Consider the following 57,671-nt stretch of genomic DNA (forward strand, 5'->3'; position numbering starts at 1 on the left):
GGGAGGGGCGGCGGCAGCCAGGAGCGGCCGCCGCCCGAGGGTCAGATCACTTCTGATACTTCGCGGCGACCTTCTCCGCGAGGGCCTGCCCGTCGGCGACGGCGTCCTCGACCGAGGTCTGCCCGGCGATCGCCGAGCTGATGGACTGCGACGCCTGAGTGGCCATGTCGGCGAACTCGGGGATCGCGACGAACTGGATGCCGGGCGCGGGACGCGGCTGGACACCCGGGTCGTCGGGAGTCGCGCTCTGGATCGCGTCGCGGGTCTGCTCGTAGAACGCACCAGCGGACGCCTGGTAGTCGGCGTTGTCGTAGGTCGAGGTGCGCTTGCCGGCGGGGACGCTGGACCAGCCAATCTGCTCACCGACGAGCTGCTCGTACTCCTTGCTCGAGGCCCACTCGATGAACTTCGCGGCGGCGTCCTGGTTCTTCGCGGCCTTCTGAATGCCCCACGCCCACGAGTACAGCCAGCCCGAGCTCTCGGTCTCCACGACCGGCGCGGCGACGTAGCCGAGCTTGCCCTTCACGGGCGAGTCGTCGGCCTCCAGCGAGCCGGCGGCGGCGGTGGAGTCGTACCACATCGCGACCTTGCCCTGCTGCAGGTTGTTGAGGCACTCCGTGTAGCCGGCCTGCGAGGCGCCGCTCTCACCGTGCTGCTGCACGAGGTCGACGTAGAACTGCACGGCCTCGGTGAACTCGGGGCTGTCGGCCTGCGCAGTCCAGTCCTCGTCGAACCAGGTGCCGCCGAAAGTGTTCACGACGGTCGTGAGCGGGGCGTAGACCTGGCCCCAGCCGGGCTGACCTCGGAGGCAGATGCCCTTCATGCCCGGCTCGACGCCGTCGACCTGCGCGGCGAGGTCGGCGACCTCCTGCCAGGTGGGGTTGTCCGGCATCGTGACGCCGGCCTTCTCGAAGACGTCGGTGCGGTACATCAGGAACGACGACTCGCCGTAGAACGGCTCGGCGTAGAGCTTGCCGTCCTCGGCGGTGAGGGACTTCGTGATCGGCTCGAGCACATCGGCCTGGTCGAAGTCCTCGCTGGCGGCGACGGTGTCATCCAACGGGGTCAGCCAGCCGTTCTTCGCGAACGTCGGCACCTCGTAGTTGCTGATGCTCGCGACGTCGTACTGGCCAGCCTGTGCGGAGAACTCCTGCGCGATCTTCGCGCGGACATCGTTCTCGGGGAGAACGGTGTAGTTCACCTTGATGCCGGTCTCCTTGGTGAAGTTGTCGGCAGTGAGCTTCTGCAGATCGGTCATCTGCGGGTTGTTGACCATGAGGACGTTGACCTCGTCCGCTCCGCCGCCGGAGGAGGTGTCGCCTCCGGCACCGCCGCAAGCGGTGAGAGCGAACGCGAGGATCGTGGTTCCGGCGATTGCGGAGGCGATACGCCTGCCTCTTGTGACCATGGAAGGACTCCTTCGTTCTTCGGCTCCCGACCCACCGCCGTGGTGGATCGGCCGGCATCCGAACCCCCGAGACGGGTGCCGTGCTGCCTGGAACGAGTGTGAAGCGGGGCAGCGACCCGTTCTAGCTCGTCCGCTAGCCCAAACTGATAGGAATCTGTACCGTGACTGACGTGGCTACCGTCAGAGAAGACGATCACGCGACGATGCTCGCGGAGCGCCTCACCGGCATGTGCGCCGCACGCGAGGTGATCACGCTCGATGAGAACCACTCCGTCCGGTGGACCGAGCACGACTATCCGACCCCGGTCGCCCGCTGGAACTACCACCCCGAGTACGAGATCCACCTCATCCGCCGAGGGACCGGCCGGTTCATCGTCGGAGACCATGTCGGCACCTTCGCCGCCGGTCACGTCTCGCTCATCGGCTCGGGCCTGCCGCACGACTGGGTCAGCGACCTCGAGCCGGGCGAGGTGATCACGAACCGCGATGCCGTGATCCAGATCGACCCCGCATGGATCGCACGGTGGATCGACCTGATGCCTGAGGCTCGAGAGATCCGGCCGCTACTCGACGAGAGCGCGCGCGGTGTCGAATTCGCACCGCGGACAGCGCTGCTCGCCGCACCCATCATCAACAGGATCGGCCCCGCCACAGGACTAGAGCGGGTCGCGCTTCTCGTCGAGCTGCTGAAGATCCTCGCCCGATCACCGCGCGCCGATCGCACTCTTCTAGCGACGGAGTTCTTTCGACCTCAGCTCGACGATCGCGCTGCAGCGATCGTCGACATCGTGCTCGAATACGCCTTCGCGGGCCATGCCGGTCAAGTCAGCGTGGCGGAGGCCGCCGACCTCGTCGGCATGCACGAGGCCACGTTCTCGAAGTACTTCAAGAAGGCGACCGGGCAGAACTTAAGCGAGCTGATCAGGAAGCTGCGCATCGCGCACGCCGGCCGCCTGCTGACCACCACGTCCCTCCCGATCGCCTCGGTCTGCTTCGAGGTGGGTTACGCGAATCTGTCGAACTTCAATCGTCAGTTCCTCGCGGAGAAGGGAGTGACTCCGCGGCAGTACCGCCAGGACGCCGACAAGAGGCCGCCAGAGACGGTGTCCACGACAGGCCCGACCCCTTAGGGAGAGACGCCTCCTCGTCATCGCCTCATCCGCTGTCGCGGCTCTTCGGCTGATCGAGCAGTCCAAGCACCTCGACTGTCGTCCCCGTCTCGCCGAGCACTGGCAGCACCCGCCGCAAGCTGTTCTCGTGCGACGGCTCCTGCAGATCGGTGACGGCGTCGACCACGACGACTACCGAGTAGCCGCGGTCGTAGGCATCACGCGCCGTCGATTCCACGCCGAAGCTCGTCGCGACGCCCGCGAGGACCACCTGGGTCACGCCGCGCTCCGCGAGCAGCTCGTGCAGTCCGGTGCCGGCGAAGGCGCTCCAGCCGCGCTTGACCAGGACAAGGTCCTCACTCGACCGGCCGAGCTCGATCAGCGGATCCGACCACTCCGGAGGCAGCACCGGTGCCATCCGCCCGCGTCCCACGTCGGTGCGCCCCGCGTTCGGGCGTCCGAGATCGACGGTGACAAGAACCACCGGCAGCACGCGGTCACGGAACGCGTCAGCGAGCGATGCGGCCCGGGCCACGACGTCACCGATCGGATGCACCATCGGATTCGCGACGGTCGCCCGCTGCAGGTCCACGACGACGAGCGCGACGCCCTCGTCGAGCGCCTCGACGCTCACGCGTCCGCTCCGAACACCACGACCACCTTGTCGGCTGCACCCGGAGTGGCCGCTAGCCGGAAGGCGCGGTCGGCTTCCGAGAAGTCGATCGTGTCACTCACGATCACGGCGTACTTCTCCCAGTTCGCCACGATGTCCTCGGTCACCTCGAAGATCTCGGTGGGGTAGCCCATCGCGAGAACGATGGTCAGCTCGGAGCCCAGGATCGCGCCGAAGTCGACATCGATGGGCGTCTTGTGGACCGCCACGATGCCGAGTGTTGCGCCGTGCTTCGCAGCACTCAGGACCGTCTGCACCACGATCGGCGCGCCGGCCGCATCGAGGAACACGTCGGTGGCAGGCTTCCGCTGCCCACGGCGCGCGGGCCCTTCGCCCTGCAGCTCGATCAGCCGCTCGACCACGTCCTCGGTGGACGAATCGATGACTGCGTCGGCTCCGACCTTCAACGCTTTCTCGAGACGAGAGGCGATCACGTCCACCACGGTGATGTGCCCCACCCCGAGGGAGCGGTACGCGAGAACTGCTCCGAGCCCGATCGGCCCGGCTCCGAACACCACGACCGCGTCCCCCGGACGCGGTGCGGTGCGATTGACCGCGTGGCGAGCGACGGCCATCGGCTCGTTCAGCGCCGCCACCTCGAAGGGCACGTCATCGGGCACGATCGCAAGAGAGCGACCGAGCACCGCTTCCTGGACCAGCAGGAACTCCGCCATACCACCGGTCGTACCGCCCGAACCGATGATGCCGGTCGGCGCCGCCATGGGATTGATCACAACATGCGCGCCCACCGGAATCCCGGCCACCTCCTCGCCGACCGCGACGACTTCGCCCGCGGGCTCGTGCCCGAGCGGGGTCCGCCCCTCGAGCCCGGGCAGCCCGCCGAGCCCGATGTACATCGCGTCGGAGCCGCAGATCCCACACGCGCGCACTCGCACGAGCACGTCAGCAGGGCCTGCCACAGGCGTCTCGACGTCCATCGTGGTCGTCTCGCCGGGCCCGGTCGCCATCGACAGCTTCATCACATCTCCTCCGCTCGTCGACGAGCGCCGCCGACCTGCGAGCAAAACTAGCCGATCGGCTAGTTTCTGTCGACGCCGCTCTAGGATCGTCAGCGGACAGGGAGGTGCGATGGTCAGGCGAGGGGAGTCTCGGGCAAAGCTGCTGCGGACGGCGCTCCGCCTCTTCGCAGAGCGCGGAGTGAACGGCACCTCGCTGCAGGCGATCGCCGACGAGCTCGGCGTGACCAAGGCCGCCGTGTACCACCAGTTCGCAACGAAGGACGAGATCGTGCTCGCAGTCGTGCGACCCGCGCTAGAGCGGATGGCCGAGCTTGTCCACGAGGCAGACGCCGGGATCGACCCCTTCGAGATCACCCTCACTGGGCTCGTGAGCCTCGCGGTCGAGCACCGCGAATTCGCCGCGGCAATCCAACGCGACCCTGCTGTCATTCAACTTCTGCGCCAAGATCCCACCTTCGTCGCCGCGACGACGGGCATCGACCGTCACCTGATCGGCACCGATCCGACCCCGGAGGCGCGCATCGCCCTCGCCGTCGCAGGCGGCGGTCTCATGATCGCCGGCATGGATCCGTCGCTGCGGGCCACTGACCCCGAAGTCCTCACGAGGGTGCTACTCAAGTCGGCACGGACAGTGTTGGCGCCCTACAAGACCGAGGCCGCCATAAACTGACATAATGTGCATTATCGGATGTCTGCACAACGTGCGGCCGAGAGCGCATGTTCCGCGAACAGGCACGGTCCACCGTTCCTTCCACAGACCAGTCGCGTGCTGCGCGTTCGTCGAGCCGGTCGAGCGGCACGGTGACATGACCCCACGGCAATCGGGCAACAGCCTGTTGCCCGATTCCCGGCTCGGGCCAGGCAGCGGTGAAAGCGCGCATGGAGAGCGCGGGTGACCCCCCCATGCGATCAGGGCGCGGGCGCGCCCACCGGCGGCTCCGGCAGCACGCTCAGGCCTCGGCTGCTGTTCGCCTCCGCCATCAGGGCGCGCAGCCAGAGCGGGTTCGGGGCGACCTCGGCGGTGCCGCGGAGGGTGAAGGCCAGAGCGGTCGACGGGTGCATCCACAGCGTGCGGCGGCCGTGGCCGAGTGCCGCGCCGATCGGGAGCTGGAAGCAGAAGCCCTCGCCGCGACGGAGCTTCGCGAGGATCACCGCCTGGAGGTGGACGAGCGCGCGATCGTCGAACTGGAAGGGGACGGGCGGGGATCCGTAGAGCAGTGTGCCCACGAGCTGGAGAAGTCCTCACGGTCGGGAGAAGGCCTCGACCGGATGATCGAGCCTGCTCAGCAGGCTACGAACGACCACCGACATCGGCGGTCCTGGAGGGCCCCGGCCGGCCGAGCGGTCGGCTCTCCTCGCGCTCGAGCGGGGCCCGGGGTAGCGTGCCCCATGCCCACTCCGCCTCGTGTCCTCCGCCGCCTCGGCAGCGTCTCGCTCTCCGTCGCGAACCGCGCCGAGACCGGGCTGCGCGGTCGTCTCTCCGCTCGGGCCCGGAAGCAGGGCTGGTCCCCCGCGCTGCTCCCCTTCTCCGGCTACGCGAGCGCGGGAACGGCGCGGGTCCTGGCGCGGGTCGTCCTCGCCCCGGCCGCGGTGGAGCCGTCCGCACGGCGGGGACTGCGCGCCTGGCACCGCCTGCTCACCCTCGAGAGCCCCGGAGTGCCGGTGCGGATCGAGTTCGCGGGCGCGAGCGCCACGGGGACGAGCGACGACGCGGGGATCGTCGACGCGCGCTTCGCCGTTCCCGACGGTCTCGAGCCCGGGCCGGCGGAGGCCCTGCTGCAGGTCGCAGGGCGTGCTCCCGTTCCGGTGACGGTGCACGTGGTCACCTCGGAGCCCGCCCGCGGGGTGGTCTGCGACGTGGACGACACCGTGTGGGTGACTGGGATCTCGCATCCGGCGCGCGCGGCCTGGCGGACCTTCTCGACGACGAGCGCCACCCGGCGGTCGGTGCCGGGGATGGCGGAGCTGCTGCAGGAGGCGATCGCCGGGCAGGACGGGACCGCCGTCGTCTACGTGAGCAACGGGCCGTGGAATCTGGCGGGCGTCGTCTCGCGGTTCCTCGCCCGGCGCGGCTTCCCCGCCGGACCGGTCCTGATGACCGACTGGGGCACGAGCCCGCGGCGGTGGTTCCGCGACGGCGAGGAGCACAAGCGGGACTGCCTCGCCCGCCTGCGCGAGGACCTCCCCCACCTCTCCTGGGTCCTCGTCGGCGACGACGGCGAGCACGACCCGCAGCTCTACAGCGACTTCGCCCGCCGCCACCCGGACGCCGTCACCGCGATCGCCCTGCGAAGGGTCGCACCGGCCCGTCCCGGAGCGGCGCCCGACGTCGACGACGTCGCCGGCGTCCCGGTCGTGCGCGGCGTCGACGGCGACGCCCTTCGGCCCCTCCTGCAGGAGGCGCTCGGCCGCTCCCGTCGCTGACGCTCCTCCAGGCTCCCGGCTCTCTCCGGTGCCGGGGACGCAGCGAGTCCTCGGCCGCCCCCGGAAGGGGCCGGTCGGCGAGGCCGTGCGCCGGAGGCGGCCCGCCGTCCCGCCCGTAGAATCGCGGCCGTGCACTCCCCCGTCCTGACGACCGTCTTCCAGCCGATCGTCGACCTCGCCACCCGTCGGCCGGCGGCGTACGAGGCGCTGACGCGGGTCCGGGGGGCCGGCGGGGACGCGTTCCCGTTCGAGCTCCTCGAGGCGGCGCAGGCCGACGGCCGGATCGCCGAGTTCGACGGCGCCTGCTGGCGGAGCGCCTTCGGCTCCGCGACCGCGGCGGGTCTCACGACTCCGCACGCGCTCTTCGTGAACGTGGAGGCGGAGTCGCTGCGCGGGGGCCTCCTCGAGCAGGTCGCCTCCCCCGCGCCGATCGTCCTGGAGGTCACCGAGCGCGCCCTCCTGGCCTCGCCCGGCGGCCTGCTCGCGGTGATCGAGGAGGCGCGCCGGGCCGGCCACGCGATCGCCATCGACGATCTCGGGACCGACCCCGCGTCCCTCGCTCTGCTGCCGCTGATCGATCCCGACGTGATCAAGATCGACATGCGCATCATCCAGGGGCACGCGGACACCGACGCCGCCCGGATCATGAGCACCGTGAACACGCTGACGGCGGCGCGCGACGTGGTCGTCGTGGCGGAGGGCATCGAGACCGAGGAGCATCTGCTCACCGCGCGGGCGATCGGCGCGACGCACGGGCAGGGCTGGCTCCTCGGCCGGCCGTCCCCGGTCGTCCCGGCGGCGCCCTCCGCCTCGCTCCTCCGGCACGTCGTCGAGCCCACGGCGGACGAGGCGGGCGCGGGGACGCCCTTCGAGATCGTGGCCTCCGTGCTGCCCAGCCGCCGCTCCTCCCGCGATCTGCTCCTGCAGATGAGCCACTTCCTCGAGGCGCGTGCGCGAGCGAGCGGCGACTCCGCGATCCTCCTCTCGACCTTCCAGCAGGGGTCGAACCTCACGCCGCGCACCGCCGACCGCTACGCCGCGCTGGCGGAGGAGTGCGCTCTGGTCTTCGCCTTCGCGGCGGGAGCGCCGGACTCCCTCTCCCCCGCGATCCGGGTGCAGGAGATCGACGAGGACGAGCCGCTCGCGGCGGAGTGGGACGTCGTCGTCCTGACCGCCGACTTCGCCGCGACCCTCGTCGCGCGGGAGGTCGACCCGGCTCGGCACGCGGCCGGGCTCTACGACTTCGTGCTCACTCACGACCGCGGGCTCGCCGTCGACGTCGCGCGCCACCTGCTCCAGCGGACGACCCGCAGCGCCTGACGCGGGACGCCGCCGCCGACCGTCCCCGCTGACCCGCAGCCCTACCAGGTCCGAGCGGCTTCCGGAGCACCTTGTGGGCGAGTCCTCGTCCCGGCACTCTCGTGCCGAGACGGACTGTTCGTCACCGAGAGGGAGTCATGGACGACGAGACCCTGCTGGGCATTCTGCTGCGCGGGCGGCCCGCGACGCTCGAGGACGCGGTGCTCGCGACTCACCTCGAGCCCGCGCAGGTCGCGGCGGCCGTGCAGCGGCTCCGCGACCGGGGGCTCATCGGCGGCGCAGGCGACCTGCTGGCCTATCCCCCGCCCGCGGACTGGGCGAACGAGGCCGTCTCGGTGCACACCCGCCGGGTCCGGGTCGCGGCCGAGGACGCCATGTCCGGCATCGAGAAGATCCTGGAGAACCTGCCCACCGTGCTCCGCGCCTGGTCGACCGGCGAGGCGGCCGCCGACCTGGTGCCCACGGTGCTGCGCCACGGGCCCTACGCCGCGGAGGACCTGCTGTGGGAGCTCGTCGGGACCCCGTCGGGCTCCCTGGTCGCGGTGTTCGCCAGCATCGACCGGCTGATGACGGCGCCGATCGACCGGGCCGTCCGCTTCGGTGACGCCCTGCAGGAGAGGGACACGGTGCGCATCATCGTCCCCTCGTCCGCTGCCGCCGACCCGCGAGTGCTCGAGCGGATGGCCGTCTACGGACGTGTCGGGCTCGAGTACCGCTCGCTCGACCGGCCGCCGGGCTGGTTCTGGGTCGATGGCGACCACATCGCGCTCCCCTTCGTCTGGGGCGAGGCGACCCCGACGAGCGTGCTCGGAGTCCGCCACGCGGGCCTCGCGAACATCGTCCGCGCCTACTTCGACGAGCTCTGGCAGCGCGCGGACCCGCTGGGCAGCGACGAGCACTCCTGGCTGCCGCTCCTGCGACTGATGCAGCAGGGCAACACCCTCGACAGCGCCTCCAACCGCCTCGGCATCAACCCCCGCACCGGCCGCCGCCGCATCTCCGCCGCGATGGAGCACTACGGCGTGGACACGCTCTTCGGGCTCGGCGCGGCATGGGGCGCGGGACGAGCGGGCAATACGACGCGATCCGAGGGGTGACGGACTCCCGCCCGCTCAGGTCTGCGGGCGTCCGTGCCGAGGAGATCCGCCCTGCTGCTGGACCAGCCAGCTCCGGGGCGAGCTCGAGAGCGCGAGCGCGCTGACTCCGCACCGCGGGACTCCTCCCGCAGCCGCATCGCGGCCTCGTCGTCGAGCCAGTTCGGCCCGGTGTTGCGGAGGAACACCGCGTAGACCACCAGGGAGACGGCGATCACGGCGGTCGCGTAGCCGATGAAGGCCGACACCTGGTCGGCGCCGAGCGCGCCGGCGTAGAGCAGCGGCGCGGTGCCGCCGAAGACCGAGTTGGCGAGCGCGTAGCCGAAGCCGAGCCCGAGGGCGCGGACGTGCGTGGGGAACAGCTGCGCCTTCACGACGGCGTTGATGGAGGTGTAGCCGGTGAGGATCACGAAGCCGCCGACCAGGATCGCGAAGGCGGCGAGCGGGGCGGTCTGCTGCGGCAGGGCGGTGAGGAGGAACCAGGTGTAGAGCACTCCCCCGATCCCGAAGAAGACCAGGAGGGTCTTCCGGCCGATGAGGTCCGAGAGCCAGCCGCCGAGCGGCTGCAGGAGCATCAGCGTCGTCAGGGCGATGAGGTTGATGACGGTGCCCGTGACGACGTCGTCTCCGGCGAACGCGCTCTTGATGATGCTCGGACCGGTCACCGAGTAGGTGTAGAAGGCGACCGTGCCGCCCATCGTCACCGCGAAGCAGAGCAGCAGCGGCCGCCACTGGTGGACGAGGAGCTCCCGCATCGAGCCGCTCCGGCGGGACTCCCCTGCTCTGACGGCGTCGATCCGGGTCGTCGCCAGCGATTCGTCCATGCTGCGGCGGAGCCAGAACACGACGACCGCGGCGACGCCGCCGATGCCGAAGGCCACCCGCCAGCCCCAGGCCGAGATCGCCTCGTCGGGCAGGGTCAGCACCATGACCAGCAGCGTCAGCTGAGCGAGGACGTGGCCGCCCACGAGGGTGACGTAGTGGAACGACGAGAGGAAGCCGCGCCGACCGGGGATCGCCGCCTCCGACATGTAGGTGGCGCTCGTTCCGTACTCCCCGCCGGTGGCGAAGCCCTGCAGCAGGCGCGCGAGCACCAGGAGGACCACCGCTCCCCCGCCGATCGACTCGGCCGTCGGCGCGAACGCGACGAGGAGGGAGCAGGCGGCCATCACGGAGACCGAGACGGTCAGCGCGAGGCGGCGCCCGTGCCTGTCGGCGAAGCGGCCGAAGAACCAGGACCCGATCGGCCGCATGAGGAAGGTGACCGCGAAGATCGCCCAGATGTAGAGGGTCGAGTTCTTCTCGCCGGGAGCGAAGAACTGCGACTCGAAGTAGACGGCGAAGACGGAGTAGACGTAGACGTCGAACCACTCGACGAGATTGCCCGCGGAGCCCTTCAACGTGTTGGAGATGGAGCGGCGGAGGCTGGTGGGGGTCGTCGTCGTCGTCGACATGATGGTCCGATCATCAAGGGTTCGGGGTGGAAAAGGTTCTCGGAGCGACGAGGGAGCCGCGGCGGCGTGGCCGTCGGCGCCCCGCGTCGCCGCGAGCCCAGGGGCATCTCTACCGCATTTCCGGTGGCGGATCCGGAAACCTAACGGTCTCCTGACGCGATCCGCTTCGGACCGCGACGAGGTCGCTCCGTCTCGCGCCAGTCAGGCGGCGATACCGACCAGACCAGTATGGTCCCTCGGTGGAGGTAGACGCATGAGGATCCGTACTGAGAACTCGCTGAGGTCATCGGTGACGAGGGCTCTTGCCGTCCTTTCGATCGTCGCCATCGCCACTTCGCTCTCCGGGTGTTCAGCGGGAGACGCCGCGCCGCCGAAGCCGACCGTCCCGCCGCTCCCGGCTGCCGAGGTGGAGCGCGCACTGGTCCAGAAGCAGGATGCCGCCTGGGAGCTGCTGGCAGTGAAGTATCCGAACGCGGTACGGCCCGAGGTCGACGTGATCCGCACCGTGAATCCCGCGGAGTCGACGTCATCGATCGCGGACTGCATGGTCTCAGCCGGCTTTCCGGAGACCAAGGCTGGTCCGGACGGCGGCCTCGACTACGGTTCCTTCCCCACGGAGCAGACGCAGACTCACGACATCGCCCTGTTCGTGTGCAGAGCGCAGTACCCGATGGATCCGAGATTCGACACGCCACCGACCGAAGCGCAGTACGAGTACCTCTACCACTATTTCGCGCACGACCTCACCGAGTGCCTGGAGAGTCACGGCATCGACGTGCCGGAGGCGCCCACCTACGAGACCTTCCGCGACACCATCAATTCGCGCGAGGCGTGGAGTCCCTACCTCAGCTATGAGCCGACCGGGAACACGCAATGGCTCGCCGTGAACACGGACTGCCCGCAGATGCCTCCGGGCTACTTCGGCGAGTGATGAGCGCCTCGCTGCTCCACTCGCTTGAACGCTGCGACCGCCGATGACAGTCGCCCTCTGACCGATCTCCGTGCGAAAGGCCTCTGCTGGTGAAAGGACTGTGCTGGTGAAAGCCGATCGATCGCCTTGGAGACGTCTTCTCTCTCCCGTCGCCGCTCTCGCCTTCTGCCTGGTGGTGCTGGCCGCCGCGGCGGGTGTCTGGGCCGGAGCGGTGATCTTCGCGCCCGCGGAGGAGGTCGTGGCGGGGACCGACTACACGACCGCTGTCGCTCGCGCCGGTGCTGTCGGCGCGGCGGTGAACCTGGTGGCGACCGCCCACTGGACCCAGTCCCCCGCGGGGACCAATTCGGCGCAGGGCACGGTGACGACGGTGAGTCATGTGCCCGGCGAAGTCGCCCACCAGGGCGAGGAGCTCTACACCGTGGACCTTCGTCCCGTGGTTCTCGCGCGCGGCGTGATCCCCGCGTTCCGGGACATCGACGGGACGAGCGAGGGCGAGGACGTGGAGCAGCTGCAGGAGCTGCTGGGCGACCTCGGGTTCTACCGCGGCGCTGCGGACGGTGCACCCGGGCCGCGGACCGCGGCCGCGATCAAGGAGTGGCAGAAGGCCGCAGGATTTCCGGTGGACGGCGTCGTCCGACGGGGCGATCTGGTCTTCGTGCCCGAGGTTCCGACCCGGCTGGTCGTCGACGAGACCCTTATCGCTCGAGGAGCAGTGGTCTCGGGCGGCGAGGTCGTCGCGAGGACGCTGCCGAAGACTCCGACCTTCTCCGTCACGGCGACAGCGGCGCAGGCCGCCCAGATCGGCGTGGGAGTCGCGGCGGAGATCACCGGACCGGACGGACCCTGGCGGGCGGTCACGGCGGTCCAGGAGGTGAAGCCCGAGGTCGGGGTGTCGATAGCGCTCGGCGGCGTGGACGGCGAGGTCATCTGCGGCGAGGAGTGCGCGGATCTCGATGTGACGCAGGACACCCTCCTCCCCGTCCTCCTCACGACGACACCCGAGACGTCCGGTCTGACCGTCCCGACCGCGAGCATCCGGACCGACGTGAACGGGGATCTCGAAGTGACCGATTCGGCCGGCGAGAGGCATCGTGTCGAGGTCGTCGCTGCCGCGAAGGGCGTCTCGGTCGTGACCGGTCTCGTGGAGGGCGTGGAAGTGCGCGTCTACGGCGATGACGCCGCACCCCGATGATCACTGCTGAGAGCATCGGCTTCCGCTATCGACGAGGTCCTCGGATACTGACCGACTTCAGTGCTGCCGTGACGCACTCCGAGATGGTCGCGATCACCGGCTCGTCGGGGAGGGGCAAGTCGACCCTGCTCTACATCCTGGGCCTCATGGCGACTCCGGAATCGGGACGAGTCCGGATCGACGGCGTCGATGTGAGTGGCATGAGCGATCGATCGAGGTCGGAGTACCGAGCCGAGAACATCGGGTTCGTCTTTCAGGACGCCGCTCTGGATCCCACGAGAACGGTCCTCGACAACATCGTCGAGACGGCTCTCTATCGCGGGTGCCGGAACTCCGCAGTGGAACTCGCGGCGCACGGGCTGATGGAGCGCTTCGGGGTCGCCCTGCGCTCCTCGGCGAGACCCCACCAGGTCTCCGGCGGCCAGGCGCAGCGGATAGCACTGTGCCGGGCGCTCATCAACGATCCGACGATCATCCTCGCGGACGAGCCGACGGGGAATCTCGATCCGGACTCCGCGGCGGTGGTCGTCGACGCACTGCGAGAGCGCGCCCGCTCGGGATCCTCGGTGATCGTGGTCACGCACGACGAGACGGTCGTCGCCTCCTGCGATCGGAGGATCCGCCTGTGAAGCGGAGATTCGTCCTGCCCGTGTTCCGGGAAGCCCTCGCCTCCTCGCTCGCGCAACCGGTGACCTCCCTCCTCACCCTGGTGATGGTGGTGGCGATGTGCGCCGGGATCGTTCTGACGACCGGGCGGACGGTGGGAGCGGAGCAGAGCGTTCTCGCGACGGTGGACTCGGCGGGGACGCGGTCCATCCTGGTCCGAGGAGAGGCGGAGGCGGGCCTGTCGTCGGACGCAGTGGAGAGGATCTCCCGACTCTCCGGAGTGCAGTGGGCGGCGGCGTTCTCGGATGCCAGTGACGTCGGGAACTCCCGGATCGCGGAGGGGAGGAAGGTCGCTCTTCGATCGGTGTGGTCCTCCGACTTCGCAGAGCTGGGCATCGGTGCGGCGCGCTTTCCCAGCGGATCGGCGTGGGCGTCCGAGGACGCGCTCGCGGCTCTGGGCTTCGCCGAGGAGACCGGCTCGGTCTCGACGGGCAGTGGAGCCGGGGTCGACGTCGTCGGGACCTTCACCTCGTCCGAGTACCTGTCCTTCCTCGGCCCGTCCGTCCTGGTCCCGATGCCTCCGTCCTCGACCGGGAGTGTGGGCTATCTGATCGTCATCGCTTCGGAGCCCGAGATGATCCGCGCGCTGACGCGATCGATCGGCTCCCTTCTGGCTCCGACGAACCCGCAGGGCGTCACCGTGACCACGAGCGCTCGGTACGCGGACCTGCGCGCCGTTCTCGAGGGCACTCTCGGGGGCTTCGGGCGAGATCTCGTCGGTCTCATCGCCGGCGCCGGCGCCGTCCTGGTCGGTGCGACGCAGTACGGTCTCGTCCTGATGCGACGCAAGGACTTCGGACGCCGAAGGGCTCTCGGCGCCACGAGAGGCCTCATCGTCCTGCTCGTCGTCTGTCAGGTCCTCCTCGTCGCGACGGTCGGCGCTCTGCTGGGGACGGCGGGTTCCGCCGTGCTCCTGGTGGCCGGCGGCGACCCGCTCCCCGGCGTCGACTTCCTGGTCGCCACAGGCACTCTGGCGATCGTGGTCTCCGTCGTCGCCGCTCTGTTCCCCGCTCAGCGGGCGGCGAGCAGAGACCCTCTGCACGAGCTGAGAGTGCCGTGATCCTGTCGGATCTCGCTCGACGACGAAGCCGCGTGCGACCTGCCCCGCTCGCCGACATCCGATGGACGCGCTCCTCCGATGGACCGGCTCCTCCGATGGACCGGCTCCGCCGTTGGACAGGATCTGCTGTGCCGAACCCCGGTGAACAGCAGCGGATTCGCTACGCGGTGGTGGCCCGGGCGGCCCGGGTGCGCGTCCGCAGCCGGTACAGGCTGGTGGTGGCGGCGATGAAGAGGTCGGTGCCGTCCGGCCCGCCGAAGCAGACGTTCGCCACGACCTCCGGCACGGGCACGAAGAGCAGCTCGGCGCCGTCCGGGGCGAAGACGTGCACGCCGTCTCCGGCGGAGGACCACACCCGGCCGCGCTCGTCGACGGCGATCCCGTCGGGCAGGCCGTGCTCGATCTCCGCGAAGAGGCGGCCGTCGCGGGCGCCGGCGCCGCGGTCAGCGACGTCGTATGAGTCCTGCGCTTCGGAGCGCGGCCGAGCTCTCCGGAGCGCCCTGCGGCCGCGGTCCCCGGGAGGCGGGGCGCTTCGCACTACGCCGGGAAGGCCCCCGCGGCCCGGCTGCGCGTCCGCAGCCGGTAGAGGCTGGTGGTGGCGGCGATGAAGAGGTCGGTGCCGTCCGGTCCGCCGAAGCAGACGTTCGCCACCACCTCCGGCACGGGCACGAACAGCAGCTCGGCGCCGTCCGGGGCGAAGACGTGCACGCCGTCTCCGGCGGAGGACCACACCCGGCCGCGCTCGTCGACGGCGATCCCGTCGGGCAGGCCGTGCTCGATCACCGCGAAGAGGCGGCCGTCGCGGGCGCCGGCGCCGCGGTCGACGACGTCGTAGGCGCGGATCCAGTGTCCGGGGCCGTCCTCGAGGCTCATCGCGGTGTCGGTCACGTAGACGGTCGCGCCGTCCGGTGAGAAGGCGATGCCGTTCGGCTGCACGATGTCGGTGACGACCGGCGTGAGGCCGTCCTCGGCGCTCCAGCGGAAGACCCAGCGCTCCTCGTACTCGCGCTCGCCCGGGTGCCCCTCGGCCGGCTGCCGGATGCCGTAGTCCGGATCGGTGAACCAGTAGGAGCCGTCGGGCGCGACCGCGACGTCGTTGGGCGAGTTCAGCCGGCCGCCGTCCCAGCTCGAGACGAGCTCCTCGACCGTGCCGTCCGGCCGCTCGCGCTCCAGTCGGCGCAGCCCGTGCGAGCACTGCACGACGCTCCCGTCGGCGTCGAGGAGCCGGCCGTTGGTGAACTCCCCGCCCTCGCGGTGCACCGAGGTCTCCCCGGTCGCGCTGTGCCACTGCAGGATGCGGTCGTTCGGGATGTCGCTCCAGCGCAGGCCCCCCTCGGCCGGGATCCACAGCGGCCCCTCGCTCCAGACGGCGCCCGTCCACAGCCGCTCGAGCCCGCCGTCGCCCCGGAGGAGCGCCTCGTCGTCCGTGCGTCCCTCGTCCGTCCGTCCCTGGTTCGCTGTCTCGTCGCTCATCAGCTTCCCGCCCGTCCTGTTCCTCTCATTCTCGCGGAGGCGACCGCGGCGCCCGCCCTGGCGGAGGACCGCGTTCTCCGGTCGCGGGGTGACGGGTCTCGCTCGTTCGGGGGGTAGGGACGGCGTGAGATGACGGCCGGGACCCGTTGTCGCGGGTCATCGCGAGTGCCAGGGTCGGCACTGGGCGAGTCGTGCAGGCGCCCGGTCGCTCCACTTGGAGAGGAACCCGCTGATGCGTTTCACCATCCGCCGATCCATCGTCCCCCGCAGTCTCGCCGTCGCCGTGCTGGCGGTCGCGCTCATCGTCTCGGGCGCTCCCGCCCAGGCGGCGCCCGCTCCGGCGCAGGCGGTGGCAGCAGCGGCCCCCGTGGTCGGCCCGATCACCGGGGTCGCGTCGAAGCGCTGCCTGGACGTGCCGAACGGGTCGACCGCGAACCGGACGATCGTCGTCCTCTACGACTGCAACAGCGGCGCCAACCAGAAGTGGACGATCGCCACGACCGGCGAGATCACCGTCTACGGCGGCGCGAAGTGCCTGGAGGTGCGCAACCGCGCGACGACGGCAGGCGCCGACGTGCAGATCTCGGACTGCGTCGGCGGAGACGGGCAGCGCTGGCGAGTCGAGAGCGACGGCACGATCCGCGCCGTCGCCTCGGGCCTGTGCCTGAGCGTGAAGGACCGGAAGACGGCGAACCGCTCGTCGTTGCAGATCGCGGCCTGCGCCGGCGGGGAGTGGCAGAAGTGGCGGACCACCGCGGCCGTCGCGGACACCACGGCCCCGTCCGCGCCGACGAGCCCGCGGGTGACGAACCTGGCCTGCCGCACGGCGACCTTCTCCTGGAACGCGTCCTCGGACGCCGTCGGAGTGGCGGGATACGACGTGTACCACGACGGCCAGTTCATGACGTCGGTCGCCGGGAACGTCCTGTCGACCGGCCTCGACGTGGTGCCGGGCGCGCAGTGGGGGCTCTACGTGAACGCCCGCGACGCCGCCGGCAACGTCTCGCAGGCCAGCGCCACCGTCGCCGTCACCATCCCGCAGTGCAGCACCGACACGCAGGCGCCCACCCGTCCGACCGGCCTCACCGCGAGGGCGTCCGGCACGGCCGTCACCCTCACCTGGACCGCGAGCACCGACGACGTCGGGGTCCGCAGCTACACCGTCTTCCGCGGCTCCGCGCAGGTCGGCACGGTCGCCGGCAGCGGCGCGACGGCGCCCGTCACGACCTTCACCGAGAGCGGCCTCGCGGCGAACACCGCGTACTCGTACACCGTCGCGGCCGTCGACGCGCAGGGCAACACCTCCGCTCGCAGCGCCGCTGCCGCCGTGACCACGGGCGGGGCCTGCAGCACCGCGTTCTGCACCGTCACCCAGGTCGCCACCGACACCGACATCCCCTGGGGGCTGACCACCGTCCCCGACGGGACCGTGCTCTACTCCCGCCGCGACGCGCAGGACATCGTCCGCCTGAACCCCACGACGGGCGTGAAGACCAGCCTGGGGACGGTGCCGAACGTGCAGAGCACGGACGGCGAGGGTGGCCTGCTGGGCATCGCGGTGTCGCCGACGTTCACCACCGACCAGTGGCTGTACGTGATGCACACCTCCCCCACCGACAACCGGGTGATCCGACTGAAGGTCGTCGGCGACCGACTGGACACGAGCACGGTGCAGGTCCTCGCCTCCGGGATCCTGCGGAACAAGTACCACAACGGCGGGCGACTGCGCTTCGGCCCCGACGGCAAGCTCTACGTCAGCACCGGCGACGGCCAGAACACCGCCACCGCGCAGAACCTGAACTCCCTCAGCGGCAAGATCCTGCGGATCAACCCGGACGGCTCGATCCCCTCGGACAACCCGTTCGGGAACGCCGTCTGGAGCTACGGGCACCGGAACCCCCAGGGGCTCGCCTTCGACTCGCAGGGCCGTCTGTGGGAGCAGGAGTTCGGCAACAGCGTCATGGACGAGACGAACCTCATCGTCCGCGGCGGCAACTACGGCTGGCCGGCCTGCGAGGGCACCTCCGGCAGCTGCGGCACCGCCGGCTTCCTCGCCCCGAAGGCGACGTACCCGACCTCCGCCGGCTCCTGCTCCGGCCTGACGGTCGTCCGCGACGTCGTCTACATCGCCTGCCTCCGCGGCACCCGCCTCTACCGTGCCCCGATCACCGGCGACGCGCTGGCCACCCCGACCTCCGCCTTCGTCGGCACCTACGGCCGCCTGCGCACGGTCGAGCCCGACGGCCAGGGCGGCCTCTGGATGACGACCTCCAACACCGGCGACAAGGACAGCATCCCCAACAACAGCAGCGAGAAGATCCTCCGCGTGACCCTCGGCGGCTGACCCGCTGGATCGGCCGGCAGACCCGTCTTCTGACGCTGGTGGATCTCGATACGCCCGCTGCGCGAGCTACTCGATCAACATGCATCCTCGCTCGACGGCCGCATGCCGGCATGCCCCTCGCATGCTGGTCGAGTAGTGGCCGCAGGCGGCGTATCGAGACCCACCGTCCTCAGCGGGATGGTCTGCAGACCCGCCTTCTGGTGCGGGTGGATCTCGATACGCCCGCTCCGCGGGCTACTCGATCAGCATGGATCCCCGCTGCGCGGGCTACTCGATCACCAGGCATCCGCCCTATCTCTTCGCGCGAAGCGTGCGCGGCCTCTGACGAGCGCGATTGACTACGCAGTCAAACCGTGTTGTACTCGTCGGACCGCGCAGTTGACTGCGCTGTCAACCTCGGGTCCGAGGACGAGCGAAGGAGCTGCGACGTGGACGCATCGAAGGCTGTGCCGCAGCCGGACGACCGCGGTCGCCGGGTCTCGATGGCCGACGTGGCCCGCGCCGCCGGCGTGAGTCAGAAGACGGTCTCCCGCGTCGTCAACGGGGAGGCGCACGTCTCCCCCGAGATCGGCGAGCGCGTCGCCACGGCGATCCGCACCCTCGGCTTCCGGCCGAACGCCGCCGCCCGAGCCCTGGTCACCCAGCGGAGCCGCCGGATCGGCATGGTGACGATGAGCACCTCCCTCTACGGTCCGTCCGCGATCCTCGACGGCGTCGAGCAGGCCTCCCGTGCCGCCGGCTACTCCCTCAGCGTCGTGCGCACGGCGCAGAACAGCGGCGCGGAGCTGCAGGAAGCGGTCGACGCCCTCGTCGATCAGGGCGTCGACGGCATCATCCTCTCGGAGCCGGTCGATCTCGGGCATCCGCGCCTCACCATCCCCGCCGACGTCACGGTGCTCAGCTTCGACCACCCGAGCGAGGCGCACCGCCCCGAGGAACTCGTGGTCGGCACCGATGAGGCCGGGGCCGCCCGCAGCGCCACCGAGCACCTCCTCGCCCTCGGCCATGAGACGGTCTGGCACATCGCCGGCGCCGGCACCTGGTCGGCCACCCGCCGTCGCATCGACGGCTGGCGGACCGCCCTCGCCGACGCCAACGCCGCCGAGCCGCCCGTGCTGAGCGGCGACTGGAGCCCGCGCTCGGGGGCGGAGGCGATGGCGTCGATCCTGCACCGCCGCGATGTCACCGCTGTCTTCGCCGCCAACGACCAGATGGCCGTCGGGGCGATCCACGCCGCCGAGGCGGCCGGCCTGCGCATCCCCGAGGACCTCAGCGTCGTCGGCTTCGACGACGACCCGATCTCGGAGTTCCTGCACCGGCCGCTCACCACGGTCAAGCAGGACTTCGCCGAGGTCACGCGCATCGCGATGCACCGGATGATCCGCACCCTCGACGGCCACGCGCCGACCGAGCGGCACCGCTCGGTCCCCGCCCAGCTGATCGTCCGCGCGTCCAGCGGGCCCGCGAACCCCGAGCGCGCGGCGCTGGCGCCGGCGTCGCCCGTCCCTGTCCCGTAGCTCACCGTCCCGTAGCTCCCCGTCCCGTAGCTCCCCGTCCCGGCTCTCGGCCCTCGGCTCCCCCTTCCAGCTCTCTCCCTGTCCCTTCCCACCGCCGTCCGTGCGGTCAGCACGAGCCGCCTCCGCGCGGTCCCTCCGGCGCGCCCGCAGGCCCGTCCCTCCCCCTTCTCCGAAGGAGCTCCTCCATGCACCCACTGTCCCCCGCGCTCTCGCGCCGCGGGCTGCTCCGTCTCGGCGCCGCCGCCGGCGGCTCGGCGGCCCTCGCCTCCCTGCTCGCCTCGTGCGCCGCGACCGGCCCGCAGGCGGCCGTCGAGTCCGGAGCCGTCGACCTCTCGTTCTGGACGCACGACGACGGCTACGTGACGTTCTTCACGGAGGCGCTCGCCCTCGCCGATGCACGCACCGACTTCTCCTACTCGCTCGATGTCACCAAGATCGGCGCGACCGACATCGTCACCAAGCTGATCGCGCAGGCCGTCGCCGGCTCCGGCACGCCGGACCTCGTCGGCATCGAGGTCGCGAACTTCGCCCGCACGCTCCGCGGCTCGATCGCCCCCGAGCTGCTGGTGGACCTCACCGAGGCGACCGCCCCCTACCGCGACGACCTGATCGCCGCCCGCGTCGACGCGTTCAGCAAGGACGGCGCCCTCTACGCGCTCGACTCCGACACTCCGCTCGCCGTCTACTACTACCGGGAGGACGAGTTCGCGCGCCTCGGCGTGCCGACCGACCTCGAGACGTGGGAGGAGTTCGCCCGGGTCGGCGGCGAGATCAGCGCGCGGGAGGGCGTGTCCTTCGGCGCGCTCTCCGTCGGAAGCGATCTGCCGCAGGTCGTGCAGGGCTACCAGCTGCTGCTGATGCAGCGCGGCGGACAGCTCTTCGACCGTGACGGGAACCTCGACCTCGCCACTCCGGAGGCCGAGGAGGCCCTGCAGTTCGCGGTCGACGGACTCGCCTCCGGCTTCTTCACGACCGTCGCCGACTACTACGGCCCGAGCATGCAGAGCGGCCTGAAGCAGGGCTCGATCGTCGGGGTCGACATGCCCACCTGGTACTCGAGCTACGGCATCAAGCCGAACGTGCCCGAGCAGGCCGGCCTCTGGCGGGTGAAGACGCTCCCCCGCTTCGCGAACGGCGGCAGCCGCACGGCCGTGGGCGGCGGCACCGGGTTCGCCGCGGTCACCGGCAAGGCCAACAGCGACGCCGCGGTCGAGCTCGTCCTCGCCGCCTACCTCGACCCGGCCCAGCAGGTGAAGCGCTACCGCGACCTCGGCTATCTGCCGACACTGCGCTCGGTCTACGACGACCCCGAGCTCGCGACGATCACCGACGACTACTTCGGCGGCCAGGCGCTCTTCGACGTCTACGGCGAGATCATCGACGAGGTCCCGTCGCTCTTCCAGAGCCAGGACCAGCAGATCCTCACGACCGTGCTGTCGGGCTACCTCCTCCAGGCCTACAAGGGCACCCTCTCCCCGGCGCAGGCGCTCCGCGCCACGGCCGAGGACTTCCGCGGCCAGGCCCGCAGCTAAGGATCGATGATGTCGACTCTCACCACGGCCGGGGCGCCCGCCTCCGCTCAGGACGGCCGCGGCGGCTCACCGCTCGAGGCCCGGCGCGCCGCGAAGCGGAAGCGCCTGAACACCTCCGGCGGCCGGGCCCCGTACCTCTTCATCGCGCCGTTCTACCTGCTCTACGCGCTGTTCATGATCGTCCCGGTCGGTGCGGCGATCTACCTGAGCCTCACGGAGTGGGTCGGCCTCGGCTCCCCCGAGTTCGTCGGGCTGGCCAACTACGGCAACCTGCTCGGCGACACGAGCTTCGGCGTCGCGCTGGTGAACACGCTGATCTACACGCTGATCGCGGTGTTCGTCATCGTGCCGTGCTCGCTGCTGATCGCGCAGGGCCTGAACGCCCGCGGGCTCAAGGCGCGCGACCTCTTCCGGCTCACCTTCTTCATCCCGATGGTGCTCTCGCCGATCGTCATCGCGCTGATCTACAGCCTGATCTTCGATCGCAGCTACGGACTCCTGAACTCGCTGATCCGCGCGGTCTTCGGATTCGGCGACATCGACTGGCTCGGCGACCCGACGCTGGCCAAGGTCGCGATCGGCTTCGTCCTGCTCTGGCGCACGGTCGGCTACCTGACGATCTTCTTCCTCGCCGCACTGCAGGCCGTGCCGAAGGAGCTGTACGAGGCGGCCGAGCTCGACGGCGCCGGCGTGCTCGCGAAGTTCCGCACCGTCACGCTCCCCGCGATCCGCCCGGTGACCGCGTTCGTCGTCGTCACCTCCTTCATCAGCGCCGCCCAGCTCTTCGACGAGCCGTACCTGCTCACGCGGGGCGGACCGGGCGAGGCGACCCTCTCCGTCTCGATGTTCATCTACCGCGCCGCGTTCGAACGCCAGCAGTTCGGCTACGCCGCCGCGGCCGGAGTCGTGCTCTTCGTGCTCGTCTTCGCCGTCAGCCAGATCCTCAACCGCGCCCTCGCCATCGGGAGAACCTCATGACCGCCACCACGGGAATCGTCACCGCCGACGCTCCGGAGCGCCGCATTCCGCGGAGGCAGCGCCGGGCGAGCGGCGGCGAGCGCGCCCGCCGCGGACTGCTCTACGTCACCCTCTCGGCCCTGCTGCTCGTCTTCGTGTTCCCGCTGCTGTGGGCGCTGAGCGGCTCGTTCAAGAACCGCGGCGACATCTTCTCCACTCCCCCGTCGCTCGTCCCGAACCCCGCGACCACCGACAACTACGTCAACCTGCTGACCACGCAGCCCTTCTGGGCCTGGTTCGGCATGAGCGTCGGCACCTCGCTGCTCGCGACCGCGGTCTCGGTCTTCGTCTGCGCCATGGCCGGCTACGGCTTCGCGAAGTTCGCCTTCCGCGGCAAGAAGGTGCTCTTCACGATCATGTTCTCGTCGCTGTCGGTGCCGTTCGTCGTGATCCTGGTGCCGCTGTTCATCCTGATCGTGAAGGCGGGGCTCTCGAACCCGTGGTTCGCGCTGATCGTGCCGTGGGTCGCCCCCGCGTTCGGGATCTTCATGATGCAGCAGTTCATCGTCCAGTCGATCCCGGACGAGATCATCGAGGCGGCCCGGATCGACGGCAACAGCGAGTTCGGCACCTTCTGGCGCGTGGTGCTGCCGCTGCTGCGCCCCTCCCTCGGAGCGCTGGGCGTCTGGGGCTTCCTGCAGAGCTACAACAGCTTCCTCTGGCCGCTCGTGCTGCTCTCGGACTCGTCGCAGTACACGATCCCGCTGGGCCTGAACATCCTCTTCGCGTCGGAGAACCGCTCCTACGACCTCGTCCTGGCGGGCGCGGTCCTCGCCTCGGTGCCGACGATCCTGGTGTTCTTCCTGCTGCGCAAGCAGCTGCTCGACGGGCTGACCGCGGGCGCCGTCAAGGGCTGACACCCCCACCGCCCTCCTCCGCCACTCCTCTCCCGAACGTCCGAAAGGCCCTCCCATGCAGCACCTCACCGACCGCATCCTGTTCGGCGCGGCCTACTACCACGAGTACCAGCCGACCTCTCGGCTGGGTCACCGTGACCTCGCCGAGGACTTCCGGCTGATGAAGGCCGCGGGCTTCACGGTCGTCCGCGTCGGCGAGTCGGTCTGGTCCACCTGGGAGCCCGAGAACGGCGTCTTCGAGCTCGACTGGCTGCAGCCGGTGCTCGATGCGGCCCACGAGCACGGCATCGCGGTCGTGCTGGGCACGCCGACCTACGCGGCGCCGATGTGGCTCGCTCGGCTGTACCCCGAGATCAACGTCGAGCGCTCGAGCGGTCGGCCGATGGGCTGGGGAGCCCGGCAGGAGATCGACTACTCGCACCCGGCCTTCCTCTTCCACGCCGAGCGGCTCATCCGGAGGATCGTCGAGCGCTACGCCGCGCATCCCGCGGTGATCGGCTTCCAGGTCGACAACGAGCCCGGCAACGAGATCTTCCACAACCGGCAGGTCTTCCAGCGCTTCGTCGACCACCTGCGCGCGCGCTACGGCACCGTCGAGACGCTGAACGACGAGTGGGGGCTCACCTACTGGTCGCACCGCCTGTCGACCTGGGCCGACCTCTGGACCCCGGACGCCAATCAGCAGCCGCAGTACGACCTGGCCTGGCGCCGCTTCCAGGCCTCGCTGACAACGGACTTCATCGGCTGGCAGGCGGACATGGTCCGGGAGATCACCGCGCGGGCCGGCCGCGAGGACCAGTTCGTCACCACCTGCATCTCCTACGAGCGCCGGACGGTGCAGGACGAGGAGCTCGTGCGCTCCCTCGACATCGCCGCCGGCAATCCCTACTACCGGATGCAGGACGGGCTCGAGCTGCCGGACGCGCGGGTGTTCGACCAGCACTGGACGACCTCGGGCACCTGGGCGCTCTACGCCACCGCGGACCGGATGTACGGATCGAAGCAGGCGCCGTTCCTGGTGACCGAGACCGACGCGCAGGCGATCGGCATGCCGTGGTCGAACGAGCCCGGCTACGACGGGCAGTGGCGCCAGGCCGCCTGGGCTCTGGTCTCGCGGGGCGCGACGATGATCGAGTACTGGCACTGGCACACGCTGCACCACGGTGCCGAGACCTACTGGGGCGGGATCCTGCCGCACTCGCAGGAGCCGGGCCGGGTCTACGAGCAGATCGCCGCGCTGGGTGCCGACTTCGCTGCCGCCGGCGATCGGGTGACCGAGCTGACCCCCGACTCCGATGTGGCGATCCTGTTCTCGAACGAGAGCAAGTGGGCACTCGAGGAGTACCCCTCGTTCAGTGACCCGACCCAGGGCACCGGCGCCGCCCGCGGCGTGCCCGTCGCGTCGACGCGCACCTTCCAGACCGTCTTCGACTCCTTCGCGCGCGGCGCCTTCGACGCGGGGCTGCAGTCGAACACGGTGCACCCCTCGCAGCTGACCGGGACGACGCCCGCCGCCTACGCGGCCGCGCATCCCGTGCTGGTCGCCGCCGCCTTCACCATCGCCGACGACGCGCAGCTGCAGTGGCTGGAGGCGTACGCGGCGGCGGGCGGGCACCTGGTCGTGGGCGTTCGCACCGGCTACGAGGACGAGGAGGCGCGGGCCCGGCTGCAGCGCAAGCCGGCGTTCCTCGACGAGGCCGCCGGTGTCCACTACGACGAGTTCGCGAACCTCGCGGTCCCGCTGCCGGTCGTCGCGGAGTCGGGCTTCCCGCTGCCGGTGGGCGCCACGGCGACCCTGTGGGCGGACGGCCTGCAGCCCGACGACGCCGACGTGCTGGTGCGCTACGTCCACCCGCACCACGGCCGGTTCGCCGCCGTGACGACGCGCGCGCACGGCGCGGGCCGGGTCACGACCGTCGGCACCGTGCCGGACCTCGAGCTGGCGCGGGCCCTGATGTCCTGGGCCGTCGGCGACGCCGCCTCGGGATGGCGCCGCGCGACCGCGTCACAGACGGTCACCAGCGCGACCAACCGCCACGGCGAGCGGATCCGCTTCGTGCACAACTGGTCCTGGGAGCCCTCGGTCTACGCCTTGCCGGCCGCGGCCACCGATGTGCTGACCGGAGTCGAGCTGCCCGCCGGCGCCGAGCTCGAGCTCGGCCCGTGGGACGTGCGGGTCCTCGCCGCGGACGACTGAGCGACCGGCCCGGAGACCCACCGTCCTCAGCAGTGCGGCCTGCGGACCCCGCTCCTGACGCGGGTGGATCTCGATACGCCCGCTGCGCGGCTACTCGATCAGCATGCATCCGCACCGTTGGATGGGCGTGCCTCCATTCATGCTGGTCGAGTAGCCCCGAGAGGGGCGTATCGAGACCCGGCGTCCTCAGCAGTGCGGCCTGCAGACCCGGCTCCTGACGCGGCGGATCTCGATACGCCCTTCGGGCTACTCGATCAGCATGCACACGCACCCGCGGATGCGCGTGCCCCCCTCTTCATGCAGGTCGAGTAGCCCCGCAGGGGCGTCTCGAGACCCACCGCCCGCAGCAGTGCGGCCTGCAGACCCGCCTCCTGGCGCGGGCGGGGGCTCCGCGTCTCTGCCAAGGTGGTCACGCGCCGGGTCTCCAGGCGGGCGACGCGGTGTGAAGGGGGTGGCCGACGCATGAGCGATGCGGCTGCGGGGTACTCGACGGCGCGAGCCGAGGATCCGCCGGCCTCACCCGAGGTGCTCTCGGGCCGTGGCGGACCGCGCTCGGTGCGCGCGCTCCGGCTCGGCGTCGGCGGCGCGGGCCTCCTCCTGACGCTGGTCCTGCTCGTCCCGCACGCACCGGCGCTCCCGGGGCTGTGGCTGGCGTTCCTGGTGCTGCTCGCCGCGATGTGGATCACGGCCTCGTTCCGGCTCGAGCTCGCCTCCGGCATCGGCACGGTCACCTTCGGGGTCGGCGTGTCGGTGCTCGCCTTCCTGGCGCAGGACGTGCCGCGCGTCCAGGCGCTGCTGCTGTGGGTGCTCGCGATCGCGCTCTTCCAGGTGATCTCGCGGCGCCCCTGGGCCGCCGTCGTCTACTGGACCGGTCTCGCCGCGCTCTCGGGCGGGGCGTTCCTGCTCGTCCTCTCCCTCTTCCCGCAGACGGGCTGGTGGCCGGTCCTCGCGGCGGTGCCGGCGGTGCTGGCCTACGGACTGCTCTCGATCGGGGCCGAGTACCTGCAGGCCTGGCTGACCCTGGCCGACGTCAGCGACGTGCCGCGGCCGGCGCTCCGGCCCGGCCGGGTGCTGCTCGCCCTCGGCCTCAACATCGTGCTGGTGGCCCTCGCCTACGGCGCGCACCTCTCCGCCGGGGTCGAGCGCATCGATCTCGGCGCCGGCCTCGAGATCCGCTCGGCGAACACGCTCCTGATCGTCGCGCTGGCGGTCGCCGTGGTCAGCCAGTACCTCCGCCGCGCCCGGATCGAGCGCAAGCTGAACGGCCTGATCGAAGCGGCGCTGGCTCTGCCGTGGGGCGACCAGGAGGCGATCTTCGAGACGCTCGAGCGGGCGGCCCGCACGGCGATCCCGTCAGCGAGCACGCGGATCTCCGCCACTCCCGGGCGCGCGTTCGAGCTGTCGGCGCCGATCGCCACGCCCGGCCTGGGCCTGCGGCACGTTGTCCTGACGCGGCGCCCCGACTCCGGCGGCTTCACCGCACTCGAGCACCGCACCCTCCTCGCCCTCGCGCACATCGCGACCCAGGCCCTCTACGATCGCCGCAGCACCCGCGTGCTGCGCGACCAGGCCACGACCGACTCGGTCACCGGTCTCAGCAACCTCCGCGGTCTGTACGAGGAGTTCGCGGCGATCAGCGACCAGGAGGAGCGGGCGGTGCTGTTCATGGATCTCGACGACTTCAAGGCCGTCAACGACACCCACGGCCACTCGACGGGCAACACCGTCCTGCAGGAGGTCGCCCGTCGCATCCGCGAGAGCGTGCGCGGGGACGACGTGGTCGCCCGCATCGGCGGCGACGAGTTCGCCGTCCTCCTGGACTCGGTCACCGCCGGGGCCGTCGCGCTCCGCATTTCGCGCGCCGTCGAGCGGCCCCTGGTCGTCGGCGACGCCGAGCTCCACCCCCGCATCAGCATCGGCGCCCCGGTCGCTGTCGACGGCGGCTCATTCGACCGGGTGATGCAGGAGGCGGACGAGCGGATGTACGAGACGAAGAAGGAGCGCAAGGGCGAGGCGGCGCAGGAGGCGGCGGTGCAGGAGGCCGAGTCGAAGGAGCTGGATCTCGTCGCCGAGGTCCGCACCGCGGTCGCCGACGGGACGGTGCGGGTCGCCTTCCAGCCGGTGATCGACGTCGCCGAGCGGCGCATCGTCGGCTTCGAGGCGCTGGCCCGCTACACCCGGACCGACGGCACGGCGCTGAGCCCGATCACGCTCGTCGACATCGCGCGCTCGCTGGGCCTGCTGGACGAGCTGACGGTGCAGATCGTCGACCAGGCGGTGGCCTGCATGATCGAGTTCCGTGCGATCGATCCGTCGGTCACGTTCCTCAGCGTCAACATCGAGGCGGAGCAGCTGATGCACGACGGCGTCACCGAGGTGATCTGCGCACATCGCACCGCCGAGCAGGGCATCCAGCTCTGCCTCGAGCTGACGGAGGGCTCGATCGGGCACGTCGACGAGGCCGTCATCGAGCGGGTCCGCGCCCTCACCGCGGACGGCATCGCGATCGCGCTCGACGACTACGGCCAGGAGCACGCGGCCGCTGCGGCGCTGCTGACGGTGCCGCTGAGCATCGTCAAGATCGACCGCGTCTTCCTCGCCGACGAGGAGAACCCCCGGCACGCGACGATCCTCCGCTCGATCATCAACCTGGTCTCGGACCTCGACATGCACACGATCGTCGAGGGCGTCGAGACGACCTCCGCTCACGAGCTGCTGACGAGCCTGCATGCCGACCGGGCCCAGGGCTACTTCTACGGCCGCCCCCTCTTCCCGGAGCTCGTCAAGGAGCGCCTGCGCGCCACGGGCACGGCGGCGATGCCGGAGCAGCCGCCGGCGTAGCCCGCGCAGCGGCGGCCGCCTGCTGATCGAGGAGCCCCGGCCGTGTTGATCGAGTAGCCCGCGCAGCGGGCGTATCGAGCGGAGGGGGCGCCTTCGGCGCCAGCACAAGGCGGGGAAGAGACCGACGTCCTCGCGGTGGGTGGGTCTCGATACGCCCCTGCGGGGCTACTCGACCAGCATGTGCGCGGGCGTCTCTTCCAAGTAGATCCACCGTCCGCCGGAGCCCGGGTCCCGATACGCCCTGCGCGCTGCTCGACCAGCATGGATGGCGCAGACATGGCCGTTCTCGGAGTCATCGGACTAACGCAGATCGGCCATCACTCGCTTTCGCAAGAATAGCCGGAACTTTCGCAACAACGCCTTCTCCGACTTTCGAAAGAATCATCGCGCCCGTCTTTTCCGGGCGCCGATCGAGAAGTACACGAAACGTTTCGTTTTCTTATTGACACGGGTGTTATCGGCTGCTTAGTCTCGTCCTCGTTCCGAATCACCGGCGATTGGATGCTCTCGACATGACGACCCGACCTGGGGCACGCGACGCCTGCACGGCGACCCGTCCGCCCCTCCTCCCGACACCGGTCGGCACGGCATGGTGATGCCGCTGACCGGCGCGCCCGGGACCACCGTCCCCGGCTCGACCGTGCCCGGCGCCCCCGGCCCGGAGGCGCCCGTCCCCGGCGGCCCGGCGTCGATCCGTGGCCGCTCGAACGCCCGCGGCTTCCGCGCCGCCCGGCGCAGCTTCCGGCGGCACTGGCAGCTCTACCTGCTGATCCTGCCGCCGCTGCTCTACTTCATCGTCTTCAAGTACGTGCCGATGTCGAACGCGATCATCGCGTTCAAGGACTACAACGTCATCGACGGCGTCTGGGGCAGCCCGTGGGTGGGCTTCAAGCACTTCGAGCGGTTCTTCTCGAACCCGATCTTCTGGACGCTGCTGAAGAACACCTTCCTGCTTTCCGCCTACGTGGTGCTGGCCGGCTTCCCGTTCCCGATCCTGCTCGCGCTGGCCCTGAACGAGGTGCGGCTGCGCTTCTTCCAGCGGACCGTGCAGATGGTCACCTACGCGCCGTACTTCATCTCCACGGTCGTCGTGATCTCGATGACGATCCTGTTCCTCTCGCCCAAGCTCGGCCCGGTGAGCGACGTCACGTCGTTCTTCGGACTCGGGGCGATCGACTTCCTCGGCGACCCGGACTTCTTCCGGCACATCTACGTCTTCAGCGACGTCTGGCAGACGACCGGCTATTCCGCCGTCCTCTATCTCGCGGCCCTCTCCTCCATCGACACCTCGCTCTACGAGGCCGCCCGGATGGACGGCGCGAGCCGGCTGCAGAAGATCTGGCACGTCGACATCCCGGGCATCATGCCCACGGCGATCACCATCCTGATCCTCGGCGTCGGCAATGTGATGGCGATCGGATTCGAGAAGGCCTTCCTCCTGCAGAACTCCCTCAATCTCTCGCAGTCCGAGATCATCCCCACCTACGTCTACAAAGTGGGTCTGCTCAACGCCGACTTCAGTCAGGCCGCGGCCATCGGGCTCTTCAACGGAATGATCAATCTGGTCCTGCTCCTGGGCGTCAACGCGCTCGCGAAGCGGATCACGGGACAGGGGCTCTGGTGACCGCACTCGACACGCCATCGACCACCGCTCACGAGGACGGCGAGGCCGCCCGGCCGCCGCGTCGCCGGCAGCGCGCGACCCGGATCAAGGACCCGATGGTCGACCGCGTCTTCATGATCGCCGTCTACGTCCTGCTCACGACGTTCCTGCTCGCAGTCCTCCTGCCGCTGCTCTACATCCTGGCCAGCTCGTTCAGCTCGCCGCTGGCCGTCTCGTCCGGCCGGGTGAGCTTCTGGCCGATCGACTTCACCCTCGAGGGCTACGAGCGCGCCCTCGGCGACTCGACGATCGTCACCGGCTTCGCCAACTCGCTCTTCTACACGGCCGCCGGCACCTTCGTCAGCCTCGCGCTGACCGTCGCGATCGCCTATCCGCTCTCGCGGAAGGACTTCTGGGGCCGCGGCGGGATCACCCTCGGCGTCATCTTCACGATGCTCTTCGCCGGCGGCATCATCCCCACCTATCTGGTGGTGCAGCAGCTCGGCCTGCTCGACACCCGCTGGGCGCTGATCCTCCCCCAGGCCGTCGGCGTCTGGCAGGTGATCATCGCGGTCGTCTTCTTCCGCTCCTCCATCCCGGACGAGCTGTACGAGGCGGCGCAGCTGGACGGCGCGAGCGATCTGCGCTTCCTCTGGACGATCGTGCTCCCGCTCTCGAAGCCGCTGCTCGCGGTGGTCGCGCTGATGTACGCGATCTACCAGTGGAACTCCTACTTCGACGCCCTGCTCTATCTCCGCGATCCGAGCCTCTATCCGCTGCAGCTCGTGCTGCGGAACGTCCTGATCCTCAATCAGGCGACACCGGGCATGGACGCGGCCGCGCAGATCGAGCGCCAGCAGCTCGCGGATCTCTTCAAGTACTCGCTGATCGTCATCTCGACGGTCCCGGTGATGATCCTCTACCCCTTCGTCGCCCGGTACTTCAACAAGGGCATCATGCTCGGCGCCGTCAAGGGCTGAGCACCCCGAGCACGGCCCGCACAGGGCCGACTCCCCCGGTCGCGCGGAACTCCCCCGCGGCTCTCTCACCCATGGAAGGAAACACCTTGTTCTCTCGCACACAGCACGGCAGAGTCGCCGCGCGGAGGAAGCACCTCCTCCTCGGCGCCGTCCTCACCACCGCGATCATCGGGCTCACCGGCTGCACCGGCGAGAGCCCGGAGGCCGACCGCAAGGTCATCCGGATCTTCGGCGAGCAGGGCGCGCAGATCGACCTGAACACCAACTCGTTCACGAAGGTCCTCGAGGACAAGTTCGACGTCGACATCCAGTTCGAGACCACCTCGTACGGTGCGTCCGAGGCGGCCGAGGCGCGGCAGATCTCGCTCGCCGGCGGCGACCTGCCCGAGGCGTACATGCTCGTCCCGTGGGCCTCGCAGTTCAGCCGCGCCGAGCTCCAGCGCTACGGCGACCAGGGCCTGCTCGTGCAGCTCAACGACCTCATCGACGAGAACGGCCCGAACATCAAGGCGGCCCTCGACGCGGAGCCGGGCTTCAAGGAGCTCACCGAGACCCCGGACGGGAAGATCTGGGGCCTGCCGCAGTGGAACGACTGCTACCACTGCTCCTACCCGTACAAGTTCTGGATCAACACCGACTGGCTCGACACACTCGGGCTCGCCGCTCCCACCACGCCCGATGAGTTCTTCGCGGTGATGCAGGCCTTCAAGACCCAGGACCCGAACGGCAACGGCCAGGCCGACGAGATCCCGCTGACCGGCAGCACCCAGCAGTCGCTGGTGCCGTACATCATGAACGCCTTCATCTACAACGCGTTCAACACCGGCTCCGGCGCGAACGGGCAGCCCGTCTCGCTCGGGCTCGACGGCGACACCGTGCAGCTGCAGACCATGCAGGACGGCTGGCGCGACGGCCTGAAGTTCCTCCGCAAGCTGTGGGACGCCGGCCTGATCGACCCCGCCACCTTCTCGCAGGGCGGCGACCAGATGACCGCGACCGGCAACGCGGCGCAGGGCGTGCTCATCGGCGGCTTCACCGCCATCCACCCCGGCTTCGCCGTGACCATCGGACAGGAGGACGGGCGCGACACGCAGTACGACCTGCTCCCGCCGCTGACGGGCCCCGGCGGCCAGAACGCCACCTTCCTCCTCCCGAGCGTGCCCGGTGCGACCTTCGTCGTGACCAAGGCGGCCGACGAGGTGGAGCAGAAGGTCATCGTCGAGATGATGGACTACCTCTTCTCGCCCGAGGGCCACGTCCGCGGTGAGTTCGGCGAGGAGGGCATCGGCTGGCGCGCCCCCGAGGAGGGCGAGATCGCGCTCGACCAGAGCCTCGAGCCGTCCCTCGTCGACACCAAGATGGACGAGTCGAACGAGGCCGACTACAACGGCAACTGGGGCCCGATGGCCCAGGTCTTCGACACGGCCGAGTTCCGCGCCAGCCAGGTCCAGCCGCTCGACATCTACACCGAGGCGGGCTTCGAGCGCCGCCTGTTCGAGGCGACCGACCAGTACGCCGGCAAGGAGTCCGACGCGATGTTCCCCTACTGGAACATCTGGGTCCCCTCGGAGGACGCCAGCGAGCTCTCCACCCTCACCGCCAACGTCGAGAGCAGCGTCGCGACGGCGACCGCCGAGTTCGTCACCGGGGTCCGCGACCCCGCGAGCGACGCCGACTGGCAGTCCTACCTCGACGCCCTGACCAGCCTCGGTGCGGACCGCTACGCCGAGATCTGGCAGAGCGCCTACGACCAGTAGCGGCTCACCCGTCCCCTCCCCTCGCCCGCGGCCCGGGCGGCGGGAGGGGACTCCGCTGTCACCGCGCAGCACGCCGCACGCAGTACGCAGCACGCCGCGCCCGCCGCCCGGCACCTCACGCCTTCCGCACGACGCACCCCAAGGAGCCCCGCATGACCCTCGCCCAGGAGTGGAACGACCCCGACGTGTTCGAGTGGGGCACGGAGCCGGCGCACGCCGTGCTCACTCCCTTCGCCACGCTCGACGCCGCACTGGAGGGCGACCGTGCGAGCACGCCGCTCGCGCACAGCCTCGACGGCGACTGGCGCTTCCAATGGGCGCCGAACCCGGCCGCCCGCCTGGACGGCTTCGCGGCCGAGGACTGGGACGACTCGGCGTGGCCGACCGTCCCGGTCCCCGCCAGCTGGCAGCTGCACGGCTACGACTTCCCGATCGGCACCAATCTCGTGCTGCCGTGGACCGGCGCGAACGGGCGGCACGAGCAGCCGGACCCGCGCGGCGACTACCCGAACGCGCCGACCCTCTACAACCCGGTCGGCCAGTACCGCACCGCCTTCGAGCTGCCGGACGGCTGGGCCGAGCGCCGCACCTTCCTCCAGTTCGACGGCGTGGAGTCGGCATACTCGGTCTGGCTCAACGGGCAGCGCCTCGGCTACCGGGAGGACAGCTACACGACGGGCGAGTTCGAGGTCACGGAGCACGTGCGGGCCGGCTCGAACGTCCTCGCGGTCGAGGTGCACCGCTGGTGCACGGGCTCCTACCTCGAGAACCAGGACAACGTCCGCCTCTCCGGGATCTTCCGGAGCGTGCGGCTGCTCTCGCGCGCGGCGGCGATGATCCGCGACGTCACGGTGCGCACCCCGCTCGATGACACGTTCACCGCCGGGTCGGTCGAGGTCTCGGTCGCGGTCGACGCGCGCCCCGGAGCGTCCGCGGCCGGTCTCGAGCTCCGCGCACGGCTGTTCGACGGCACCGCGCCGGGTGCGGCGGAGGTCGGCGAGCAGAGCCGGACGGTCGCTCTCGACGCCGACGGCCGCGCGGCGAGCCTGGCGAGCATCCCCGTCTCATCCCCGCGACTCTGGTCCGCGGAGACGCCCGAGCTCTCCACGCTCGTCGTCGAGCTGAGCGACGCGACCGGCGCCGTCCTCGAGCGCGTCGCCGTGCGGGTCGGCTTCCGCCGCGTCGAGATCGTGGACGGCGTGCTGCTCGTGAACGGCCGGGTGGTCTCGCTCCGCGGCGTCAACCGGCACGAGTGGAGCCCGCGCACCGGCCGCACGCTGAGCCGCGACGACATGATCGCGGACATCCGGCTGATGAAGCAGAGCAACATCACGGCCGTCCGCACCTCGCACTACCCGAACGACCCGCGCTGGTACGACCTGGCCGACGAGTACGGGCTCTACCTCGTCGACGAGGCGAACAACGAGACGCACATCAACCGCATCGACGACGACGGGGCGCCCTTCCTGCCCGGCGACCGCCCGGAGCTGCGCGCTCCCCTGCTCCAGCGGATGCGCAGCATGGTCGAGCGGGACAAGAACCACCCCAGCGTGATCGCCTGGTCGATCGGCAACGAGTCCGGAGTCGGCGCGAACCTGCAGGCGATGTACGAGTGGGCGAAGGAGCACGACCCGACCCGCCCCGTCAGCTACCAGGACCCCGTCGGCTCCGGCACCTGGGTCGTCCCGGCCGGTCTCTCGGACTTCGACGGCGACTTCTACCCGCCGGTCGCGCAGTTCGCCGAGCGCTCGCGCCGGGATCCGCGGCCCTACCTGCTGGTCGAGTACGCCTTCAGCCAGGGCAACACCTCCGGCTACCTCGAGGAGTACTGGGCGGCCGCCCGCGAGGACCCGCGCGCGATGCCCGGCGGCTTCCTCTGGGACTGGGCCGACAAGGGCCTGTACTGGCCGCGCCCCGATCGGCCCGAGGAGGAGTTCCTCGCCTACGGCGGCGACTGGGGCGACGAGCCGAACCAGGAGAGCGCCCACATGAGCGGCCTCGTCCTCGCCGACCGCACGCCGACCCCGAAGCTGGCCGAGGCGGCGCTCGCCTACCAGCCGGTCTCCGTCACCGCGGTCGATCTGCGCGCCGGCGAGCTCCTCGTCGCCAACGAGCACCTGTTCACCGGACTCGACGGCTACGTCGTGCACTGGACCGTGTCGGCGGACGGCGAGCCGGTGCAGCAGGGCTCGCTGCCCGGCGCGGAGTGGGCCGTCGGCCCGCAGGAGGAGGGGAGGGTCACGCTGCCCTACCCGCTGCCGGAGCCGGCTGCGCAGGACGCGGCGCGCGAGTACCGCCTCGACGTGCAGCTGGCCCTCGCCGCTCCCACCGCCTGGGCGGAGGAAGGACACGTCGTCGCGCGCGCCCAGTTCGAGCTGCCCGTCGACGCCTCGCCCGCCCGCCGCCGGGCGCCGAGGGATCTGCCGCCGGTGACCGCGACCGAGGAGGGCACGGCGATCGTCGTGCGCGGGCCCGCGTTCTCCGCGACCGTCGACCGCTCCACCGGCCGCCTGACCTCGCTCCGCTACGGCGGTCGCGAGCGGCTCGCCGCGCCGCTGCTGCCGAACTTCTGGCGCACCCCGAACGACCCCGAGCTCTCGATCCCGGACATCCGGCTGGAGCGCCCGGAGCCGTCACTGCCCTGGCGCGGCGTCGGCGAGGAGTGGGCGATCGATCGGGTGGACGTCGAGGAGACGCCGGGCGCCGTCCGCATCACGGTCGACGGGTCGGTGACCACGGCGGTGCCGTTCCGGCCGAGCGGCCGGGTGACGACCTCTCCGCAGTCGATCGTCTACACGATCCACGGCACGGGCCAGGTCGACGTGCTCTCCACCTTCTCGCCGGTCGAGGGCACGCCGAACCCGCAGGTCGTCGGCACCACGTTCGGGCTCGCGCCGGAGCTCTCGACCCTGCACTGGCACGGCCGCGGCCTGCACGAGTCGTCCGCCGACCGCCGGGCGTCGGCGTTCTTCGGCCGCTGGAGCGGCGCCGTCGCCGAGCAGCCGACGCGCTACAGCCGGCCGCAGGACAGCGCGAACAAGGCCGACACCCGCTGGGCCGCCCTCGTCGACGGCGGCGGCGCGGGCGTGCTCGTCCTGGCCGGCGGCGGCACGTCAGGCGACGGCACGTCGGTCGAGAGCATGTTCTTCAACGCTCAGCCGAACAGCCCGGACGAGCTGGCCGACCGCCGGCACTGGCACGAGGTCCCTGCGTCGACGAGGACGGTCGTCCGGGTCGACGCCGCCCAGGAGGGCCTCCAGGGCGGCAACTGGGACGTGCAGACCCGCCCGGAGAAGTACAGCAACACTCCGGAGAAGGGCCCCTACCGCCAGCACTTCCGCCTCCTCCCCCTGCGCAGCGGCGAGGACCCGGCGTCGATCGCCGCCGCCGCCGTGCCCACCGAGTCCCCCGTGTCGCCGCCTGAGCGGGTGCCTGCCTGACCGCGGCGGGTCCCGATACGCCCTTCGGGCTCCTCGACCAGCATGTGCGGACTCACACCGACGTCCTGCGCGCTCGATTCATGCTGATCGAGTAGCCCGCGGAGCGGGCGTCTCGAGATCCACTGCCCTGCACGACGTGGGTCTCGATACGCGCTGCGCGCTACTCGACCAGCATGTGCAGACGCACGCCGGCGCACCGAACGCGCGGTTCAGGCAGCGCGTGCGGGCTCACACGGACGCGTCCTGCGGGCGATGCATGCTGACCGAGTAGCCCGCGCAGCGGGCGTATCGAGATCCACCGCTCTGCACGTCGTAGGTCTCGATACGCGCTGCGCGCTACTCGACCAGCATGTGCGGACGCACGCCGGCGCACCCTGTGCGGTTCCTGCAGCACGAGCAGGCTCACACCGACGTCCTGGGGGCGATGCATGCTGACCGAGTAGCCCGCGCAGCGGGCGTATCGAGATCCCCCCACCGTCAGAACGGCGCGGGAACATCGACGAAGTACGGCCGTGGGGGCGGGTCAGGCGGCCGCCCGGGCAGTGGGGGTGGCCGGTTGCTGATCCGGCGGCCGGTGGGGCTCGTCCACACGAGGGTCCCCTGGTCGTCGACTCTGTCGTAGCTCCACTGGTCCCCGTGCCGGACGTGGTGGTGCGAGGTGCAGAGCGAGACGAGGTTGTCGAGGGAGGTCTCGCCGCCGTTGCGCCACTCGAGGGTGTGGTCGGCCTCGCTGGTCGCGGCGGGCCGGGTGCAGCCGGCGAAGCGGCAGGTCTGGTCCCGCAGTTGCAGGTGCAGGCGCATCTGCGGCGGTGGGACACGGTGGGTGCGGCCCACGGAGACGACCGCGCCGGTCTCGGAGTCGGTGAGGACGCGGGTGAAGGAGGCTGCGGTGCGGATCAGCTCGCGGGCGATCGGCGCGGGGACCGGTCCGTAGCCGTCGAGATCCGCGGGCGCGTCGTCGAGACCGACCGCGGTCGAGGCGGCGAGGGTGAGGCGCACCTCGGCCCGCACTCCGGGGATGAAGGTCGGGTCGGGTCGGTGCTCGGGGTCCGGGGTGGTGCCGGCGATGTCGCCGTCGCAGAGCAGATCGACCGCGGCGTCCGCGCTGAGCTGCTGCAGGGTGCGGGGGTCGCCGTCATCGCGGAGGGTGCGCGCGATGCGGCGCAACCGGTCGTACGCGCCCGTCACCGCCGGCGCGGGAGCGTGGACGCAGAGCGTCGCCATGCCGTCGACATTCGGGGTGACCCAGACGGCACGCTCCTCCTTCGCGCGGGCGTGGCGCTCGGCGAGTGGCTGCTCGTGCAGCTCCTCCCGCCACCGGCTCAGGGCGCGGCGCAGCTGCGTGGTCGTCATGGTGACCGCGGCGTCGGTTGCGCGCTCATCAAGGGCCACGCGGGAGGCTTCAGGGAGACTGCTCGCCGTCCTGCAGATCGCCTCGCCGACCTCCCAGAGGATCCGGCCGTCGCGGAGCAGCGCACGGGTGAGCGGCAGGTGCTCCATCAGCATCTCCGCGGTCTCGAGCCGTCGGCAGACCTCCGGCTCGGACACGCCGAGCGTCACCGCGAGCTCGGCACGGATCGAGCGCTCGACGAGATCGCGGGTCTCGCTCCGGGACGTGCCGCGGGCGAACGCCTCCGGGACGGTGAGCGCGACGCGGTAGCCGCGGTGGATGCGTTCCGCGGCTCTCAGGCGCGTCGGGGACGCGGCGCGCTCGGCGGCCGCGGCGTCGGTGAAGCAGTCGCGCACCTCCGCGAGTGCTGCCGCATTCTCATCTTCTGACATACGCGTAGTGAAGCAGGGGCCTCCGACAGCTCGGACGGAACCACCGGCTGATCGGGGACAACACCGTCGGATCGCGAGTGTGGAGGAGACCCGCTCCCGGATCTCTCGGCGATGGTGGGTCTCGATACGCCGCCGGAGGCGGCTACTCGACCAGCATGACCGGCCGCCCCGCGGGCTGCTGGACCAGCGCGAACGGCTGCCCGGCGACTCCGACGACCGACTCCGCAGGATCGCGCTCCTCCTGCGCAGGATCACGACACCGCGGCGGCCGCGTCCGACCGAGAGTGGAACCGACCCGTTCTCCCCCAGGAAAGGACCACCATGTCGAGAGTCGTGATCGTCTCGGGCGCCTCGAGCGGCTTCGGGGCGATGACCGTCCGCGAGCTCGCCCTCGCCGGCCACCGCGTCTACGCGGGCATGCGGGCGATGGACGGCCGCAACGCCCCCGCCGCCGAGGACGCCCGCGCCTTCGCCCGCGAGCACGGCGTCGACCTCCGCCCGGTCGAGCTCGACGTCTCCGACCAGGCGTCGGTCGACGCCGCCGTCGCCCGGATCGCCGAGGAGAGCGAGCGGATCGACGTGGTGGTGCACAACGCGGGCCACATGGTCCTCGGGCCGACCGAGGCGTTCACCGTCGAGCAGCTCGCCGAGGTCTACGACGTCAACGTGCTCTCGACCCAGCGGCTCAACCACGCGGTGCTGCCGATCCTCCGCGCGCAGGAGGACGGCCTGCTCGTCTGGGTCGGCTCGTCCAGCTCCCGCGGCGGCACGCCCCCGTACCTCGGGCCGTACTTCGCGGCGAAGGCGGCGGAGGACGCGCTGGCCGTCGGCTGCGCGGTCGAGGTCGCGCGCTTCGGGATCGACACCGTCATCGTCGTCCCCGGCTCGTACACGACGGGCACCAACCACTTCGCGCACGCCGGCCGGGCCGCGCGCGCGGAGATCGCCGCCGCCTACGAGGACCGCTATCCGGGCCTGATGGACGACGTCTCGGCGCGCCTCGCAGAGCTCGCACCGGCCGACGCGGACCCGCGCGAGATCGCCGTCGAGATCGCCCGCGTCGTCGGGCTGCCCCGCGGCGAGCGCCCCTTCCGTGTCGTCATCGACCCGGCCGACGACGGCGCCGCCCGCGTCTTCGCGCTCGGCGACGCGGTCCGCCGCGAGTTCTACGAGCGGATGCGGATGCAGGACCTGCTGAGCCCCGCCGACACCGGCGTCCCCGCCACGACCGCAGCTCAGGGAGAGAACCGATGACCACCCAGGATCAGCCCCGCACCGCCCTCGTGACCGGAGGGTCCGGCGGTATCGGCCGCGCCGTGGTCGGGCGGCTCGCCCGCGACGGGCTCTCGGTGGCCGTGCACTACTCCGGCAACCGCGAGCGCGCCGAGGAGGTCGCGGTTGCCGCACGCAAGCACGGTGTCGAGGCCGTGGTCGTCGGCGGAGACGTCGCCGACGAGGCCGCGATGGCCGCGGCCTTCACCGAGGCGGAGGACGCGCTCGGCGGCCTGGACGTCGTGGTGAACACCGCCGGCATCATGATCCTCGGCCCCGCGGCGACCTTCGATCTCGCGGACCTCGACCGGATGCACCGCACCAACGTCCGCGGCTCGTTCGTCGTCGCGCAGCTCGCCGCGGCCCGCCTGCGACCGGGCGGGGCGATCATCACCTTCTCCACCAGCGTCACCCGCACCTCGTTCCCGAGCTACGGCCCCTACGTCGCGTCGAAGGCGGCCGTCGAGGCGCTCACGCTCGTCCTCGCCCGTGAGCTGCGCGGGAAGGACATCACCGTCAACGCCGTCGCGCCCGGCCCGACCGCCACCCCCCTCTTCCTCGACGGCAAGTCGGAGGAGGAGGTCGCCCGCCTCGCGGGCGCGGTGCCGCTCGAGCGCCTCGGGCAGCCCGAGGACATCGCCGAGACCGTCGCCTTCCTCGCCGGCCCCGGCCGCTGGATCAACGGCCAGGTCCTCTTCGTGAACGGCGGCCTCGCCTAGCTCGAGCAGGGACGCCGGGTCTCGACACACCGCTGCGCGGCTCCTCGACCAGCACGACGCCGACCCGCCCCCTCATGCTGCTCGACCAGCATCCGCAGAGCGCCCCCTCATGCTGATCGACCAGCATCCGCAGAGCGCCCCCTCATGCTGCTCGACCAGCATCCGCAGAGCGCCCCCTCATGCTGCTCGACCAGCATCCGCAGAGCGCCCCCTCATGCTGCTCGACCAGCATCCGCAGAGCGCCCCCTCATGCTGATCGAGTAGCGCCCGCAGGGCGCGTATCGAGATCCACCGCACCCGCACCCGCCGCCGGCTCCGCCCCGTCGTACCGCGCCCGCGCCGCCTGCACCGCCGGCAGCTGCCGGTCGGTCCAGCGCAGCAGCGCGTCGACCAGCTCGTTCAGCGTGTCCCCGATCGGCGAGATGCGGTACTCGACCGCGATCGGCCGGGTCTCGAGGACGACGCGGCTGATCATCCCGTTGCGCTCGAGCCGGCGCAGCGTCGCGGTCAGCGACTTCTGCCCCACCGCCGGAACGGCCCGCCGCAGCTCGTTGAAGCGCAGCGGCCGCTCGCAGAGCTGATCGAGCACCTGCAGCGACCACTTGTCGAGCAGCTCGTCCAGCAGCTCCCGGTGCGGAGCGTCGACCTGCAGCAGCTCGGTCACGGTCGGGGCGGCAGCGGTCGGGGCGGCGGGCTCGGTGTCGTCCATGCCACCTAGTCTCGTTGAAGTGCCCTTCGTGCACCAGGTAGACAGAAGGAACCACCTACCCGAGAGAAGGACACCATGACCGTCAGCACCAGCTCCCCCGAGGGCATGCTCCAGCCCGTGAACTACGACCACGTCGCGGTCGCCACCGGCAGCCGTCACGTGCACGTCGCCGGTCAGATCGCGCGCGACGGCGCAGGGAACCGCCTCGCCCCCGACGACCTCGCCGGCCAGGTCGCCCAGGTCCTCCGCAGCACCGCCCGGGGGCTCGCCGGAGCCGGTGCCACCTTCGACGACGTCGTCCGGCTCCGCTTCTTCCTCACCCGCTCCACCCCGGAGATGTTCGCCGAGTGGGTCGCCGGGATCGAGCAGGTGCGCGAGGAGCTCGGCCTGCCGGACCCGCTCCCGCCGCTCTCCGCCATCGGCGTCGACTTCCTCTTCGAGCCCGACGTCCTGGTCGAGCTCGAGGCCTACGCCGTCCTCGACTGAACCGCGGCGCACTCGGGGGCATGCAGACCCGCCCCCTCCTTGCTGGTCGAGCAGCGCCGAAGGCGCGTATCGAGACCGACCCGCCCCCGCAATCGGACTCAGCACCGCGATCAGGGTCATCCCCGATGCCGCGCCGCCCACGACCTCCGAGAATCGACTCATGCCTTCTGCCCCGTCCCGCCCGCGCCTCGTGCGCGCCCTCCTCGTCGCCCTGGTCGGCGGCCTGCTCCTGGGCGGGCTCACCAGCCTCCTGCAGGGCTCGCTGCCCGGGCCGGTGAACTCCTTCGCCAACTCCTCGGGCGGCTGGTCGATGCTCGTCTTCGCGCTGGTGCGGCTCGGCGGCGCGCGGCCCGTGGCGGCGGCGGCGCTCGGCCTCCTGACCTTCTGGGCGCTCCTCGAGGGCTACGACCTGGTGACCGCCGCGCGCGGCTTCGGCTACTCCCCGCCCTTCACCGACGTGTTCTGGCTGCTGGCCGTGCCGGCCGGGCCGATCCTCGGCGCCGCCGCCGCCCTGACGCTGCACGGCTCGACGCCCTGGCGCGTGCTCGCGGTCGCCCCGCTGTCCGGCGTCCTGATCGGCGAGGGCGTCTGGGCCCTGCAGAACGTCGCCGACACCACCAGCCCGGTCTACTGGTGGCTCGAGATCGTCCTCGGCACGGCGTTCCTCGCTCTCGCGGTGATCCGGAGGCGACCGCGGTGGCCGATCGCCCTCGCGGCCGTCGCGGTCACGGCGGCGGCCGCGCTCGCCTTCGTCGTCGTCTACTCCGTCCTGTGAGCCGCCGCCGCCCCGGATCGCCCGCCCGATCCCTCCCCGTCCTCGCCGCCGGCCTCGCACTCGTGCTGTCCGGGTGCGCGGTATCGGGCACGCCCTCAACCTCGAGTCCGCCGACGGCGCTCCCGTCGATCTCCGCCGCATCGTCTCCGGAACCCGCCCCCGTCGACGTCTCCGCCGAGCTCGCCGCCCTCGAAGCCGAGTTCGACGCGCGGATCGGCGTCAGCGCCGTCGACACCGGCAGCGGCCGGCAGGTCCTGCATCGGCAGGACGAGCGCTTCGGCTACGCGTCGAGCATCAAGGCGCTGGCCGCCGCGGAGTTCCTGCGCAGCGTCCCCGTCGGCGAGCGCGACGAGGTCGTCACCTGGACCGCGGCCGACGTCGAGGCCGCCGGCTACTCCCCGATCACGAGCGAGAGCATCGACAGCGGGCTGCCGCTGGCGCAGCTGGCCGAGGCCGCGGTCCGCCGCAGCGACAACACGGCGCTGAACCTGGTGCTCGACCGCCTCGGCGGACCGGTCGCCCTCGACCGGGCCCTCGAGCAGCTCGGCGACACGACGACCGACGTGGTCGACGAGGAGCCCGCCCTCAACACGATCGCCCCGGGCAGCACCGCGAACACCACCACTCCGGCGGCGTTCACCGCCGATCTCACCGCCGTCGCACTCGGCGAGGCCCTTCCCAGCGCGGATCGCGCGCTGCTCCTGGACTGGATGAGCGGCAACGCGACCGGCGACGCGCTGATCCGCGCGGGCGCTCCCGAGGGCTTGACGGTCGCGGACAAGTCGGGCGGAGCGGGCGGCCTCCGCAACGACGTCGCCGTCGTCACGCCTCCCGGCCGCGACCCGATCGTGCTGTCCGTCCTGACCTCCCGCAACGACCCGGAGGCGGACTACGACGACGCCCTCGTCGCGCGGGCGGCGGCGGTCGTGCTGGGAGCTCTGGAGTAGCCGGACGAAGGTGAGCGGCTGTCTGCCGCTCCGACCCCCCTCGGGGTGGTGTGTCGCTCGTCAGGGAGTCCCTATCCTGACGAAGCTGGGAGGCTCCCTGAATCCTTCCACAGGCTCGGCACACGCTCCGGAGGTTCGCCCTCGGAGGTCCGCGAGCACGCGGTTCGCCCTCCCTCGGGAAGGTCGAGAAGCGCCTACCCGACCACCCGCTGCACGGCCGCTCCGGCGTCCGCGCCGCGGCGGCGTCACCGCGGCAGTGCCGCACCCCACAGCCCGGACCGCAGCGACGCGTCCTTCGGCACCGCTCCCCGGCGCGGCACCGATCCGCCGCCCGCTTCGAGGCTCCCTCGTCGACGCGCACCGGGCGACCTCCCGCACAGCACCAGTCCCCTCCCCGCACAGCACGAGTCGATCGGACGACACCACATGCCCCCGACCACCCGCTCCAGAACCGCTCTCCCCCTCCTCCGCCGCCCCAAGGACGCCCTGCGCGTCCTGGCGATCGCCGCCGCGGTGGCGATCGGCGTCACCGGAGTGTCGATTCCGGCCGCGTCGGCCGCGGAGGGCAGCGCCTCCCACGGGCCGGACGGCACGCACTACCCCTCGGCCACCCCCGACATCCGCTCCGGTGTCGCGGACTACACCGTCGTCGACGCCGCCGCGTCCGGCTCGGCGATCCGCAAGGCCCTCGACTCGCTCACCCGCACGCAGATCGCGGAGGGAGCCGTCGTCCGGGTCGCCCCCGGTCACATCTCCGACCTGTCCGCGCTCAACGGCTACCGCAACACCGGCAGCGAGAAGGTCCTGGTCACCGCCCGCGACGGCTTCCAGTCGGTCACCGGCGGCAACTGGGCGCTGCGCTCGGTCACCGGCATCACGCTCATGCGCTTCGACATCGACTCACTCGACGTGAAGGGCGCCACGAACGCCTCGTTCGCCTGGCTGCGGATCAACAAGAACTGGCTCGGCCTCGCCGCGTCGGCGGGCGTGCCGGTGCGCGACGTCGAGCTGATCGAGGTCGTGGTGCCGGACTCGACGGTCAAGAGCGCCGACTCCGCGCAGATCAAGGCGTTCTCGCCGGACGTGATGGGCGACGTCCTGGTCGAGGGCAGCTACCTGGCGCCCTCCTACTACGTCGACGCCGTCTACGGCGGGTCGAACCCGGCGCGACCGCACACGGACACCCTCCAGATCGAGGGCAGCGGCGTCACCGGCCAGATCACCCTCCGCGACACGGTCGTGTTCACCTCCAACAACAGCGCCGTCATCGTCGGCGGCGTCCGGAACGTGGCGTTCGAGGACTCGTTCATCGTCGGCGGCCCGCTCGCGATGAAGCGCTACCCGTTCCTGCGCGGCGGTGCCGGCTACGCCGGTGCGATCAACGGCGCGGGCAGCGTCAGCGCGATCCAGGGCACCGGAGGCGGCAACATCGACGCCTCCGACTCGATCCTCGCCGGCTCGCTCCAGCCGAAGTGGGACACCGTGACGAACACCGTCACGAACATCGCGGGCAAGACCGCCACCCGCGGCGGCTTCACGCTCGACAGCACGCTGAGCTCGATGAGCGTCGACGAGCTCGACTCGAGGACGCCCCGCCCGACCACGTCCCGCCTGGTCGGGATCTGGGACGACGTCGACACCTCGACGCCCACGCCGACGCCCACCCCGACCGTGACCCCGACGGCGACTCCCACGGCGACGCCGGAGCCGACCGCGACGCCGACGGCGACCCCGACGGCGACCCCCACCGCGACGCCCGAGCCGACCGCGACCCCCGAGCCGACGTCGACCCCGACGCCGACCAAGACCCCGGAGCTCCCCGCGGAGACGCCCGACGGTGAGGACGGCGGAAGCGGACCCGTCGCCGACACCACCGCCCCGAAGGTCGCGATCACCTCGCCGTCGGCCGGCGCCGTGATCAGCGGCTCGACCGCCGCCACCGTCACCGCGACCGACGACACCGCCGTCACCGGCGTGGCGTTCTACCTCGGCAACCTCAAGGTCGGCGACGGCACGAAGACCGGCGGCAGCACCTGGTCGCTGACCACCAGCACCGCCGGGATGCGCGGCACCTTCCCGCTCACCGCCCGGGCGACGGATGCGGCGGGCAACGTCGCCGCGAGCGCTCCCGTGACGGTGACGCTGCGCTAGCTCCCCGCGCTCAGCCCTGAAGGGCCGGCCCCTCGGCGACGAGGCGCCGGCCCTTCGCCGTCCCCACCGATCGCGCAGGCCCACAGCAGCCCCCGCACGCTGGTCGAGCAGCCGCGCAGCGGCGTATCGAGACCCGCCGTCCCCACACCCTCACCGGCCGCGGCATAGTAGAGCCCGAATCAGCGTCAGCGCCAGTGCCCCACTGACGGGGCACGTCCCGTACATTGGCCGTGGAAGCACGCCACCCCTCCCCTTTTCCTGCCGCGCTGCCTCCACCTCCCCCGTCGACTCCGACGCGCCGCCGTCCCCGATCCTCCTCCGCGCACCACCCGCCCTGCTCTCCCCGCACCGACCGCCCGGACCGCACCGCCGCGGGACTCCGAGGCCCCTTCAGGAGCCCCGGACCGTTCAGCGCCTCGAGGCTCCTGCCGCGCCGTGCTCCGGGCACCCCTTCCCCCGCTGCCCGACCCGATCGGAAGACACCCCATGTCACGAGCCACTCCCCCCAGGTCGTCCCCCTCCCGTCCCCTCCGCCCCGCCGCGCGCCACGCGCGCCCCCGAGCGAGGACCGCCCTCGCCCGCATCCTCGCGATCACCGCCGCCGTCGGGATCGCCGTCGGCGCGACAGTGCTCCAGGACGCACCGGCCGCCTCGGCCGCCGTCTCCGCCACGACCTCCGGGCCCGACGGCACGCACTACCCCTCGGACACCCCCGACATCCGCTCTGGGCTCCCCCGCGGCACCACCGTCGTGGACGTCGCGGCCTCGGGCCCGGCGATCCGCACCGCGCTCGACCGGCTCACCGCGAACCAGATCGCGAACGGCGCCGTCGTCCGCGTCGCCCCCGGCCGCGTCGCCGATCTCTCGGCCCTCAACGGCTACACCAACAGCGGGGCATCCAAGGTCCTGATCACCGCGCGCGACGGCTTCCGCTCGGTGACCGGCGGCGACTGGGCGCTGCGCGGAGTCACGGGCATCACGCTGATGCGCTTCGACATCGACTCGCTCGACGTCAAGGGCGCGAAGCACGCCTCCTTCGCCTGGCTCCGCATCGCCGACAACTGGCTCGGTCTCGCCGCGTCGGCGGGCCTGCCCGTCCGGGACGTCGAGCTGATCGAGGTCGTCGAGCCCGACTCGACGGTCAAGAACGCCGACTCGGCGCAGATCAAGGCCTACGCTCCGGACCAGCTGAGCGACGTCCTGGTCGAGGGCGGCTACTTCGCGCCCTCCTACTACGTCGACGCGAGGTACGGCGGCAACCGCGAGCCGCGCCCGCACACCGACACCCTGCAGATCGAGGGCTCCGGGATCACCGGCCAGGTCACGCTCCGCGACACCGTCGTCTTCGCCTCCAACAACAGCGCCGTGATCATCGGCGGCGTCCGGAACGTCGCCTTCGACGAGACCTTCGTCGTCGGCGGCAGCACGGCCGCGCAGCGCTACCCGTTCCTGCGGGGCGGTGCCGGCTCCGCGGGAGCGCAGAACGGCCCCGGCAGCCTCAGCGCGATCCAGGGCTCGGGCGGCGGCAACGTCGACGCGTCCGGTTCGACCTTCATCGGCTCGCTGCAGCCCTCCTGGGACGCGGTGACGAGCACGCGGACGAACCTGCCCGGCAAGACGGCGCGGTCGGGCGGCTTCACGGTCGACCAGAGCCTCGGCTCGCTGACCGCCGCCGACCTCGACGCCCGCAGCCCCCGACCGACCACGGCCTACCTCACCGGGATCTGGGACGCCGTCGACCTCCGCGGCGGCGGCAGCACCCCGGCGGCGACCGCGACTCCGAGCGCCGCGCCGACGTCGACGCCCACGACCGCCCCGGCGACCCCCGCTCCGGCACCGACGGCGAGCCCGTCCGCGCCCGACGAGCCCGAGTCGCCCGCGGAGCCCGAGCCCCCCGTGGAGGACACCACCGCCCCCGAGGTCGAGATCACCGCGCCGGAGCCCGGTGACGTGCTCGGCGGACCGGCGACCGCCACCGTCACGGCGACCGACGACGTCGCCGTGACCGGAGTCGTGTTCCTCGTCGAGGGCGTCGAGATCGGCGACGGCGTCCCGACCGGCGAGGACACCTGGTCGCTCGCCTCCGACACCGCGGGCGTGCAGGGCACGTTCGCGCTCACCGCCCGGGCGACGGATGCGGCGGGCAACGTGACCGAGAGCGCTCCGGTCACCGTGACGTTGCAGTAGCGTCCGCGCACCGACGAGGGGCTGCCGTGCTGACCGCACGGCGGCCCTTCGCCCGGCGCCCGGGCGACGCGACAGCCCGCGCCACTCGCGCCTCCTGCACTACACGACGGGGAGAAGGATGTGACACTTCCTCAGGTCACCCGCTTGCTCCGCCGAGCCCCCTACAGGAGTCGCAGATGCACACACGCCCACCGCAATCCCACGGACAGCGCCGACCGAGCAGCAGGCCGCTCGACGTCGCGGCGTCCCTCGTCCTCACTGTCGGACTGCTCGGCGCAGCCGCGCCCGTCGCCCAGGCCGAGACGACGCCGTCGACCGCGGCAGCCGCCACGCCGGCCGCCGGAAGCACCGCGTCACCGACCGGCACCCCGTCGCCCGCCCCGCTGGTGAACGGGGGGCTGACGACGTCGATCACGGCGACTTTCGGCAGCGCGCCCGACAAGATCCTGAACATCTACTCGAGGGTCCACTACGTCCTCACCGCCACGAACATCACCGACGCACCGCTCAACGTGGAACTCACCGACTCACCGGGCTTCGGGAACACCGTTCTTCTCGCTCCGGGTCAGTCGAAGGTCTTCTACGAGAGCGTGTTCCTCGGCGGTGACTCACTGCGCAAGGGCGTCTGGTCGGACCCGATCGAGCTCAAGACATGGACCACCTCGTACAACGAGACGACAACGGTGACGGTCGTTCCCGACATCCCCCTTCCGAGCGCGCAGGTGGAGAAGCGTGTCCCGTGGTTCTGGGAGCCGTCCGCGCTGAAGCCTGAGCCGAGCCCCAGTGCACCGAGCACCAGCGAGCCGATCCCGGAACCCGTCCCGGCGCCGACGGTCGCCACCCAGGAGATGACGGTGACCGTCACGGGGAGGTTCCTGACGAAGCCGGGCGAGCTCGTGAAGGAGGGCACTCGCGTCGAGTTCTCGCAGGACGTGAAGAACACGGGAGCGGTCGACATCACGAACGTCCTCGGGCACGACAAGCTCGCGGTCGGCGAGTCGTTCCACCTGACCACGACCGAGGCCGTCGTCACCGCGCAGAACATCAAGGACGGGTTCGTGACGCCGGACTCGGAGTCCTCGAACGAGATCCTTCCGGGCGGAACCCGGGTCATCGTGACGGCGCCGAAGCTGCCCATCCCCGACAAGGCTCCGGTGTCCACGGAGGCGCCGGACCTTGACGTGAAGGTCTCCGGCACGTTCCAGGTGAAGGAGGGTGAGCCCGTCGTCGCGGGCACGAAGGTGAAGTGGGTCGCCGCGCTCACGAACACCGGGGACACCGCTCTCCGCGACGTCAAGGTCGCCGACAGCGAGAAGATCGCCGAGCTGCCGGTCGGGAAGACCGGCGAGGTCACCTTCGAGAGCACCGTCAGCGAGCGGGACGCGGTCGATCACTCGGTCTCCGTCGCCGCTGCGGCGACGGCGACCACGAGGGACGGCTACGACTACTCGAAGCAGACCCTCGGCACCCTCGCGATCCCCGCGACGCGGTCTCGTCCCGCACCCGCCGCACCCCGACAACACCCTCGTCGGCACCGCCTACCGCCCCGACGCGCTCGCGATGGCGGTGCGCCACGCCTGGGAGGTGACGCAGGGCGTCCCCGTCCTGGTCACCGAGAACGGCATCGCGACCGCGGACGACAGCCAGCGGATCCGCTACACCGAGGAGGCGCTGCAGGGTCTCGCCGACACGATCGACGACGGCGTCGACGTGCGCGGCTACCTGCACTGGTCGCTCCTGGACAACTTCGAGTGGGGCCACTGGGAGCCCACCTTCGGCCTGATCGCCGTCGACCGCGAGACCTTCGTCCGCTCGCCCAAGCCCAGCCTCGCCTGGCTCGGCCGGGTCGCGTCGCAGAACGCGCTCGGCGCGGAGGTCGCCCGATGAGCGCCGCGTTCATCGACGCGACCGCCGTCCCCGTCGCGCAGCTGCTCGATCTGACCGGCCGCCGCGCGGTCGTCACCGGCGGCGCCCAGGGGCTCGGCCGGGCGATCGCCGCCCGGCTCGCCGAGGCCGGAGCCGCCGTCGCGGTCGCCGACCTCGACCTGGGCCGGGCCGAGGCCGCGGCCGCGGGGCTGCCCGGCTCGCGCGCCCTCGGGGTGCGGATGGACGTGACCGACTCCGACTCCGTCGCCGAGGCGGCCGCCCACGTCGAGGCCGAGCTCGGCGGCATCGACATCTGGGTCAACAACGCCGGGATCTTCCCGGCCGTCCCGGTGACGCAGATGTCCGACGAGACCTGGGAGCAGGTCTTCGCGGTGAACACCCGCGGCGTCTTCCACGGCTCCCGGGAGGCCGCCCGCCGGATGACCGACGGCGGCGTGATCGTCAACATCGTCTCGACCGCCGGCTTCCGCGGCACCGCGCCGGGACTCGCTGCCTACGTCGGGTCCAAGCACGCGGTCCGGGGCATGACGAAGCAGATGGCGCTCGAGTTCGCCCCGCTGGGGATCCGCGTGCTCGGCGTCGCGCCCACCTTCGTCCCCACCGAGGGCAACCTGGCCGCCGCGGCCGCGGGAGCCGCGGCGCTCGGCGACGGCCCGGCACCGGACATGCCCGTGATGACGAGCAGTCTGATCGGCCGGATCGGCACTCCTGACGACATCGCGCGCGTCGTCCTCTTCGCCGCGAGCGATCTCGCCTCGATCATGACCGGCAGCACCCTGCTCGCCGACGCCGGCCAGACGATCTGAGAAGCGGCGGCAGCGACCGCGCCCCGGGCTCCACGTCCGGGGCGCGGTCGCGTGCTCACTGCGGGACGCCCGCCGCCAGTGCCGGGAACTCGTAGACGAAGCCGCCGTCGGCGCCGCTGATCGTCGCGTAGGCCCGCGTCGCTCCGGGCTCGATCGCGATGTTCGTCGCAGAGCTCAGTCCGGTGGACTCGTCCGCCGGCACCGAGACGGTCTGCAGGAGCGCGCCGGAGGTGTCGTAGACCAGGATCTCCGGTCGGCTGTGCACGCCGACGTAGAGGTTGCCGTCGGCGTCGACCGCGATCGAGTCGACCTGGCCGATCCCGGGCGAGGCGTGGATCGCGGGGAACGCGGTCGCGATCTCGGCGCCGCCCTCGGCGAGGGTCATCCGGTCGATGCGGTTGCCGGTGTTCAAGCTCACCCACAGCTCGCCGTGGCCGGGCGAGAAGGCGATGCCGTTCGGGGACGGCAGCTCGCTCGCCAGCACGGTCGCCGCTCCGGTCGCCGGGTCGACGCGCACGACGCGGCCCGACGCCTCCCAGTACGGGTCCTGGGCGCCGGCGGCGTCGGTGACGTAGAGGGCGCCGTCCTCGCCGAAGGCGATGTCGTCCGGCTGCATCGCGACGCCGTCGACCGGGCCGGTGACGACGTCGCGGACGTCCTCGCCCTCGGCGGTCATGCTCCGCACCGACCCGCTGAGGAAGTCGGTGACGTAGAGCCGGCCGTCTCCGGGGTGGAACTGCGCGGAGGTGAGCGCGGAGGCGTCGTCGGTCCAGACGGGCTCGACGCTCTCCTCCTCCAGATCGATCCGGAGCACCTTGCCGGCGCCGGGCGGGGCGGTGACGTCGACGACGTAGAGGCTGCCGTCGGGGCCGAAGGTCGGGCCCTCGAGCAGGCTCATGCCGGTCGTCTCGTGCACCTCCGTCACCTGCAGCACCCGCTCGGCCGTGACGACCGACGGAGTCGCCGACGCGGGTGCGGCTGCGGGTTCGCCCGCGTCGGTGCAGCCCGCGAGGGCTCCGGCGAGCAGGACCGGGACGGCGATCGCGCGCCGCCTCATCGCGAGGCTCCGACGCTCGCGCCGACGAGGACGTCGTCCATGCCCTCGTCGCGCCAGGCGCGGAGCAGGCGGTGGAAGGCGATCGGTCCGGGGCTGTAGCTGGCGCCGCCGATGGAGCGGGTGCCCTCGCCGTTGTAGTAGCCGGGTGTGCACTCGGCCTGGAATGTGCGGGTGTCGAGGGCGGTCTCGTGCACGGTGCGCACCCACGCCTCCTCCGCCTCGGCTGTGGGCTCGAGGTAGCGGGCGCCGACTTCGCGGCCGCGGGCGATGACGGCGGCGATGTGCTCGGCCTGCTCGAGCAGGATGTGCGCGAAGTTGACGGAGTTGGCGTTCTGGATGCCGCTGAGGTGGAAGAGGTTCGGGAAGCCGTGCGTCGAGAAGCCGTGCAGGGTGCGCGGGCCGCGGGCCCACGCCTCGAGCAGCGTCCGGCCGTCGCGGCCGACGACGGGGAGCGTGCCGGACATCACACCGGAGATGCCGACCTCGAAGCCGGTGGCGAAGATCACGCAGTCGACCTCGAAGGCGGTGTCGCCGACGACGACCTCGGTCTCGGTCATCCGCGTGATGCCGCCCGTGTCGGCCGTGTCGACGAGGCGGACGTTCGGGCGGTTGAAGGTGGGCAGGTAGGTGTCGCTGAAGCCGGGGCGCTTGCACATGTAGCGGTACCAGGGCTTGAGCGCCGCCGCGGTGGCGGGGTCCTCGACGGTGGCGTCGACGCGGGCGCGGAGCCGGTCCATGGTGTCGAGGTCGGCGAGCTCGTCGCGGAGCTCGCGCTCCTCCGGCGGGAGCGAGGTGTCGACGGCGCCGGAGAGGATCTGGCGCTGCAGCTGGACGGTCTTGGTCCAGCCGTCCTGCACCAGCGACTCGTCGACGCTCTCGCCGGCGAGGACGGCGAGGAAGTTCTCCATCCGCTCGCGCTGCCAGCCCGGGCGCAGCGACGCGACCCACTCCGGGTCCGTCGGCCGGTTGTCGCGGACGTCGACCGTGGACGGCGTGCGCTGGAAGACGATCAGCTCGCGGGCGTCCTCGCCGACGTGCGGGATCACCTGCAGTCCGGTCGCTCCGGTGCCGACGACGGCCACGCGCTTGTCGGCGAGGCCGGTCAGCCCGCCGTCCGGGGTGCCGCCGGTGTAGCCGTAGTCCCAGCGCGAGGTGTGGAAGGTGTGGCCTCGGAAGGTCTCGATGCCGGGGATGCCGGGCAGCTTGGGCTGGGTGAGGGTGCCGGAGGAGGTGACGACGAAGCGGGCGCGGAAGGCGTCGCCGCGGTCGGTCTCGACGAGCCACTCCTCCGCGTCCTCGTCCCAGGTGAGCGCGGTGGCGCGGGTCTGGAAGAGCGTGTCGCGGTAGAGGCCGTAGTGCTCAGCGATCGCGACGGCGTGCCGGCGGATCTCCTCCCCCGGTGCGTAGCGCTCGGACGGGATCGTGCCGACCTCCTCCAGCAGCGGGAGGTAGACCGACGACTCGATGTCGCAGCGCACGCCCGGGTAGCGGTTCCAGTACCAGGTGCCGCCGACGTCGCCCGCCTCGTCCATCAGGCGCAGCGACTCGACCCCCGCCTCACGCAGCCGCGACGCGGTCAGCAGACCGCCGAAGCCGGCGCCGATCACGAGCGCCTCGACCCGGTCGGTCACCGGCTCGCGCTCGACGCGCTCCGTGTACGGGTCCTTCGCGTAGTAGCCGAACTCCCCCGCCGCGCGCCGGTACTGCGTCGCGGCGTCGGGGCGGGCCCGGCGGTCGCGCTCGGCGCGGTACCTCTCGCGGGCGGCCTCGAGGCGGCGCTCGTCGTCGGGGGTGAGGGCGTCGGAGGTCAGGGTGCTGTCGGTCATGCGGGCTCGCTCTCGTCACGCGCGCCGGCGCGACGACGGACCCCGGGACGGGGCGACGGCGGGACTCCCCCGCGGGCGCCGACACGACTCCGGATCGGTTTCTTGCTCTCCCAGAAGGTTAGCTTCGAACTAAGTGATCGAGCTGGGGATCCGCCCAGTCCTACGGTGGTTCCATGGATCCCCGCGCCCGCGCCCTCTCGGACATCGAGCGTCTCTCGATCGCGATCACGATCCGGTCGATCCCCCGCGTGCTCGCGCCGCTGCTGACCACCGACCTCACCATCCAGCAGCTCAAAGCGCTCTCGGTGATCGTCACGACCGAGGAGGGCGCGACCGGCGCGGGCCTCGCGCAGAGCTTCGGCGTCTCGATGCCGTCGATGTCGAAGCTCATCGACCGCCTCGTCGCGAGCGGCCTGGTCGTCCGCGAGACCGACCGGGCCGATCAGCGCGTCCGCCGCATCCACGCCACCGACCTCGGCCGGGCCGTCGTCCGCGAGCTGATGGCCGCGCGCCCGGAGCTCGGAGAGGACGTGCTCTCCCGCCTCTCGCTCGAGGAGCTCGAAGCCCTCGAGACCGGACTGCGCGCGATCAGCCGGGAGCTGCGCGTCTCGCGCGACGCCGCCGGCTGACCGCCCGAGTGCGGGCTGTGCGCGATCTCGCAGGGACCGTGCTCTCGACGACGGATGGCCGGGAAGCGAGGACGTCCGCGTACCCCTGTCGCACTCGTTGACACCGGCGGGGGACGACATTAGTGTCCCGAGTGCAGAAAAGTGCTACCGAGAACATCTGCATCCCCCGCCGATGACGTGCGCGCGTGCGGGCCCGGCGAAGAAGGGGTCCACCGCGCTCCGCGCCGGTGACCGGAGCTCCGGACCGGCCTCGTCGCCCAGCGCGAGGAGCGCGTCCGGGGGCCGGACGGCATCGCTCCCGCAGGGGCCGGGGAGATCCGCCGGCGACGGCTCGACGCAGGGCCCGGCGCCCGCTCGAGCACCGGTGCCCTCCGTTCGGGTCGGAGGGCACCGGCTCGCCCGCGCGCGCTTCGCGAGCAGGGGTCACAGCCTCGCGGCGACCGAAACACCGAAACTACTTTCTTTAACTCCCCGGGCTGGCTACGGTCGATCTCACCACCCGGAGGCCAGCGAAGACGGCTTCCTTGGGTGCGATTCACACTGCAAAGGAGCTCTCTGTGAGTAGATTTCGCAAGCTTTTCGGTCTGGCGGCAGCGGCCGCACTCGCCGCGACGCTCGTCGCCCCGACACTGCCCGCGTCCGCCGCGGGCAACACGCTCGTCGTCGATGCGGGCACGTCGATCGGACCCGTCACGCGGGTCGGCGCCGGCGGCCTGTACGCGCTGGCCACGCCGAACGACCCGGCACCGGGCCTGCTGACGCCGCTGCGCCTCAAGCAGCACACGCAGCCGGCCCCCGGAGTCGGCCAGCTCGGCAACGGAGCGACGACGCCGACCGGCGACGTGCTGAAGGTGGCCGGCACCTTCACCCGGGACGGAGCGCAGTCCTACGCGCGGATGCCCGACGTGTACCCCGACTTCCCGTACCGCTGGATCAGCTGGGCGGACTGGACGCAGAAGATCGACACGATGGTGAAGGCCCGTCTCGACGCCACCGCCACCACGAACATCAACGGCTGGGAGCTGTGGAACGAGCCCGACGGGACCTGGGACACGGCGAAGGCCGGCCCCTACCTCGACGGCTGGACCCGCACCTACCGGCAGGTGAAGCTCCAGGACACGATCACCCCGATCGTGGGGCCTAGCTACAGCCGCTACTACCCCGACCTGATGCGCTCGTTCATGGCGCGGGCGAAGGCCGACGGCACTCTGCCCGACGTCGTCGTCTGGCACGAGCTCGATGACGGGATCTACAACGACATCGACGAGCACGTCGCCGACTACCGCTCGATCGAGCGCGATCTCGGCATCTCGCCGCGGCCGATCTCCATCAACGAGTACGGCTCGCCGAGCCAGATCGACACGCCGAGCGTGGCCGCGCACTTCATCGCCCAGTTCGAGCGCACCGGGATCCACGACGCCGAGCGCGCCTACTGGTACGAGTCCGGCACCGTCGGCGGCCTGGTCTGGAACAACCGGCCGACCGGCTCCTACTGGCTCTACAAGTGGTATGGCGAGATGGCCGGGAACATGCTCGCCGTCACGCCGTCCGGCGACCTGGACGGCTTCGCGTCCTACGACTCCAGCCGAAAGATCGTGAATGCGGCCTTCGGCGGCACCTTCGGCGACAACCAGGTGCAGGTGAAGGGCCTCTCCGGATTCGGGACCTCGGCCAAGGTGGTCCTGAACTACACGCCCCGGTCGGGCCGCATGACCAACGTCGACGCGCCCACCACGGTGTCGACGCAGACCCTGCCGATCACCAATGGGACCGTCACCGTCCCCGTGACGAGCCAGGACTACCTCGGCGCCTACCAGCTCGTCGTCACCCCGGCAGCAGGTCCGACGACGAGCTACCAGCAGGTCTACGAGGCGGAGAACGCGACCGTCGTGAACGCCGCGCTGCTCTCCTCCGGCTCGGCCTCGAACGGCGGCTACGTCGGCCGGATCGACGGCTCGTCGAACGCCCGCAGCGACAGCTTCGTCGACTTCGTCGTCGAGGTGCCGACCGCCGGCAGCTACGGGCTCGGGATCCGCTACGCCAACGGCGGAGCGAGCACCTCGACCCAGGGCCTCGCCGTCAACGGCAGCGCCTTCAGCACCGTCTCCTACCCGTCGACGGGATCGTGGGGCGCCTTCGGCTCCTCCGTCTCGCGGCAGGTCGATCTGAAGGCGGGCTTCAACGTGATCCGGCTCGCGAAGGGGTCCCCCTTCTTCGCCGGCGGCTCCGGGTTCGCGGAGCTCGACAGCATCACGCTGACGCGCTGAGCGACGCGGCCGTCCGGAGGCGCGTCGACGCCTCCGGACGGCCGTGCTCGGCCGAACGGTGACCTCGAGCGCCGGGCATGCCGGAGCCGGGTCATGGGCGGCTGCTGGTACGTCTCGCCGATCACCGTCACGGCGTCCGCCGCGGCGGAGAGGAGGCCGACGGTCGGGTGGTGCCCCGGAGGAGGCGGGTGCGGGTCGAAGCGCATCCCCGGCACCACTCGGAAGCAGCATGCGCGCAGAGGTGGAGACGTGAGTCGGAGCGGGGTGGCGCGTGAGGCCCCCCTGTCACCGCCGCGACGTCAGCAGCGTCCGCAGCGGTGGCGCGATCGACTCGCGGCGGAGCAGCGCGGTCGCGAGCAGGAGCAGCAGCAGCACCGAGCCGCGGACGAGGCCCTGCCAGTAGAAGGAGACGCCGAGCAGCACGAGGCCGTTGTTGATCAGGCCGAAGATCAGGACTCCGAGCACGGTGCCGAGCACGTTCGGCCGCCCGTGTGCCGAGAGCGTCGCGCCGATGAAGACCGCGCCGATCGCGTCGAGCACGTAGAGCTGGCCGCTCGCCGGCGAGTAGCCGTAGCTGCGCGAGGCGAGCGCGATGCCGGCCAGCGCTCCGATCAGCGCCGCGACGACGAACGCGGAGGCGAGCGAGATCCCGACGCGGCGGCCGGCGATGCGGGTGGCTCCGGGCTGCTCCCCCGCCGCGGTGAGCACGCGGCCCCAGCGGGTGCGGTCCAGCAGCAGCCAGACCGCGACGGCGACCGCGATCGCCAGCAGCACCGGGACGCCGACGCCGAGCACGGTCGCGTTGCCCCAGGCGGCGAAGGCGTCGGGCGTCGTCTGGCGGCGCAGGTAGATCGGCGCGCCACCGCCGGTGAGCAGCTGCTGGGCGCTGGTGCCGATGAACCAGACCGACAGGGTCGCGAGGAAGGCGCGGATCCTCAGCACGATCACCAGCACCGCGTTGACCACGCCCGCCAGCGTCCCGAAGCCGAGGCCGATCAGCACCGCGAACCAGGTCACGTAGCCGTCGGCGATCAGCGCGGTGGCTCCGAGGGCCGCGAGGTCGATCGCGATGCCGATCGAGAGGTCGATGCCGCCGGCTCGGACGACGAGCGTCATCGCGCAGGCCGCGATCAGCAGCAGCGCCCCGGCGCTCGCGACGTTGAGCAGGTTGGTCGGCGCGAAGTAGCCGGGCACGCTCGCGCCGAAGACGGCGAGCAGGAGCACGACCGCGGCGGGTGCGAGCAGGCGGACGGCGAGGGCCCGGCGGGACTCGGACACGGGCAGGGCGACGGCGGTCACGAGCGGACCCCTCTCTCGCGGAGGGCCGCGAGGCCGAGGACGAGCAGGATGAGCAGTCCCTTGATCGCGCCGACCCACTGGCTGTCGACGCCGATCAGGGTGAAGCCGTTGCCGAGCGCGGCCACGAAGACGGCGGCGAGCAGCGTGCCGCCGATGGTGACGACGAAGCGGCGGGAGAACACGACCGAGAGATAGGCGGTGACGATGATGTCGAGCAGGATCTGGTTGCCGATCCCGGGCACGGCGGCCGCGAGGCGCGCGGCGAGCAGTAGCCCGGCGATGCCGGCGAGGAGCCCGGAGAGCAGGTAGCTGGTGAGGACGTGGCGCCAGACGGAGACGCCCGCGACGCTCGCCGCGGTCGGGTTCTGGCCGACGGCGTAGCTGCGGGTGCCCCAGGAGGTCCGGCCGACGGCGAGGGCGGTCGCCACCGTGACGACGGCGAGCACCGCGACCGGTGCCGGGAGGCCGAGGACGCTGCCGCCGCGCAGCCAGTCGAAGAGCGGATCCGCGACCGGCACCTTGACGTTGTCGGTGGCGAGGAAGACGACGGAGCCGACGATCCCGGAGACGGCGAGCGTGGCGAGCAGCGGGCGGAGGCCGAGCACGACGGCGGTGCCGCTGATCGCGCCGAAGCCGACCGAGACGAGCAGGGCGAGCAGCACGGCGGGCAGCGCCCCGAAGCCCGCTGTCAGGGCGACGGCGGCGACGACGCCGGAGAGCCCGACGATCGGACCGGAGGCGAGGTCGATGCCGCCGCGGACGACGTCGTCGCCGCCGGTGATCACCACGATCGCGAGGCCGAAGCCGGCGATCGCGGGAACCACGGCCTGGATCAGGATCGTCGAGACGTTGCCGCCGGTGGCGAAGACGGGCGAGGCGGCGCTGAACACCGCGATCTCGAGGACGACGACGAGGTAGCCGATCAGGGCGAGCGCGCCGATGCCGCGGCGGCGGGCGCGCGGCGCGGCGGGCACCTCCGCCGGGGACGCCTTCTCGGTGG

The 57,671-nt window shown here is 71.4% G+C and carries 45 protein-coding genes (1 of these 45 running past the window's edge); 31 read left to right on the forward strand and 14 right to left on the reverse strand.

Going from position 1 to position 57,671, the window contains the following annotated elements:
* Window positions 1-46: 46 nt before the first annotated feature.
* Window positions 47-1,408, reverse strand: coding sequence for a sugar ABC transporter substrate-binding protein (locus MT355_RS15270; RefSeq protein WP_243600189.1), 1,362 nt, complete (start codon window positions 1,406-1,408; stop codon window positions 47-49).
* A gap of 203 nt (window positions 1,409-1,611) precedes the next feature.
* On the opposite strand from MT355_RS15270, the gene MT355_RS15275 reads away from it, so the two are divergent.
* Window positions 1,612-2,538: an AraC family transcriptional regulator gene (locus MT355_RS15275; protein ID WP_243600190.1), complete on the forward strand. Its 927-nt coding sequence runs from the start codon at window positions 1,612-1,614 to the stop codon at window positions 2,536-2,538.
* Window positions 2,539-2,563: 25 nt separating this feature from the next.
* Here the strand turns inward: MT355_RS15275 and MT355_RS15280 are convergent, their stop codons facing one another.
* On the reverse strand, window positions 2,564-3,151 hold the full coding sequence (locus MT355_RS15280; protein ID WP_243600191.1) for a cysteine hydrolase family protein: 588 nt from the start codon (window positions 3,149-3,151) through the stop codon (window positions 2,564-2,566).
* Window positions 3,148-4,170, reverse strand: a complete 1,023-nt coding sequence (locus tag MT355_RS15285) for a zinc-binding dehydrogenase (protein WP_243600192.1) — start codon at window positions 4,168-4,170, stop codon at window positions 3,148-3,150. Before MT355_RS15285 ends, MT355_RS15280 begins: the two co-directional genes overlap by 4 nt.
* A 109-nt stretch (window positions 4,171-4,279) precedes the next feature.
* Between MT355_RS15285 and MT355_RS15290 the strand changes: the two genes are divergently transcribed.
* Window positions 4,280-4,840, forward strand: coding sequence for a helix-turn-helix domain containing protein (locus tag MT355_RS15290; RefSeq protein WP_279392416.1), 561 nt, complete (start codon window positions 4,280-4,282; stop codon window positions 4,838-4,840).
* A gap of 239 nt (window positions 4,841-5,079) precedes the next feature.
* Here MT355_RS15290 and MT355_RS15295 read toward each other — a convergent pair whose 3' ends face one another.
* The gene (locus tag MT355_RS15295) at window positions 5,080-5,397 is read right to left on the reverse strand and encodes an ATP-dependent DNA ligase (protein ID WP_243600194.1); all 318 of its coding nucleotides are present in this window, start codon (window positions 5,395-5,397) and stop codon (window positions 5,080-5,082) included.
* 162 nt (window positions 5,398-5,559) lie between these two features.
* Here MT355_RS15295 and MT355_RS15300 point away from each other — a divergent pair, with 162 nt between their 5' ends.
* The 3 genes from MT355_RS15300 to MT355_RS15310 all read left to right on the forward strand — a co-directional run bounded on the left by MT355_RS15300 (window position 5,560) and on the right by MT355_RS15310 (window position 9,011).
* A complete protein-coding gene (locus tag MT355_RS15300; RefSeq protein ID WP_243600195.1) occupies window positions 5,560-6,594 on the forward strand; it encodes an App1 family protein in 1,035 nt (344 codons plus the stop codon).
* Between the two features lie 129 nt (window positions 6,595-6,723).
* Window positions 6,724-7,914 (forward strand): EAL domain-containing protein, encoded by a 1,191-nt coding sequence (locus MT355_RS15305; RefSeq protein ID WP_243600196.1) that lies wholly within the window; start codon window positions 6,724-6,726, stop codon window positions 7,912-7,914.
* 137 nt (window positions 7,915-8,051) lie between these two features.
* Complete coding sequence (locus MT355_RS15310; protein WP_243600197.1) at window positions 8,052-9,011, forward strand: hypothetical protein; 960 nt, start codon at window positions 8,052-8,054, stop codon at window positions 9,009-9,011.
* On the opposite strand, the gene MT355_RS15315 is transcribed toward MT355_RS15310, so the two are convergent.
* Window positions 8,930-10,462, reverse strand: a complete 1,533-nt coding sequence (locus tag MT355_RS15315) for an MFS transporter (protein ID WP_243600198.1) — start codon at window positions 10,460-10,462, stop codon at window positions 8,930-8,932. The genes MT355_RS15310 and MT355_RS15315 overlap by 82 nt on opposite strands.
* A gap of 253 nt (window positions 10,463-10,715) precedes the next feature.
* On the opposite strand from MT355_RS15315, the gene MT355_RS15320 reads away from it, so the two are divergent.
* The 4 genes from MT355_RS15320 (at window position 10,716) to MT355_RS15335 (ending at window position 14,314) form a co-directional block, all read left to right on the forward strand.
* Window positions 10,716-11,393, forward strand: coding sequence for a hypothetical protein (locus MT355_RS15320; RefSeq protein WP_243600199.1), 678 nt, complete (start codon window positions 10,716-10,718; stop codon window positions 11,391-11,393).
* Between the two features lie 106 nt (window positions 11,394-11,499).
* Complete coding sequence (locus MT355_RS15325) at window positions 11,500-12,588, forward strand: peptidoglycan-binding protein (RefSeq protein WP_243600200.1); 1,089 nt, start codon at window positions 11,500-11,502, stop codon at window positions 12,586-12,588.
* Window positions 12,585-13,217: an ABC transporter ATP-binding protein gene (locus MT355_RS15330; RefSeq protein WP_279392417.1), complete on the forward strand. Its 633-nt coding sequence runs from the start codon at window positions 12,585-12,587 to the stop codon at window positions 13,215-13,217. Before MT355_RS15325 ends, MT355_RS15330 begins: the two co-directional genes overlap by 4 nt.
* The gene (locus MT355_RS15335) at window positions 13,214-14,314 is read left to right on the forward strand and encodes an ABC transporter permease (RefSeq protein WP_243600202.1); all 1,101 of its coding nucleotides are present in this window, start codon (window positions 13,214-13,216) and stop codon (window positions 14,312-14,314) included. The genes MT355_RS15330 and MT355_RS15335 overlap by 4 nt, the downstream gene beginning before the upstream one ends.
* Window positions 14,315-14,474: 160 nt before the next feature.
* Here MT355_RS15335 and MT355_RS15340 read toward each other — a convergent pair whose 3' ends face one another.
* Both MT355_RS15340 and MT355_RS15345 read right to left on the reverse strand, forming a co-directional pair.
* Window positions 14,475-14,852 (reverse strand): SMP-30/gluconolactonase/LRE family protein, encoded by a 378-nt coding sequence (locus MT355_RS15340; protein WP_243600203.1) that lies wholly within the window; start codon window positions 14,850-14,852, stop codon window positions 14,475-14,477.
* The gene (locus MT355_RS15345; RefSeq protein WP_243600204.1) at window positions 14,852-15,787 is read right to left on the reverse strand and encodes an SMP-30/gluconolactonase/LRE family protein; all 936 of its coding nucleotides are present in this window, start codon (window positions 15,785-15,787) and stop codon (window positions 14,852-14,854) included. Before MT355_RS15345 ends, MT355_RS15340 begins: the two co-directional genes overlap by 1 nt.
* 232 nt (window positions 15,788-16,019) lie before the next feature.
* Here MT355_RS15345 and MT355_RS15350 point away from each other — a divergent pair, with 232 nt between their 5' ends.
* From MT355_RS15350 to MT355_RS15400, 11 genes are all read left to right on the forward strand, one after another.
* Entirely contained in the window at window positions 16,020-18,131 is a 2,112-nt protein-coding gene (locus tag MT355_RS15350) for a PQQ-dependent sugar dehydrogenase (RefSeq protein WP_243600205.1), read from the forward strand.
* Between the two features lie 428 nt (window positions 18,132-18,559).
* Complete coding sequence (locus tag MT355_RS15355; RefSeq protein ID WP_243600206.1) at window positions 18,560-19,648, forward strand: LacI family DNA-binding transcriptional regulator; 1,089 nt, start codon at window positions 18,560-18,562, stop codon at window positions 19,646-19,648.
* 185 nt (window positions 19,649-19,833) lie between these two features.
* The gene (locus MT355_RS15360; protein WP_243600207.1) at window positions 19,834-21,180 is read left to right on the forward strand and encodes an ABC transporter substrate-binding protein; all 1,347 of its coding nucleotides are present in this window, start codon (window positions 19,834-19,836) and stop codon (window positions 21,178-21,180) included.
* A gap of 9 nt (window positions 21,181-21,189) precedes the next feature.
* Window positions 21,190-22,158: a carbohydrate ABC transporter permease gene (locus MT355_RS15365; RefSeq protein WP_123446502.1), complete on the forward strand. Its 969-nt coding sequence runs from the start codon at window positions 21,190-21,192 to the stop codon at window positions 22,156-22,158.
* Window positions 22,155-23,054 carry a carbohydrate ABC transporter permease gene (locus tag MT355_RS15370; RefSeq protein ID WP_123703850.1) on the forward strand — a complete coding sequence of 300 codons (900 nt, stop codon included), beginning with the start codon at window positions 22,155-22,157 and terminating at the stop codon, window positions 23,052-23,054. The genes MT355_RS15365 and MT355_RS15370 overlap by 4 nt, the downstream gene beginning before the upstream one ends.
* A gap of 55 nt (window positions 23,055-23,109) precedes the next feature.
* The gene (locus tag MT355_RS15375; protein WP_243600208.1) at window positions 23,110-25,251 is read left to right on the forward strand and encodes a beta-galactosidase; all 2,142 of its coding nucleotides are present in this window, start codon (window positions 23,110-23,112) and stop codon (window positions 25,249-25,251) included.
* 462 nt (window positions 25,252-25,713) lie between these two features.
* Window positions 25,714-28,092 (forward strand): bifunctional diguanylate cyclase/phosphodiesterase, encoded by a 2,379-nt coding sequence (locus tag MT355_RS15380; protein ID WP_243600209.1) that lies wholly within the window; start codon window positions 25,714-25,716, stop codon window positions 28,090-28,092.
* Between the two features lie 589 nt (window positions 28,093-28,681).
* A complete protein-coding gene (locus MT355_RS15385; RefSeq protein WP_243600210.1) occupies window positions 28,682-29,716 on the forward strand; it encodes a sugar ABC transporter permease in 1,035 nt (344 codons plus the stop codon).
* Window positions 29,713-30,675 carry a carbohydrate ABC transporter permease gene (locus MT355_RS15390; RefSeq protein ID WP_243600211.1) on the forward strand — a complete coding sequence of 321 codons (963 nt, stop codon included), beginning with the start codon at window positions 29,713-29,715 and terminating at the stop codon, window positions 30,673-30,675. The genes MT355_RS15385 and MT355_RS15390 overlap by 4 nt, the downstream gene beginning before the upstream one ends.
* Window positions 30,676-30,761: 86 nt before the next feature.
* On the forward strand, window positions 30,762-32,432 hold the full coding sequence (locus MT355_RS15395; RefSeq protein WP_243600212.1) for an extracellular solute-binding protein: 1,671 nt from the start codon (window positions 30,762-30,764) through the stop codon (window positions 32,430-32,432).
* Between the two features lie 152 nt (window positions 32,433-32,584).
* Window positions 32,585-35,872 carry a glycoside hydrolase family 2 TIM barrel-domain containing protein gene (locus MT355_RS15400; RefSeq protein WP_243600213.1) on the forward strand — a complete coding sequence of 1,096 codons (3,288 nt, stop codon included), beginning with the start codon at window positions 32,585-32,587 and terminating at the stop codon, window positions 35,870-35,872.
* 477 nt (window positions 35,873-36,349) lie between these two features.
* On the opposite strand, the gene MT355_RS15405 is transcribed toward MT355_RS15400, so the two are convergent.
* Window positions 36,350-37,654 carry an HNH endonuclease signature motif containing protein gene (locus MT355_RS15405; RefSeq protein WP_243600214.1) on the reverse strand — a complete coding sequence of 435 codons (1,305 nt, stop codon included), beginning with the start codon at window positions 37,652-37,654 and terminating at the stop codon, window positions 36,350-36,352.
* A 321-nt stretch (window positions 37,655-37,975) separates the two neighbouring features.
* Here MT355_RS15405 and MT355_RS15410 point away from each other — a divergent pair, with 321 nt between their 5' ends.
* Entirely contained in the window at window positions 37,976-38,908 is a 933-nt protein-coding gene (locus MT355_RS15410; RefSeq protein WP_243600215.1) for an SDR family NAD(P)-dependent oxidoreductase, read from the forward strand.
* Window positions 38,905-39,645 (forward strand): SDR family oxidoreductase, encoded by a 741-nt coding sequence (locus tag MT355_RS15415; RefSeq protein WP_243600216.1) that lies wholly within the window; start codon window positions 38,905-38,907, stop codon window positions 39,643-39,645. The genes MT355_RS15410 and MT355_RS15415 overlap by 4 nt, the downstream gene beginning before the upstream one ends.
* A 247-nt stretch (window positions 39,646-39,892) precedes the next feature.
* On the opposite strand, the gene MT355_RS15420 is transcribed toward MT355_RS15415, so the two are convergent.
* A complete protein-coding gene (locus tag MT355_RS15420) occupies window positions 39,893-40,354 on the reverse strand; it encodes a helix-turn-helix domain-containing protein (protein WP_243600217.1) in 462 nt (153 codons plus the stop codon).
* Window positions 40,355-40,429: 75 nt separating this feature from the next.
* On the opposite strand from MT355_RS15420, the gene MT355_RS15425 reads away from it, so the two are divergent.
* The 5 genes from MT355_RS15425 to MT355_RS15450 all read left to right on the forward strand — a co-directional run bounded on the left by MT355_RS15425 (window position 40,430) and on the right by MT355_RS15450 (window position 46,900).
* The gene (locus MT355_RS15425) at window positions 40,430-40,840 is read left to right on the forward strand and encodes a Rid family hydrolase (protein ID WP_243600218.1); all 411 of its coding nucleotides are present in this window, start codon (window positions 40,430-40,432) and stop codon (window positions 40,838-40,840) included.
* A 160-nt stretch (window positions 40,841-41,000) separates the two neighbouring features.
* Window positions 41,001-41,615: a DUF6518 family protein gene (locus MT355_RS15430; protein WP_243600219.1), complete on the forward strand. Its 615-nt coding sequence runs from the start codon at window positions 41,001-41,003 to the stop codon at window positions 41,613-41,615.
* The gene (gene bla, locus MT355_RS15435; RefSeq protein ID WP_243600220.1) at window positions 41,612-42,562 is read left to right on the forward strand and encodes a class A beta-lactamase; all 951 of its coding nucleotides are present in this window, start codon (window positions 41,612-41,614) and stop codon (window positions 42,560-42,562) included. The genes MT355_RS15430 and bla overlap by 4 nt, the downstream gene beginning before the upstream one ends.
* Window positions 42,563-42,988: 426 nt before the next feature.
* Window positions 42,989-44,713 (forward strand): Ig-like domain-containing protein, encoded by a 1,725-nt coding sequence (locus tag MT355_RS15440; RefSeq protein WP_243600221.1) that lies wholly within the window; start codon window positions 42,989-42,991, stop codon window positions 44,711-44,713.
* 486 nt (window positions 44,714-45,199) lie between these two features.
* Window positions 45,200-46,900, forward strand: coding sequence for an Ig-like domain-containing protein (locus MT355_RS15450; protein WP_279392418.1), 1,701 nt, complete (start codon window positions 45,200-45,202; stop codon window positions 46,898-46,900).
* A 580-nt stretch (window positions 46,901-47,480) separates the two neighbouring features.
* Here the strand turns inward: MT355_RS15450 and MT355_RS15455 are convergent.
* Window positions 47,481-48,179 (reverse strand): hypothetical protein, encoded by a 699-nt coding sequence (locus tag MT355_RS15455; protein ID WP_243600222.1) that lies wholly within the window; start codon window positions 48,177-48,179, stop codon window positions 47,481-47,483.
* A 131-nt stretch (window positions 48,180-48,310) separates the two neighbouring features.
* Here MT355_RS15455 and MT355_RS15460 point away from each other — a divergent pair, with 131 nt between their 5' ends.
* Window positions 48,311-48,787, forward strand: a complete 477-nt coding sequence (locus tag MT355_RS15460; RefSeq protein ID WP_308197409.1) for a family 1 glycosylhydrolase — start codon at window positions 48,311-48,313, stop codon at window positions 48,785-48,787.
* Window positions 48,784-49,593: an SDR family NAD(P)-dependent oxidoreductase gene (locus MT355_RS15465; protein WP_243600223.1), complete on the forward strand. Its 810-nt coding sequence runs from the start codon at window positions 48,784-48,786 to the stop codon at window positions 49,591-49,593. Before MT355_RS15460 ends, MT355_RS15465 begins: the two co-directional genes overlap by 4 nt.
* A gap of 55 nt (window positions 49,594-49,648) precedes the next feature.
* Here the strand turns inward: MT355_RS15465 and MT355_RS15470 are convergent, their stop codons facing one another.
* Both MT355_RS15470 and MT355_RS15475 read right to left on the reverse strand, forming a co-directional pair.
* Complete coding sequence (locus MT355_RS15470) at window positions 49,649-50,650, reverse strand: SMP-30/gluconolactonase/LRE family protein (protein ID WP_243600224.1); 1,002 nt, start codon at window positions 50,648-50,650, stop codon at window positions 49,649-49,651.
* Window positions 50,647-52,476 (reverse strand): NAD(P)/FAD-dependent oxidoreductase, encoded by a 1,830-nt coding sequence (locus MT355_RS15475; RefSeq protein WP_243600225.1) that lies wholly within the window; start codon window positions 52,474-52,476, stop codon window positions 50,647-50,649. Before MT355_RS15475 ends, MT355_RS15470 begins: the two co-directional genes overlap by 4 nt.
* A 173-nt stretch (window positions 52,477-52,649) precedes the next feature.
* Between MT355_RS15475 and MT355_RS15480 the strand changes: the two genes are divergently transcribed.
* Together MT355_RS15480 and MT355_RS21650 are read left to right on the forward strand one after the other, a co-directional pair.
* On the forward strand, window positions 52,650-53,105 hold the full coding sequence (locus tag MT355_RS15480; RefSeq protein WP_243600226.1) for a MarR family transcriptional regulator: 456 nt from the start codon (window positions 52,650-52,652) through the stop codon (window positions 53,103-53,105).
* A gap of 557 nt (window positions 53,106-53,662) precedes the next feature.
* Complete coding sequence (locus tag MT355_RS21650) at window positions 53,663-55,372, forward strand: CBM35 domain-containing protein (RefSeq protein ID WP_243600227.1); 1,710 nt, start codon at window positions 53,663-53,665, stop codon at window positions 55,370-55,372.
* Between the two features lie 285 nt (window positions 55,373-55,657).
* Here the strand turns inward: MT355_RS21650 and MT355_RS15490 are convergent, their stop codons facing one another.
* Window positions 55,658-56,671 carry an ABC transporter permease gene (locus tag MT355_RS15490; RefSeq protein ID WP_243600228.1) on the reverse strand — a complete coding sequence of 338 codons (1,014 nt, stop codon included), beginning with the start codon at window positions 56,669-56,671 and terminating at the stop codon, window positions 55,658-55,660.
* Window positions 56,668-57,671: the 3' portion of an ABC transporter permease gene (locus MT355_RS15495; protein ID WP_243600229.1), read on the reverse strand. It continues 19 nt past the right edge of the window; only the last 1,004 of its 1,023 coding nucleotides appear in the window; the start codon falls outside the window, past its right edge — the gene reads right to left on this strand; it ends in the stop codon at window positions 56,668-56,670. The genes MT355_RS15490 and MT355_RS15495 overlap by 4 nt, the downstream gene beginning before the upstream one ends.

It is taken from the genome of Rathayibacter sp. VKM Ac-2929, from assembly GCF_022815495.1.
Taxonomy (GTDB): domain Bacteria; phylum Actinomycetota; class Actinomycetes; order Actinomycetales; family Microbacteriaceae; genus Rathayibacter; species Rathayibacter festucae.

Coding starts and splice junctions, on each gene's coding strand:
- MT355_RS15270 (WP_243600189.1), bottom strand. CDS start 1,408: ATGGTCACAAGAGGCAGGCGTATCGCCTCCGCAATCGCCGGAACCACG.
- MT355_RS15275 (WP_243600190.1), top strand. CDS start 1,612: ATGCTCGCGGAGCGCCTCACCGGCATGTGCGCCGCACGCGAGGTGATC.
- MT355_RS15285 (WP_243600192.1), bottom strand. CDS start 4,170: ATGAAGCTGTCGATGGCGACCGGGCCCGGCGAGACGACCACGATGGAC.
- MT355_RS15290 (WP_279392416.1), top strand. CDS start 4,280: ATGGTCAGGCGAGGGGAGTCTCGGGCAAAGCTGCTGCGGACGGCGCTC.
- MT355_RS15300 (WP_243600195.1), top strand. CDS start 5,560: ATGCCCACTCCGCCTCGTGTCCTCCGCCGCCTCGGCAGCGTCTCGCTC.
- MT355_RS15310 (WP_243600197.1), top strand. CDS start 8,052: ATGGACGACGAGACCCTGCTGGGCATTCTGCTGCGCGGGCGGCCCGCG.
- MT355_RS15315 (WP_243600198.1), bottom strand. CDS start 10,462: ATGTCGACGACGACGACGACCCCCACCAGCCTCCGCCGCTCCATCTCC.
- MT355_RS15320 (WP_243600199.1), top strand. CDS start 10,716: ATGAGGATCCGTACTGAGAACTCGCTGAGGTCATCGGTGACGAGGGCT.
- MT355_RS15330 (WP_279392417.1), top strand. CDS start 12,585: ATGATCACTGCTGAGAGCATCGGCTTCCGCTATCGACGAGGTCCTCGG.
- MT355_RS15345 (WP_243600204.1), bottom strand. CDS start 15,787: ATGAGCGACGAGACAGCGAACCAGGGACGGACGGACGAGGGACGCACG.
- MT355_RS15350 (WP_243600205.1), top strand. CDS start 16,020: ATGCGTTTCACCATCCGCCGATCCATCGTCCCCCGCAGTCTCGCCGTC.
- MT355_RS15360 (WP_243600207.1), top strand. CDS start 19,834: ATGCACCCACTGTCCCCCGCGCTCTCGCGCCGCGGGCTGCTCCGTCTC.
- MT355_RS15365 (WP_123446502.1), top strand. CDS start 21,190: ATGTCGACTCTCACCACGGCCGGGGCGCCCGCCTCCGCTCAGGACGGC.
- MT355_RS15370 (WP_123703850.1), top strand. CDS start 22,155: ATGACCGCCACCACGGGAATCGTCACCGCCGACGCTCCGGAGCGCCGC.
- MT355_RS15375 (WP_243600208.1), top strand. CDS start 23,110: ATGCAGCACCTCACCGACCGCATCCTGTTCGGCGCGGCCTACTACCAC.
- MT355_RS15380 (WP_243600209.1), top strand. CDS start 25,714: ATGAGCGATGCGGCTGCGGGGTACTCGACGGCGCGAGCCGAGGATCCG.
- MT355_RS15385 (WP_243600210.1), top strand. CDS start 28,682: ATGGTGATGCCGCTGACCGGCGCGCCCGGGACCACCGTCCCCGGCTCG.
- MT355_RS15400 (WP_243600213.1), top strand. CDS start 32,585: ATGACCCTCGCCCAGGAGTGGAACGACCCCGACGTGTTCGAGTGGGGC.
- MT355_RS15405 (WP_243600214.1), bottom strand. CDS start 37,654: ATGTCAGAAGATGAGAATGCGGCAGCACTCGCGGAGGTGCGCGACTGC.
- MT355_RS15410 (WP_243600215.1), top strand. CDS start 37,976: ATGTCGAGAGTCGTGATCGTCTCGGGCGCCTCGAGCGGCTTCGGGGCG.
- MT355_RS15415 (WP_243600216.1), top strand. CDS start 38,905: ATGACCACCCAGGATCAGCCCCGCACCGCCCTCGTGACCGGAGGGTCC.
- MT355_RS15420 (WP_243600217.1), bottom strand. CDS start 40,354: ATGGACGACACCGAGCCCGCCGCCCCGACCGCTGCCGCCCCGACCGTG.
- MT355_RS15425 (WP_243600218.1), top strand. CDS start 40,430: ATGACCGTCAGCACCAGCTCCCCCGAGGGCATGCTCCAGCCCGTGAAC.
- MT355_RS15430 (WP_243600219.1), top strand. CDS start 41,001: ATGCCTTCTGCCCCGTCCCGCCCGCGCCTCGTGCGCGCCCTCCTCGTC.
- MT355_RS15440 (WP_243600221.1), top strand. CDS start 42,989: ATGCCCCCGACCACCCGCTCCAGAACCGCTCTCCCCCTCCTCCGCCGC.
- MT355_RS15450 (WP_279392418.1), top strand. CDS start 45,200: ATGTCACGAGCCACTCCCCCCAGGTCGTCCCCCTCCCGTCCCCTCCGC.
- MT355_RS15465 (WP_243600223.1), top strand. CDS start 48,784: ATGAGCGCCGCGTTCATCGACGCGACCGCCGTCCCCGTCGCGCAGCTG.
- MT355_RS15470 (WP_243600224.1), bottom strand. CDS start 50,650: ATGAGGCGGCGCGCGATCGCCGTCCCGGTCCTGCTCGCCGGAGCCCTC.
- MT355_RS15475 (WP_243600225.1), bottom strand. CDS start 52,476: ATGACCGACAGCACCCTGACCTCCGACGCCCTCACCCCCGACGACGAG.
- MT355_RS15480 (WP_243600226.1), top strand. CDS start 52,650: ATGGATCCCCGCGCCCGCGCCCTCTCGGACATCGAGCGTCTCTCGATC.